This is a genomic window from Vibrio sp. TMPB1044 (genome assembly GCF_030442075.1).
Taxonomy (GTDB): domain Bacteria; phylum Pseudomonadota; class Gammaproteobacteria; order Enterobacterales; family Vibrionaceae; genus Vibrio; species Vibrio satsumensis.
In genome coordinates, this window is record NZ_JAUJED010000006.1 from 1 (window position 1) to 57671 (window position 57671).

At 45.2% G+C, this 57671-nt stretch carries 44 protein-coding genes and 1 pseudogene (1 of these 45 running past the window's edge); 16 read left to right on the forward strand and 29 right to left on the reverse strand.

Features of this window, described 5'->3' with window-relative positions:
- Positions 1–66 carry a hypothetical protein gene (locus QQ041_RS24140; protein ID WP_353057832.1) on the forward strand — a complete coding sequence of 22 codons (66 nt, stop codon included), beginning with the start codon at positions 1–3 and terminating at the stop codon, positions 64–66.
- Between the two features lie 71 nt (positions 67–137).
- Here the strand turns inward: QQ041_RS24140 and melR are convergent, their stop codons facing one another.
- The gene (gene melR / locus QQ041_RS02915) at positions 138–1142 is read right to left on the reverse strand and encodes a transcriptional regulator MelR (protein WP_285953075.1); all 1005 of its coding nucleotides are present in this window, start codon (positions 1140–1142) and stop codon (positions 138–140) included.
- A gap of 228 nt (positions 1143–1370) precedes the next feature.
- Between melR and QQ041_RS02920 the strand changes: the two genes are divergently transcribed.
- Both QQ041_RS02920 and melB read left to right on the forward strand, forming a co-directional pair.
- Positions 1371–2723, forward strand: coding sequence for an alpha-glucosidase/alpha-galactosidase (locus tag QQ041_RS02920; RefSeq protein ID WP_285953076.1), 1353 nt, complete (start codon positions 1371–1373; stop codon positions 2721–2723).
- A gap of 72 nt (positions 2724–2795) precedes the next feature.
- Positions 2796–4223 (forward strand): melibiose:sodium transporter MelB, encoded by a 1428-nt coding sequence (gene melB, locus QQ041_RS02925; protein WP_285953077.1) that lies wholly within the window; start codon positions 2796–2798, stop codon positions 4221–4223.
- A gap of 146 nt (positions 4224–4369) precedes the next feature.
- On the opposite strand, the gene QQ041_RS02930 is transcribed toward melB, so the two are convergent.
- Positions 4370–4630 carry a DUF5062 family protein gene (locus QQ041_RS02930; RefSeq protein WP_048660454.1) on the reverse strand — a complete coding sequence of 87 codons (261 nt, stop codon included), beginning with the start codon at positions 4628–4630 and terminating at the stop codon, positions 4370–4372.
- 447 nt (positions 4631–5077) lie between these two features.
- Between QQ041_RS02930 and QQ041_RS02935 the strand changes: the two genes are divergently transcribed.
- Positions 5078–5293, forward strand: a complete 216-nt coding sequence (locus QQ041_RS02935) for a hypothetical protein (protein WP_048660456.1) — start codon at positions 5078–5080, stop codon at positions 5291–5293.
- Between the two features lie 139 nt (positions 5294–5432).
- Here QQ041_RS02935 and QQ041_RS02940 read toward each other — a convergent pair whose 3' ends face one another.
- The 14 genes and pseudogenes from QQ041_RS02940 to QQ041_RS03005 all read right to left on the reverse strand — a co-directional run bounded on the left by QQ041_RS02940 (position 5433) and on the right by QQ041_RS03005 (position 21671).
- Positions 5433–6089 (reverse strand): Qnr family pentapeptide repeat protein, encoded by a 657-nt coding sequence (locus QQ041_RS02940; RefSeq protein ID WP_048664479.1) that lies wholly within the window; start codon positions 6087–6089, stop codon positions 5433–5435.
- Positions 6090–6536: 447 nt separating this feature from the next.
- Positions 6537–7019 carry a MarR family winged helix-turn-helix transcriptional regulator gene (locus QQ041_RS02945; protein WP_017061075.1) on the reverse strand — a complete coding sequence of 161 codons (483 nt, stop codon included), beginning with the start codon at positions 7017–7019 and terminating at the stop codon, positions 6537–6539.
- 486 nt (positions 7020–7505) lie between these two features.
- Positions 7506–8717 (reverse strand): choline ABC transporter ATP-binding protein, encoded by a 1212-nt coding sequence (choV, locus tag QQ041_RS02950; RefSeq protein WP_285953078.1) that lies wholly within the window; start codon positions 8715–8717, stop codon positions 7506–7508.
- A 2-nt stretch (positions 8718–8719) separates the two neighbouring features.
- Positions 8720–9562, reverse strand: a complete 843-nt coding sequence (gene choW, locus QQ041_RS02955; RefSeq protein WP_102383921.1) for a choline ABC transporter permease subunit — start codon at positions 9560–9562, stop codon at positions 8720–8722.
- Between the two features lie 95 nt (positions 9563–9657).
- Positions 9658–10635: a choline ABC transporter substrate-binding protein gene (locus QQ041_RS02960; protein WP_146491143.1), complete on the reverse strand. Its 978-nt coding sequence runs from the start codon at positions 10633–10635 to the stop codon at positions 9658–9660.
- 105 nt (positions 10636–10740) lie between these two features.
- On the reverse strand, positions 10741–12453 hold the full coding sequence (gene betA / locus QQ041_RS02965) for a choline dehydrogenase (protein WP_285953079.1): 1713 nt from the start codon (positions 12451–12453) through the stop codon (positions 10741–10743).
- A 73-nt stretch (positions 12454–12526) separates the two neighbouring features.
- Positions 12527–13987, reverse strand: a complete 1461-nt coding sequence (gene betB, locus QQ041_RS02970; RefSeq protein WP_285953080.1) for a betaine-aldehyde dehydrogenase — start codon at positions 13985–13987, stop codon at positions 12527–12529.
- A gap of 119 nt (positions 13988–14106) precedes the next feature.
- Positions 14107–14709 carry a transcriptional regulator BetI gene (betI, locus tag QQ041_RS02975; RefSeq protein WP_004732441.1) on the reverse strand — a complete coding sequence of 201 codons (603 nt, stop codon included), beginning with the start codon at positions 14707–14709 and terminating at the stop codon, positions 14107–14109.
- Positions 14710–15111: 402 nt separating this feature from the next.
- Complete coding sequence (locus QQ041_RS02980) at positions 15112–16293, reverse strand: Xaa-Pro peptidase family protein (protein ID WP_285953081.1); 1182 nt, start codon at positions 16291–16293, stop codon at positions 15112–15114.
- A 37-nt stretch (positions 16294–16330) separates the two neighbouring features.
- Positions 16331–17674 carry a TRAP transporter large permease gene (locus QQ041_RS02985; protein ID WP_285953082.1) on the reverse strand — a complete coding sequence of 448 codons (1344 nt, stop codon included), beginning with the start codon at positions 17672–17674 and terminating at the stop codon, positions 16331–16333.
- A pseudogene (locus tag QQ041_RS02990) lies at positions 17671–18213 on the reverse strand (TRAP transporter small permease). The gene QQ041_RS02985 and the pseudogene QQ041_RS02990 overlap by 4 nt, the downstream one beginning before the upstream one ends.
- A gap of 121 nt (positions 18214–18334) precedes the next feature.
- Positions 18335–19378 (reverse strand): TRAP transporter substrate-binding protein DctP, encoded by a 1044-nt coding sequence (gene dctP / locus QQ041_RS02995; RefSeq protein WP_285953083.1) that lies wholly within the window; start codon positions 19376–19378, stop codon positions 18335–18337.
- Between the two features lie 171 nt (positions 19379–19549).
- Positions 19550–20776 (reverse strand): M20 aminoacylase family protein, encoded by a 1227-nt coding sequence (locus tag QQ041_RS03000; RefSeq protein WP_285953084.1) that lies wholly within the window; start codon positions 20774–20776, stop codon positions 19550–19552.
- A gap of 100 nt (positions 20777–20876) precedes the next feature.
- Positions 20877–21671, reverse strand: coding sequence for an Asp/Glu racemase (locus tag QQ041_RS03005; protein WP_285953085.1), 795 nt, complete (start codon positions 21669–21671; stop codon positions 20877–20879).
- A 310-nt stretch (positions 21672–21981) separates the two neighbouring features.
- Between QQ041_RS03005 and QQ041_RS03010 the strand changes: the two genes are divergently transcribed.
- On the forward strand, positions 21982–22473 hold the full coding sequence (locus QQ041_RS03010; RefSeq protein WP_285953086.1) for an Lrp/AsnC family transcriptional regulator: 492 nt from the start codon (positions 21982–21984) through the stop codon (positions 22471–22473).
- A gap of 199 nt (positions 22474–22672) precedes the next feature.
- On the opposite strand, the gene QQ041_RS03015 is transcribed toward QQ041_RS03010, so the two are convergent.
- Positions 22673–23872, reverse strand: coding sequence for a diaminopropionate ammonia-lyase (locus QQ041_RS03015; RefSeq protein ID WP_285953087.1), 1200 nt, complete (start codon positions 23870–23872; stop codon positions 22673–22675).
- 315 nt (positions 23873–24187) lie between these two features.
- The gene (locus QQ041_RS03020) at positions 24188–25282 is read right to left on the reverse strand and encodes an alpha/beta hydrolase (protein WP_285953088.1); all 1095 of its coding nucleotides are present in this window, start codon (positions 25280–25282) and stop codon (positions 24188–24190) included.
- Positions 25283–25561: 279 nt separating this feature from the next.
- On the opposite strand from QQ041_RS03020, the gene QQ041_RS03025 reads away from it, so the two are divergent.
- The 9 genes from QQ041_RS03025 (at position 25562) to QQ041_RS03065 (ending at position 39674) form a co-directional block, all read left to right on the forward strand.
- On the forward strand, positions 25562–26266 hold the full coding sequence (locus tag QQ041_RS03025; protein WP_146491156.1) for a response regulator: 705 nt from the start codon (positions 25562–25564) through the stop codon (positions 26264–26266).
- A 37-nt stretch (positions 26267–26303) separates the two neighbouring features.
- A complete protein-coding gene (locus tag QQ041_RS03030; RefSeq protein WP_285953089.1) occupies positions 26304–27623 on the forward strand; it encodes a cell wall metabolism sensor histidine kinase WalK in 1320 nt (439 codons plus the stop codon).
- A gap of 100 nt (positions 27624–27723) precedes the next feature.
- Positions 27724–27999 carry a hypothetical protein gene (locus tag QQ041_RS03035; protein ID WP_285953090.1) on the forward strand — a complete coding sequence of 92 codons (276 nt, stop codon included), beginning with the start codon at positions 27724–27726 and terminating at the stop codon, positions 27997–27999.
- Positions 28000–28555: 556 nt separating this feature from the next.
- A complete protein-coding gene (locus QQ041_RS03040) occupies positions 28556–30940 on the forward strand; it encodes a M4 family metallopeptidase (RefSeq protein ID WP_285953091.1) in 2385 nt (794 codons plus the stop codon).
- A gap of 143 nt (positions 30941–31083) precedes the next feature.
- A complete protein-coding gene (locus tag QQ041_RS03045; RefSeq protein ID WP_285953092.1) occupies positions 31084–32640 on the forward strand; it encodes a M28 family metallopeptidase in 1557 nt (518 codons plus the stop codon).
- A 775-nt stretch (positions 32641–33415) separates the two neighbouring features.
- Entirely contained in the window at positions 33416–35308 is a 1893-nt protein-coding gene (locus QQ041_RS03050) for a methyl-accepting chemotaxis protein (protein WP_285953093.1), read from the forward strand.
- Positions 35309–35525: 217 nt separating this feature from the next.
- Positions 35526–38123, forward strand: coding sequence for a hypothetical protein (locus tag QQ041_RS03055; RefSeq protein ID WP_285953094.1), 2598 nt, complete (start codon positions 35526–35528; stop codon positions 38121–38123).
- A 12-nt stretch (positions 38124–38135) separates the two neighbouring features.
- Positions 38136–38885: an ADP-ribosyltransferase gene (locus QQ041_RS03060; RefSeq protein WP_146491163.1), complete on the forward strand. Its 750-nt coding sequence runs from the start codon at positions 38136–38138 to the stop codon at positions 38883–38885.
- 15 nt (positions 38886–38900) lie between these two features.
- The gene (locus tag QQ041_RS03065; protein WP_285953095.1) at positions 38901–39674 is read left to right on the forward strand and encodes an ADP-ribosyltransferase; all 774 of its coding nucleotides are present in this window, start codon (positions 38901–38903) and stop codon (positions 39672–39674) included.
- Between the two features lie 84 nt (positions 39675–39758).
- On the opposite strand, the gene lhgO is transcribed toward QQ041_RS03065, so the two are convergent.
- The 4 genes from lhgO to QQ041_RS03085 form a co-directional block, all read right to left on the reverse strand.
- On the reverse strand, positions 39759–40976 hold the full coding sequence (gene lhgO / locus QQ041_RS03070; RefSeq protein ID WP_285953096.1) for an L-2-hydroxyglutarate oxidase: 1218 nt from the start codon (positions 40974–40976) through the stop codon (positions 39759–39761).
- A 26-nt stretch (positions 40977–41002) separates the two neighbouring features.
- Positions 41003–43180: a TRAP transporter permease gene (locus QQ041_RS03075; RefSeq protein ID WP_061021047.1), complete on the reverse strand. Its 2178-nt coding sequence runs from the start codon at positions 43178–43180 to the stop codon at positions 41003–41005.
- Positions 43181–43307: 127 nt separating this feature from the next.
- The gene (locus QQ041_RS03080; RefSeq protein WP_017107135.1) at positions 43308–44321 is read right to left on the reverse strand and encodes a TAXI family TRAP transporter solute-binding subunit; all 1014 of its coding nucleotides are present in this window, start codon (positions 44319–44321) and stop codon (positions 43308–43310) included.
- A gap of 321 nt (positions 44322–44642) precedes the next feature.
- The gene (locus QQ041_RS03085; RefSeq protein ID WP_285953097.1) at positions 44643–45983 is read right to left on the reverse strand and encodes a sigma-54 dependent transcriptional regulator; all 1341 of its coding nucleotides are present in this window, start codon (positions 45981–45983) and stop codon (positions 44643–44645) included.
- Between the two features lie 208 nt (positions 45984–46191).
- Between QQ041_RS03085 and QQ041_RS03090 the strand changes: the two genes are divergently transcribed.
- The gene (locus QQ041_RS03090; protein ID WP_285953098.1) at positions 46192–48255 is read left to right on the forward strand and encodes an ATP-binding protein; all 2064 of its coding nucleotides are present in this window, start codon (positions 46192–46194) and stop codon (positions 48253–48255) included.
- Positions 48256–48374: 119 nt separating this feature from the next.
- Here QQ041_RS03090 and QQ041_RS03095 read toward each other — a convergent pair whose 3' ends face one another.
- The 7 genes from QQ041_RS03095 to QQ041_RS03125 all read right to left on the reverse strand — a co-directional run bounded on the left by QQ041_RS03095 (position 48375) and on the right by QQ041_RS03125 (position 57129).
- Complete coding sequence (locus QQ041_RS03095; RefSeq protein WP_285953099.1) at positions 48375–50825, reverse strand: family 20 glycosylhydrolase; 2451 nt, start codon at positions 50823–50825, stop codon at positions 48375–48377.
- A gap of 77 nt (positions 50826–50902) precedes the next feature.
- A complete protein-coding gene (locus QQ041_RS03100; protein ID WP_240699163.1) occupies positions 50903–51556 on the reverse strand; it encodes an oligogalacturonate-specific porin KdgM family protein in 654 nt (217 codons plus the stop codon).
- 216 nt (positions 51557–51772) lie between these two features.
- Entirely contained in the window at positions 51773–52402 is a 630-nt protein-coding gene (locus QQ041_RS03105) for a bifunctional 4-hydroxy-2-oxoglutarate aldolase/2-dehydro-3-deoxy-phosphogluconate aldolase (RefSeq protein ID WP_146491170.1), read from the reverse strand.
- A gap of 19 nt (positions 52403–52421) precedes the next feature.
- Positions 52422–53369, reverse strand: a complete 948-nt coding sequence (locus QQ041_RS03110) for a sugar kinase (protein ID WP_285953100.1) — start codon at positions 53367–53369, stop codon at positions 52422–52424.
- A 92-nt stretch (positions 53370–53461) separates the two neighbouring features.
- Positions 53462–54976: a sodium:solute symporter family protein gene (locus tag QQ041_RS03115; RefSeq protein WP_285953101.1), complete on the reverse strand. Its 1515-nt coding sequence runs from the start codon at positions 54974–54976 to the stop codon at positions 53462–53464.
- A gap of 205 nt (positions 54977–55181) precedes the next feature.
- Positions 55182–55574 carry a RidA family protein gene (locus QQ041_RS03120; RefSeq protein ID WP_285953102.1) on the reverse strand — a complete coding sequence of 131 codons (393 nt, stop codon included), beginning with the start codon at positions 55572–55574 and terminating at the stop codon, positions 55182–55184.
- Positions 55575–55695: 121 nt separating this feature from the next.
- Positions 55696–57129: an amidohydrolase family protein gene (locus QQ041_RS03125; RefSeq protein ID WP_285953103.1), complete on the reverse strand. Its 1434-nt coding sequence runs from the start codon at positions 57127–57129 to the stop codon at positions 55696–55698.
- A 176-nt stretch (positions 57130–57305) separates the two neighbouring features.
- On the opposite strand from QQ041_RS03125, the gene QQ041_RS03130 reads away from it, so the two are divergent.
- A protein-coding gene (locus tag QQ041_RS03130) for an amino acid deaminase (protein WP_285953104.1) crosses the window boundary here: on the forward strand, positions 57306–57671 show its 5' portion. 909 nt of this gene lie beyond the right edge of the window; 366 of the gene's 1275 nt are visible here — the first part of the coding sequence; the start codon lies at positions 57306–57308; its stop codon lies beyond the right edge, outside the window.

A 57671-nucleotide genomic window follows, 5' to 3' on the forward strand; every position in this document is an offset into this window, starting at 1 on the left:
ATAAAAGTGAAACTAAAAGGCCTGACTCCGATAGAATATCGAACTCAGGCCTTGAAAGCCGCTTAACAGAAATGTCCAACTTTACGGGGTCAGTTCATATGCTGTGGCTTTTCTTTTATCGGGTTGTATCAATATCGCTAACTGTCCGTCGTCGTTAATGGCCTTTTACCGTCACACGCCCCTTTCTCAAGGTCGTATAGCGGGCTGGCTCCGTGGCTGCTCCATCGGTGATCTTCTCTAGCTAATTTTCTATATTGAGTCGGCGTGACACCAATGTACGTTTGGAAGGTTTCATAGAATCGGCTGCTCGAATTAAAGCCCACCGTGAGTGATATATCGAGAATGGTTCTATCCGTATCACTCAGCAAAGCACGAGCGTGGTTGATACGCATCGCAGTAATGTACTGCTTAATGGTCATCTGCATCGTGCGCTGAAATACGTTCATCGCGTAGTTGCTGTGTAACCCGATATGTTCAGCGATATCTTTAACGGTCAATGGCTGATTATGGTGAGTCGCAATATATTCCAACATCTGGCTGACATAGAATTGGGAGTGTTTCGATACCCCTTTCTTAGTCGACTTATCTTGTCGATTTACCAACAGTTGTTGCCAGCCATCAAGGCAGATTCGTTTAAGCATCAAGCCAATTTCATCCATAGCCAACTGTTGACGACTTTCGGACGAATGCTTTATCTCTTGTGCCCAACGGGAGATTTCAAACTCACTGATCAGCGAACAAGAATTCGATTGCAACACACTGCCGTGAGTGATATGGTTAACTAAATCCCGACTGAGAGCCCACGACATAAAATGGTGAATCGGTATGTTAATGATCCCCATATTATGGCATTGGCCTGGATTCGTAAGTCGATGCGGTACCGATGCCCAAAACAAGCCAATCGATCCGCTTTTAACCACAACCGGACTGCCGTTAATAATGTACTCCACATCATCCCCAAAGGGTATATTCACCTCAATTTGACCATGCCAATGATAGCCAGGCATGGAGTGAGGGGCTCTGAGTTCGATATCGATTTTCTCATAGGAAGAATATAGAGACAGCGGGCTTACCGACACGGTCTCGGACGAGTACTTGTCTAAAGTGATAATTCTCACCGTATCTGGGGCTGATTGCGGCATGTCTCGCTCCTTAGGAAATCGTATACCAGACTTTTATCAGCTCCTCGATAATAAAACTCAGAAGGCGATCATAGAGCCGTAATAGCCCATTTCCTAAGATTTCCATTCACTAATTTAAAAATATTAGAAAACAGGAGAGCTATTAAGTTATCTGAGACGAATCGACATGGGTTCTAGGTGTAATTTATCTGCATCAACAAAGAACTCAGAGAGATAAAGGATTCCACTATGCAAAGCCCTAAAATCACATTCATTGGTGCAGGCTCCACCATTTTTGTAAAAAACATTCTTGGTGATGTTTTCCACCATCCAGCTTTAAAAAACGCTCATGTCGCGTTAATGGACATTGATGAGGTTCGACTGGAAGAGTCTCACCTTGTCGTCAGTAAATTGATGGAATCATCCGGTGCGACTGGCTCGATTTCATGCCATTTAAATCAAAAAGAGGCACTGCAAGGCGCAGATTTTGTTGTCATTGCCTTTCAAATCGGTGGCTACGAGCCATGCACTGTCACAGATTTTGAAGTGTGTAAGCGCCACGGTCTGGAACAAACCATCGCAGACACACTCGGCCCGGGCGGCATTATGCGCTCACTACGCACGGTACCGCACCTTTGGAGTGTCTGTGAAGACATGACCGAAGTTTGCCCGAATGCCACCATGCTCAACTATGTTAACCCAATGGCAATGAACACATGGGCAATGTACGAGAAGTATCCGCACATTAAACAAGTCGGTTTGTGTCACTCAGTACAAGGCACAGCTGAAGAGCTCGCACGCGACCTAGACTTAGATTACGCAGATCTTCGCTATACCTGCGCAGGCATCAACCACATGGCTTATTACCTAACCCTCGAGAAGAAGACAGAAAGCGGTGAGTACGTCGACATTTATCCAGACCTACTTGAAGCTTTTGAGAGTGGCAAAGCGCCTAAACCAGGCATCTATCACAATGGTCGCTGCACTAACTTAGTTCGCTATGAAATGTTTAAGAAGCTTGGTTACTTCGTGACAGAGTCTTCTGAACATTTTTCTGAATACACTCCCTATTTTATCAAGCCAAATCGTCCAGATTTAATCGAACGTTATAAAGTGCCACTTGATGAATACCCTAAACGTTGTGTCGAACAAATTGCAGATTGGAAGCGCGACCTTCAAGAGTTTAAAACAGCGGACAAAATCACTGTTGAGGAGTCTCATGAATACGCTAGTACCATCATGAACTCTATCTGGACAGGTATACCGAGCGTCATTTATGGAAACGTTAAAAACGAAGCCTTAATCGACAATTTACCTCAAGGTTGCTGTGTTGAAGTCGCCTGTTTAGTGGATGCTAATGGTGTTCAACCAATCAAAGCAGGGCGTCTACCAAACCACTTAGCTGCATTGATGCAAACCAACATTAATGTTCAGACTCTACTCACAGAAGCGATTCTCACCGAAAACCGTGACCGTATCTATCATGCTGCGATGCTTGACCCTCATACTGCCGCTGTACTTGGAATAGAAGAGATATACGCGCTGGTTGATGACTTGATTGAAGCCCATCAGGGTTGGTTACCAGAGTGGGTTAACAAGTAATTTCATACTAATAAAAACATACAATAACGTGAATATTAACGCCTTCTCAGTGAGGAGGCGTAAGGAGTGATAATGAGTATCTCAATGAATACCAAGCTAAGTTATGGCTTTGGCGCATTTGGTAAAGACTTCGCAATCACCATCGTCTATATGTACCTAATGTTTTACTACACGGATGTAGTCGGTATTTCTGCTGCTACAGTCGGAACTATTTTCCTCGTCGCACGCATCTGGGATGCCGTCAATGACCCTATTATGGGGTGGTTGGTCAACAATACACGTACTCGATGGGGCAAGTTCAAACCTTGGATTTTAATTGGCACACTCGCTAACTCCGTGGTTCTTCTGATGGTGTTTAGTGCGCATTACATCGAAGGTCCTTGGTTAATCGCATACGCCGCTGTCACCTATATCTTGTGGGGCATGACTTACACACTAATGGATATCCCTTTTTGGTCACTGGTCCCAACACTGACTTTGGACAAGCGTGAACGTGAAGAGCTTGTGCCATACCCTCGATTTTTCGCGAGCCTTGCATGGATAGTAACCGCAGCTATCGCTATGCCTTTCGTGAACTACGTAGGTGGGGACGATAAAGGGTTCGGCTTCCAGATTTTCACCCTCTTGTTGATCGCTTGTTTCTTAGTCTCTACTTTCATTACTTTACGCAATGTGAAAGAGCGCTATTCAACGGCTAACCTCGACACAACACAACCGGAAGAAAAGGTTTCACTGAAAAAGCTTCTCGCGCTTATCTACAAAAACGACCAATTGACTAGCGTTCTGTGCATGGCGTTGTCTTATAACCTCGCGACCAACATTATTACCGCCTTTGCTGTTTACTACTTCACTTATGTTGTTGGTAATGAAGAACTATTCCCTTACTACATGGCTTATGCGGGTATTGCTAACCTAATCACGCTAGTGTTGTTCCCTAAACTTGCTCAGATGTTTTCACGCCGAGTTCTGTGGGCATGTGCATCCACTTTCCCTATCTTAGGTAGTGCGGTACTCATCTACGTTGGCATGTATGACACACAAAGCATTCTCCTGATATCAACGGCAGGCGTCTTCCTACAAATTGGTACAGCTCTATTCTGGGTGCTTAACGTCATCATGGTCGCTGACACGGTCGATTACGGTGAGTTCAAACTGGGGGCTCGCTGTGAAAGTATCGCCTACTCCGTGCAAACACTGGTTGTGAAAGCAGGCTCTGCATTTGCCGCTTTCTTTATCGGTATCGCGCTCACTGCCGTTGACTATGTGCCCAACGTAACGCAAAGCCCTGAAACCGTATTCGGCATGCAATGCATCATGGTCGGCCTACCTGCTTTCTTCTTTGCCATTGCGTTAATCATCTACTTCCGCTTCTACAAACTGAACGGTACCTATCACCAAAAGATTCAAGATCACTTAACAGAGAAATATGACCACATTACAAACGAAGGCTCAAGCACAGGAGAAGCTTCAAAGCCAACCAAACCAGTACAAGCAATTTAGACCTAAGCAATAAGTCAAAGAAAAAGGGAACAGAAAACTAAAAGCCTAGCGAGTCATTGCTAGGCTTTTATAAATAAAAACAATAAGTGAGATTAGGAAAAAGATTGCCAATCATCAGGTGGACTGCACCAGTATTCACAACATCTTTATTTTAGTGGGTCATTGTCCGGCAGTGCTTTGTGAATCCATAACGCCAAACGTTTTTTAATATTTGCACCATCAAGCTTATCGTCAGGTAGCGGTGTGATCTGATTCACTTCAACAAGGAACAAATACACCGCTTTAACCTTTATCGGTTGGGATGAATTTGGCAAATCAAAACCTTGTAGTTTTGCCATCTTAAAACCGACTTCAACTGCTTTTTTTACCAGTTTATCTTCATTAATGATCTTCGCGGTTTTCGACATATCATCTCCATCACCTTCATCGAATGAACACTAAGTATATCAAACCAAAAACTTCACAAGATTACTTCGTTCTCAATTTGAGGAGTCGCTTTGATAAATAACATAAAACGAATAACAGGCTCTAAACTGATTCTAATTCGATTGATATTTACGCCATCAATACCTATACGCAAACGATCTCTTAACAGAACACTCAATAAATGAGATCCTCAGTCAATAACTGAAAATCGAACCATATTTAACTTACTATTCCAAAGAATACGGAATACTATGATTCTCATTACAATGGTGTACATTCTATAAAAGATAAATAAACTACTGTTATTTAACCAGTTTTATACTAAAACGACTTGGATCATATTTACAGAAACCTGTAACAGAATGTTATTTACAAAACACTCACTAAGAAAATAGAATAAAACCACTAATATTATACTGGTGTTAAAAATGCGTTACCTATGGGCTTCATTCTGTCATAAAAATCCGGTCATCGGACGAATCGTTCATATCTTTGTTATGTTGGTAGCGTTAGCTTCTATCGTTGTTCCATTGATATCAAAAGACGCAACAACCATCTTAGTTTCACTGTGCGTCGCTCTGGTATGTTTTGTACTATTTGTCTTCTTTGCTCTTGCCGACAAAATGCGCTCAGGTATGCACTAATAAGCTCAATATTCGCCGAGCATTCTCTTTTCTAAACTTCATTATAAAATGCATGCGACCAAGTACGGAAAAGCCCAAAGTTATTAGCTTTGGGCTTTTCTTCTAGCGACTGTGTTTGATTACAACCGAATGATAAGAATCAATCAGGCATTACAACAATACCCATACTTTCAAGCAGTTGCTCTTGCTGCCACGCGACGATTTTAATCCCCGACGTATCGACCTTGCGAGGATCTAACCCTTCTAATTCAGCATGGCATAAATTAGCACCTTGCATACTGAATTGCCCCCATACATCTTCCGAGAACACGCCTCGGCTGAGATCAGACTCTTTCAGTGACGCGCCGCCAAGGTAAGTCCCTATCCAACGGTTCTCAAACAGCTCGCACTTCTCTAAACAAGCTTGTTCAAAATTGGCGTATGACAGGTTGCAGCCCGTGATATACGCAGAGCAAAAATACATTCTATTGCTTACCTGATTGGCAAAGTTAGCACGAGTGAAGTTCGCCCCTTTTAAGTCGCAATCACGTAACTCAATACCGTAACAATTCGCGTTGCTAAAATTCGCCATCGCCAACTGGCAATTCTGGAAGCTTGCATCTCGTAAGTCGGCAATATCAAAGTGGCATCCCTCAAGATCGCCTTGCTCAATAAACTTACAGTTAATGAACGTTGCATCACGTAAGTTCGAACGTCTGAAATCACAACGGATAAACGTGCAGGCTGTAAATGTAAGCTCTGATAAATCTTGCTGAGCAAAACTGTGGTGATGATAAGTGCTGTTATTGGTGTCCATTTAGCCCCCTAAAGAAATCAAGCTAAGACTACCATTGCGATCTTAAGAAAACACCAAATTAAAAACCAACAAAAACAGCAACTTAAAACACCCTATTTTGGCCAATTTAAGGCATCAAACAAGCTCTTTAAGGGTGTTATTTTCGTTTTATAGCATGCGCTTATCTTGAAAAAAGTTTTGTCGCTTAGAAGGAGTATATAATATGAGACACAACGAGAAGATAATCATCATATGTCAGCATAACCTTGATGCAATACCCTATACAGATACTCTCGCTGATAATCGGTCTTTCTCAGTCCCAATTTTTATCGACAGGCCACAACTAAAAGGTGATTTGTACCAGTAAAATCTGAGGAGTAGGGAGGCCAAGATCAAAAATGGCCGCTTAATGCGACCATTTAATAATTATTTAAGTTGTTGTTATAAGTAAACAATTTAAAAATAACGTTAGCTCTTGGCTACGTTTGCAATGCCTTCAAGCTGAAGTACTGGGGCTGCGTCGATGTCTTCTGCATTCATCATTGACGACACGCGTTGCATCGAAGAAAGCAGTAGGCTTTGTTCCCACGGCTCTAGGTTTTGGAATTTTTTAACGAAGTTATCTTGCAGCGGCGGTGGCGCATTGTTTAGCAGCTCTTGGCCTTTTTCAGTCAGATTTGCGTGTACTTTGCGGCGATCTGACGAGCTGCGAACACGTTGTACATAGCCGTTCAGTTCCAAGCGATCGATGATCGTGGTTGTGGTGGCTTGGCTTACATTGGTGTGATTAGACAATTCTTTGATCGTCACATTACCCATTTCTTGGATTGCTCTCATTAAGATTAATTGAGGGCCAGTCAAACCATACTCTTTACTCAGCTTTTTCGAGTGTAAATCGATAGCGCGAATAATTTGGCGAATAGCGACCAGGATTTCGTCATGTTTGTCCAAGATGCAGACCTTTGTACTAATATACTGTGAATGGTTTTACAGCGTCGAAGCGATGAAATATCCTGATTATTTACGTCAGGTGAGCTCGGATTACACTGTAAATTGATAAATTACTTCATTGATTTTTCCGCATTGTACTGATGTTCATACTATTCTCAATCTTTTATATGCCTCTGAATTTGCGCATGGCAACACTTTTGTACAATGAGTAGCGATCTTCAGTCTTAAAGTGGCAAACAAGGCAAGAAAAAGCGAGATATTGTCGGTAAATAAAAAGCCGCATACTCAAAATAATTGGATTTGCTGCTAGGCAACAAGTAAGTTCATCCTTATGAGCATAGAAGTTCTATGTGATTAGGGTGCACTTAAGCAGTTACAACGCTGTAGCTTCAAGTATGAAGAGTATAGATTCATCTAGGTAGCGAGATTTGAACACCTCACTACCTATTTTATTCGTTAGAGAACGAATTATGTCAGTTCAAACCACTAAGCGGCATTATTGAGTTGAAAATTACCCGTTAGCGCGTTGTAAAACTCGCTGTTATCCAGAATGCCCACCAATTGGTTGTCTTCAACGAGAAGAATTGGGTGGTTACTGATCTGCTTGAGCTTAATCGCATCACGCATGCCAATTTCCGGGCTTGCCACGACCACACTCGACGCGCTGATCGCAGCTAAGCCATCTGACTCGCTCCACTCGACAAGCGCCAAAGTAGATTCACCTTTTACTGATAAAGCACCTTCACTCTGTTCAATCCAGAGGTCTTTAGAATCGCAGATCTTCCAGCTTTCATTCTCTTGTGTCAGTGAATCAAGAGGCTGCATCAAAGAACGACCTTTGAGCACATTCAACGGGTTGGTGTGAGCAACAAAGTCCTTCACATATTCGGTTTTCGGCGTCAGTACGATCTCTTCAGGCTTACCGTGTTGAATCAGTTTGCCTGACTCCATGATCGCAATGTTATTACCAATCTTCAGAGCTTCATCTAGGTCGTGACTCACGAACAGAATCGTCTTGTTGAGTTTGTTTTGCAGCGTGATCAGTTCATCTTGCAGTTGAGCTCGAATCAATGGGTCAAGCGCCGAAAACGGTTCATCCATCAACAGGATATCGGTGTCCATTGCAAACGCACGCGCCAAACCAACACGTTGCTGCATACCGCCAGAAAGCTCATGTGGAAATTTGGTTTCCCACTCTGCTAGGCCGACCATTTCTAATTGTTCACGCGCTTTGGCACGACGAATATCTTTCGCCACGCCCTGCATTTCAAGACCAAATGCCACGTTGTCTAATACGTTAAGCCATGGCATCAAAGCAAACTTTTGGAACACCATAGATACGCGGTGAGTACGAAGGTGACGCAGAGTCGCTTCATCACATTGCGCTAAATCGACTTGCTGGTCACCGTCTTTGATTGTTAGTGAACCACGGCTGATCTCATTCAAACCGTTAACTGCGCGAAGCAAAGATGATTTACCAGAACCAGACAAACCCATCAATACACAGATCTCGCCTTCTTCCACCGTCAGCGACACATTATCCACACCAACAACTTGCCCAGTTTCATCGATGATCTCTTGGCGAGTTTTACCTTGGTCGAGCAGCTCAAGCGCTTGCTTCGGTTTATCACCAAACACAACATCGAGGTCCTTAATGGTAATCGCGTCCATTGTCTTTTTTCCCTGAGAGTTAGACATGATTAAGCTTCCTTCTGGTTTGGTGTTTTGCACAAGCGATCAAGAATGATAGCGACTAATACAATCGCCAGCCCGGCTTCGAAACCTTGTGAGATGTTCACTGTGTTCAATGCGCGAACAACAGGTTTACCAAGTCCGTCAGCACCGACAAGAGCGGCGATAACCACCATCGAAAGCGACAACATAATACATTGAGTTACACCCGCCATAATGCTTGGTAAGGCAGCCGGTAATTCCACTTTCATCAGCAATTTCATGCGGCTTGCACCAAACGCTTTACCCGCTTCAATCAACTCTTCAGGCACTTTGGTGACACCTAAGTAGGTCAAACGAATTGGCGCGGCAATGGCGAATATGATGGTCGAGATTAAGCCAGGAACGATGCCCAAACCGAATAAAACCAAAGTCGGAATCAGATACACAAACGTTGGAACCGTCTGCATTAAATCAAGGATGGGTCTAAGCACCGTATATAACCAAGGGCGATGCGCGGCCATAATGCCAACTGGAACGCCAATTAATACGGAAATCGTTGTCGCTGCAAACACGAGGACAAAGGTTTCCAGCATTTCTTGCCAGTAGCCGAGGTTTAAGATGGTCAGCAAGGCTGCAACCACGAAAATCACAAGCGAGGGTTTACGGTGTAAGTACCATGCAATCGCCGCAGTAATCACAATTGGTAAAGCCGGTGGCATCCACTTAAATACATCGACTAAAAACATAATGATAGTTTCTAAAAAAATCGAAATAGCGTCAAAGAATCCTGCTGCATTGATCGTTAACCAATCAACACCCGCTTCCATCCATTGTCCGACAGGGATTTTGTTTTCCGTAATAAAATTCACAATATTGCCTTTTATTATGGGTGGGCTACTTCAAACCAATCGATAAATTGGCAAGCCCACCTTTATTATTTATGTAGCTGTTGAGATAGGTAGAACTAAGCTTTTACTTGCTTTAGGTATTCAGTAACGGCTTGAGTTGCTGATTCACCTTTATGTGTTTTTACATTGTCTAACCAAGCTTCAACTTGTTGAGGGTTATTGTTCAACCATTGTTGAGCCGCTTTTTCTGGCTTCACTTTTTGGTTAAGAATCTCTTCCATCAACTGGTTTTCCATCTCTAGAGTGAATTCTAAGTTTTGTAGAAGTTGACCGACGTTTGCACACTCAGACAGGTAGTTTGAACGAACGTTAGTGTAAACATTCGCGCCACCGTAGTTAGGGCCAAAGAAATCGTCACCACCTGATAGGTATTCCATCTCAACATTGCTGTTCATTGGGTGCGGTGCCCAACCAAGGTAAACAATCCACTGGCTACGACGAGCAGCGCGAGATACTTGCGATACCATGCCCGCTTCACTTGATTCCACTAGGCTGAAATCTTTCAAGCCAAACGCGTCAGAATCAATCATTGATTGGATTAAGCGGTTACCGTCGTTACCCGGTTCGATGCCGTAGATGCGGTCTTTAAATTTGTCGGCATGTTTTGCTAGGTCTGCGAAGCTTTTCACGCCAGAGTCGTACACGTATTTTGGTACGGCTAGTGTGTATTTTGCCCCTTCAAGGTTGGCACGCACTGTCTCAACCGTTCCCGCTTCGCGGTACTTAGCGATGTCGCCTTCCATAGTTGGCATCCAGTTACCTAGGAATACGTCAATATCGCCGTTCGCCATTGAAGAGTAAGTCACCGGTACTGAAAGTAGGTCGGTTTTGGTTTGGTAACCAAGGCCTTTTAATAGTTCTGAAGTAACGGCGGTTGTTGCGGTAATGTCAGTCCAGCCTACATCAGCGAAGCGAACGTTTTCACATTGCTGTGGCTCTACTGAAGCGTTGGCGTAAGCACTGAACGCGAATGAACTGATTGCTAGCGTTGCGAGCGCCTTTTTTGTAGCGGTTTGTTTATGTTGAGTCGTCATAATGATTCCTTTTTATCTTTCCTTTTTCTGCCCTAACTCATACTCATCGGGGCTGTTTTGCTGACTTTTGACTAATTTTGCTATTTTTATCTCAATAACAGAGGCTTACGCATCTCTTGCTGGTTTATTTATTCTTTGCTTCTCTTCCCACTCAGGTGCAATCCACACTGGAACGTCTTGCGCTTTGAGCATTGGTTTACCCAAAATCAAATCGGATGCGCGCTCGGCAACCATGATGGTCGGTGCGTTAAGGTTGCCGTTTGGAATAACAGGGAAAACAGACGAGTCGACAACACGCAGGCTATCAATGCCGCGAACACGACACTCTTCATCAAGTACAGCCATAGGGTCATCATCAGCGCCCATTTTGCAGCCACAAGAAGGGTGATAAGCACTTTCAACATTTTGCTTAACCCATTCGTCGATCGCCTCATCAGAAGTTACACTCAGACCCGGCTGAATCTCTTCGCCACGGTAAACATCCATCGCAGGTTGCGACAAAATCTCACGCGTCAGACGAATACAATCGCGCCAATCTTGGCGGTCTTGCTCAGTCGAGATGTAATTGAAAATGATCTCTGGCTTGGCATGCGGATCAGCCGAAGTGATCGCCACCGTACCGCGACTCTCTGGCTTGTTAGGTCCAACGTGTACTTGGAAGCCATGGCCATCAAAGGCTGCTTGTCCGTCGTAACGCATCGCTGCTGGCAGGAAGTGATATTGAATGTTTGGCCACTTCAATCCTTTGCGTGAACGAATGAACGCGCACGATTCAAAGTGGTTAGTGGCACCCAAACCTTTGCGAGTCAGAATCCACTCTGCGCCAATCATGCCCTTGCTGACTAAGCCCAGCTTGCTGTTGAGCGTGATGGGTTCGTTACAGTGATATTGGAAGTACACTTCTAAGTGATCTTGTAGGTTTTCACCGACGCCGCTCAGTTCGTGTTTCAGCTCAACACCCGCCTTTTCAAGCACCGCTTTCGGGCCGATACCAGATAATTGAAGCAGTTGAACAGAACCGATAGAGCCCGCAGAAGAGATCACTTCTTTGTTCGCTACCGCCACTTGGGTATTGCCTGACTTTTCAAACTCGACACCAACGGCTTTCAAGCCTGATTGGCCTGTTGAGTTTTGTGCTTCAAGTAAGAAACGACGCGCCACGATACCTTTCTTCAATGTTAGGTTTGAACGCTTCAATGCACGGCGTAGGTAAGCGTTAGAGGTTGAGGCTCTAACACCCTTGTCTACCGTCATATGCATGGTGCCGAAGCCTTCTTGCTGGTAGCCGTTATAGTCTTGTGTTTCTGGGTAACCGGCATCTTTACCTGCATCTATGAATGCTTGGTAAAGGGGGTTGAGCTCCATATCGTTACCGTTACAAGTGCCGACTGGGCCACTGTCGCCACGATATTCGTCACCACCCTTATTCCATGATTCAGCACGGCGGAAGTAAGGCAAGCAAGCTTGGTAATTCCAACCAGCAGCGCCTTCTTCTTCCCATTGGTCAAAGTCACAAGCATGGCCACGAACGTAAACCATGCCGTTGATCGATGAGCTGCCACCTAACACCTTGCCACGTGGACAATGCAGTTCACGTCCATCAAGGCCCGGTTCTTGTTGGGTCTCAAATTGCCAAGCGTACTTTTCAGTATTCATCGGGTAAGAAAGCGCAGTCGGCATTTGGATAAAAATACTCTTATCCGTACCACCCGCTTCCAATAATAAAACGCTATGTTCACCGCTTTCCGTTAGCCTATCCGCTAACACACAGCCGGCCGAACCCGCGCCGACGATAATATAATCGTAGCGTTGTTCCATGTTTTTGATTTCCCTGAGATGAGTCAGTAGGGCTAGCTCTGTTAAGCTAACCCATAAAATTGAGTGTTACGCGTTAGGCATAAGGGCTGGCGTAGTCGCCAAGTTCAATAAGAATACTCTTAATCTGCGTATAGTGGAGTAGAGTCTCTGGCCCGTTTTCGCGGCCAACCCCTGAAAGTTTGTAGCCACCAACAGGCATTTCTGCAGGTGAGTCACCCCATGTATTAACCCAACAAATACCCGCCTGCATTTGATGAATAACACGGTGAGCGCGAGAAAGGTTTTGCGTGAACACACCAGCAGCGAGGCCGTACTTAGTATCGTTAGCACGACGAATCACATCGTCTTCGTCGGTAAACTTCAACACTGACATTACAGGGCCGAAGATCTCTTTTTGAACGTGAGGCATGTTGTCTTCGCAATCAACAAACACGGTTGGGATAACAAAGTTACCGTTTTCGAGGCCGTTGTCCGTCACTTGATAGCCGCCCGTCAGCAAGGTTGCACCCGACTGTTTAGCTAGCTCAATTGCTTCAAGGACTTTTGAAAGGTGTTCTTTAGAAATCAACGCGCCGATCTGAGTATCCATGTCCATTGGATCACCAATGATCAGCTTCTCAGTGCGTGTTTTAAGTTGATCGATGAATGCGTTGTAGATGTTTTCGTGTACATAAACACGGGTACCGTTAGTACACACTTCGCCTTGGGTGTAGAAGTTAGCAACCATCGAAGCTGAAACTGCATCATCCAATTTCGCATCATCAAACACGATCATCGGTGACTTGCCGCCAAGTTCCATGGTGACTGATTTCAGCGTCTTAGCGCTGTCTGCCATTACCGCTTTACCGGTACCGGTTTCGCCCGTGAACGACACTTTCGCGATGTCTGGGTGAGCCGTTAGCATCTGACCAACACGGTAATCGCCCTGAACCACGTTAAACACGCCATCAGGAAGACCAGCTTCAGTAAAGATTTCTGCAAGCTTGAGCGCCGTTAGCGGCGTTTCTTCTGAAGGTTTGAAAATCATCGCGTTACCCGCGGCCAATGCCGGAGCCGATTTCCACATCGCGATTTGAATGGGGTAGTTCCACGCGCCGATGCCCGCACAAATGCCTAGCGGCTCGCGGCGAGTGTAGAAAAATTGAGATTCGCTCAGCGGCTGTTGGTCGCCTTGTAGCGTTGGAGCCAAACCAGCAAAGTATTCAATAACATCAGCGCCAGACGCCACATCCACTTCAATCGCTTCTTGCAGCGGCTTGCCCGTATCAACAACCTCAAGATTTGCAAGGTCATCATTTCGAGCTCTAAGTATTTCCACTGCCTTCAAAAGAATACGGCTGCGTTCCACAGCGGTCATTGCTGACCATACCGCAAATCCGCGCTTCGCAGATTCAATAGCACTGTCGACATCCGCTGAAGATGCTTGGCCTAACGTCGCGATAGGTTCGCCGTTTGCAGGGTTAATGCTATCAAAGGTTTCACCAGAGGTTGCTTTAACCGCTGCGCCATCGATGTATAACGAGTTCATTTCCATTTGAGATTCTGACTTAATTATTGTTATTAGACTCTACTGGTCTATATGTGAGTATTAGGTGCGAATAGTGGTCGTTCTAGTTCTTTATCTTGATCTAGGTCTAACGCTACCACTGCGATCTATTTGCTGTGACACGAGTAGAACGTAAGTTGTTTATCTAGATAATCATTGATGATGGCGCGCGCCTTTTGAGCATCGATACCATCTGGGTTTAGTGTGCCTCTCAGCCACAAACCATCAATCAGAGACGCAATCCCGTGAGCAACGAGATCCGCTTGTTCATGATTCAAAATACCTTTCAACTCAAGACGTAAGTGTGAAATCAAACGTTTTTCATTCACACGCTGCAGTCTTTTCAGTTGCTCGTCATGCATTGAATATGACCAAAATGCCAACCACGCCTTCGCGACCTTATTTTCTGCTTGGTAACCTTCGAAGTTACCATCGATGATCGCGTTAATTCTCTGTTGGTGAGCATCAACAGGAAGTGCTTTTAGTGAAGTGGTGATGGTATTGGAAAGTTGGCGAAGGATTTCACGCATGGTCTCTTCGAGCAGCCCATGCTTTCCACCAAAATAGTGATTAATAATGCCAGTGGAGACTCCCGCTTCTTTGCTGATCAACGCAATACTCGCGGCATGCAAACCCACTCGATCAATCACCGTCATGGTGGCTTGAACAAGCTGTGGTTTACGTATATCAGGCATCCCAACCTTCGGCATTTCTTAGTCCTTTTATTTTATATTGAACGTTCAGTTAAATATAAAATGACAGAAATTTAGTTAGGGTTCAAATGATTATTTAAAACAAACTCGTAACAACGCAGCATTCAAAACAACAAAAATCATTATAAAACAATAAATTAAATATCATTTAGAGCACTAACGAAAACAATTAAAGATTTGAGGTGTGATAGTTATTAGTCAAATGTTTTTACTCAACAAGGACAATATTTGAACAGAAAGAGAGATTCTTGAAAAAAAGAGGAATTCGGAAATTAGAGGTATTTAAGTGTAAAAGATGACGAGGTATAGCGAAGTGAAAAAGAAAACCGAGCGTCCAACAAAGTGCTTGAACGCCCTCCTTCACCAGGATTCAGCATTATGACTAGATTCTAAGCGCAATTAGCCGATAATCGGCATCGATTGCCAGGCTCTTTGATGCAGTATCTCGCAGCCAGATTCTGTGATAACAATGTTCTCCTCGTGCACCATCATGCGATTTTTCGCAAATGCCATGCCCGGCTCAAGCGTTAGCACCATACCGGGTTTTAAGATCACATCACCGTTAGGCACATGTGATGGCCACTCGGTTAGCTGCATGCCTAAGCCGTGCCCCATGCGACCCACATCGTTGCCGAGTGCACCGTTCTTTTCGAGCACCGACCACATGGCTTGCCACACGTCTCCGGTTGTTCGTCCCGGTTCAGCAATCGCTAACCCTGCTTCTGTCGACTGATACACCGCGTCATAAGCCGCTATTGTATCTGGCTGCGCATATCCAAACGCATAGTTCCGGTCAAAGTCACTGAAGTAGCCATCAAAGTTAGCACCCGTATCGATGATCAAAACATCTCCTTCAGAAAGCACACGATCGGTTGGTCCCATGATGATGTTGTCATAACCACCTTGGCCGGATGCCGAGATCAGATAAGGACATGCATCAGCGCCCAAGCGTAGCATTTCCAAATGCATGGCTTTACACGCCTGTCGCTCTGTCATACCTATTGCTAAATTTTGGCGAAGATACTCAAAACCCGCCGCCGTGACTTGGCACGCAAAGCGCACTTTATCGATTTCTGCTTGAGACTTAACACTGCGCAGATCGCGAATCATCAGCGATACATCCACCACACTATGTTGGCTTAGTTTCTGCTGTAACAATGCATAGTTAATGGCTGGCATACGCAGATGTGTTTCTGGGCCGACCATCGAACCGATTCGACGAGATCCTCTCGATACTTCAGACAACGTAGCCGCTAGCAAAGAGATACCGTCGTCTTCTGGCCTTGGTGATGGCCAACTGCGCACGTCGTCAATCCATGTATCATCAAAGCCAGCGACACCAATCTCTGGCACCACAGCGATAGGCTTGCCAACCGCAGGCACCACCAAAAACCAAGGTCGAGTTGGACTTTCCCAGAACTGCGATTTAAAGCCACTGAAATAGCGAAACTCAGGTTCGGTCGTAAAAAACGCAGCATCGATGTTTTGAGCACGTAGACGTTGTTGTAACTCGACAGTACGTTGCTCTAGTTCTGCTGATTCAAACCCTCTCTGCGGAGGTGTTAACGGCAATATACTCATATCTCTATCCTTGATTGAATTAGGGTAACTCGGCGAATTAATTGAATAAAACATCTCTTGGTAACAGAGCGATACTTGGGAAGAAAATCAGCAAAGCAGACATCAATATCAAGATGAGGAAAAACGGCAGTGTTCCGCGGATAACTTCCATATAAGGGCGTTCGAAAATCGCAATCGCGGTGAAGATGTCACAACCGAATGGAGGCGTGGCCGACCCAATCGCCATTTGTAGCGTCACCATCACACCGACCAAGATTGGGTCGATGCCCGCTGCATCAACAATCGGCATGAAAATCGGCGTCAAGATAAGAAGAACCACCAATGAATCCACGAACATACAACCGACAAAGAAAGTCAGTGCGATAACAAACAGTATGAATTCAGGCGAAGCGTCTTCTAGATTGAGAGGAGCTAACAACTCTTGAGGGATTTGCTCAAACGAGATATACCAAGAAAACGCCTGACCGACACCCACCAGCACAAACACAACCGCCGTAATCAAGCCGGTATTTAACGCTGCATCACAGATGTCTTTTACGCCAAGTTTGCGATAAAAAATGCACTCAACGATGATTGCATACAACACGGCAAATGAGGCTGCTTCGGTAGGTGTGACTACGCCAGAATAAATACCACCGATGATCAAAGCAGGGAAACCAAGAGGAAGAATCGCTTTCTTGATCGCTTCAATACGTTCTGCTGTGTTGGCTTTTTCAACCAAAGTGATGGTGTCGCTGTGTTTTACGCTGTAGGCATAGCTGTATAAGGAGAACAAGGTCGCGAGCACTAAGCCAGGGCCAATACCAGCAATGAATAGCTCACCCACACTGGCATTAGCTAAAGTGCCGTAAAGAATCAGACCGATACTCGGTGGGATAAGAAACGCGATGTCACTGGCATTGATGATCAGAGCCATCACAAAACTGTCTTTGTACCCTGCTTGCAACAATTTCGGACGCATGATTTGACCAACCGACACCACGGTGGCTTGGGTCGAACCAGAAACAGATCCAAATAGAGTACAGCTAATGCAGGTGGTAATCGGCAGCCCACCACGCAGATGCCCTACAAACGCTTGAATCAGACCAAGTAAGTTATAGGCCGTATGTCCACGCGTCATAATATCTGCCGCCAATATAAACATCGGCACAGCAATCAGTGCGTTTGGTGAGATGCCCGTGACCATTTGCTGAATAAGCACTCCCGGCTCAACCTGAGAGAAATGAATCAAGCCAATCAGAGCCCCAACCGCTAGCGGCACAATCATTGGGAAGCTCAAAAACAGCAAAATCACCATCACAGAGACAAGAGTAAATGTGATGACATAAATATCTAATTCGCCGGCAATAATGTCCGAGAAAAACTGTGCAACATCGCTCATTCGAACTCACCTACTTTTGTGTTTCTATTTTCAATCACGTCAAATGACACGTAGATCTCTTTGTGCAGTAAGTTCATCAAGAAACTCATGCTGTATTGCAATCCGGCAATGAAAAAACCAATCGGAATGATCGCGTATACCCAATAAACCGGGAACTGTAGAGCTGGGCTTAATCGATTGATGTCTTTGAGCTCTTTGACATAAAAGAACGCATGGTAGGTGAGGTAAAACATCAACATGGCAGTGAGTAGCGCAATGATGGTTGTGAGAACTTTTTGAGCTTTTGTGCTTAGTGAATCGTAGACCGCAGTCATGCGTATATTTCGCCCTTAGCGCACTGCATAAGCGAAGCCAATAAAGGTCACAGACACAATCAGAAATTGATTGAGCTCTTCTGAAAAAAACAGGCTTTTGTTAAAAGCATAGCGACCAATCGCATTGGCCGTAGAATTAATCATCATCGTGAGAATGGCGGTCATGATCAAAAAGCGCTCTAGCTTTTCCGTCACAACACTGATTTTATCTAGCAATTCTTTCATAACAGGCAGTGCTCCATACTTCGTTCAGTGACAGGGGTCCATTGCCACAAATTGGAGAAGGTGGGAATAAGCTACCCGCCGCCAATGAACAGTGGATAGCATTCATCCTTACTAACGCTTTTTATTGCGTTGCTGAAGCAGCCTTCACTTCACCTAGGATTTCTTCGAGAATGTTTTTCGCACCCTCACGCGCTTCACTTTGCTCACCGGCAGGGTAGGCATTTGCTACCACGTCATAGTAGGTGGTGTGCAGTTTTTGGCTGAGTGTTTTAAAACGCTCACGCTCTTCATCCGTCAACACAACCACTTGCATGTTTGGACGCTCTTTTAAGATCTTGTCCATGTTCTCTTTGTTAATGCGGATTTGGTAGTCATAGGCAGCTTGGTCTGCCGCGGTGATCGCTTTGTCGACCATCGCTTGCTTCTCTTCCGACAGGCCGTTGTACCACTTGCTATTGGTCGAAACGGTGCTCACATAAGGTTGCTGACCCGGGAACATTAGGTAATCTTGAACCTCATGCCACTTCGCGTTGTAGATGAAGTAGATAGGGTTAACCATGCTATCGATAGTCTTAAGTTGCAGTGAACCGTACACTTCACCCCAAGAAAGAGGAGTAGGTGTTGCACCAAACGCTTTGTAGGTTTCAACAGGAATGGTTGAAGTGAAAGTACGGATTTTCTGGTTAGCAAAGTCCTCAGGTGTACGGATAGGTTTGTTACCACCCCACACCATTTCGCCTTCCGACATCATCGACAACAGCTTTAGGTTTACGCTCTCAAACTTGGGTGCCAGCTTGTTGTAGATGGTTGGGCTTTCCGTTAAGACCTTATGCGTGATCGCTTCGTTAGTACCCAGAACATACGGTAAGCTCACCGCTTGTACCTCAGGAACATAAGACCCTAAGTGACCCGCGCCTACAGACACAAATTGAATGGTGCCTTTAGCAGCCAGTTCTACGATGTCGTTCTCTGTACCCAATTGTCCGTAGTAATAGATTCGAACACGGATGTCGCCATCAGATTCCTTCTTAATCACTTCCGCAAATTTTTGCGCATAGATGTCTTGAACGTCTGTTTTGTCCTCTTCTGAAGCAAACTTCCATGTTTCGGCATGAACGCCAAAAACCATGCTCAAACTTAGCAGTGCTACGCCTAATCGTTTCATCCTGTCTTTCCTTTTATTATCCTAATTTCACGCTGATGACTTTGGTCAATTCACGCGCTTCAGTATTGGCTGTATCGACAATAAACTCCGTTTAAAGTCGGCCATCTTGCAGTGCCAAATGCGTCACTGCTGAATCTTTTTCTCTACTTGTTACTTCTCATTGAGCCGTTTCTAAATTGATCTTGCTAAACGGTCGTTCACCAACTGAATCCAGTAGCTCGCACCGAGCTTTAAGATGCCGTCGTTAAAGTCGTATTTTGGGTTATGCAATGCGCAGCCACCGACCGATTCCGTGCCATTACCCAGCAGCACATAGCAGCCCGGCTTAACGCGCAACATGCTTGAGAAATCTTCCGAAATTGTCAGTGGATCGCAGGCGTCATTAACGTTCTCGACACCAAGCACCTTCTGCGCGGCGGCAACCGAATATTGGGTTTGTAGCTCACTGTTGATGGTTGGATAGAAGGTATTAATAAACTCAAATTCGTAGGTCGCACCTGCAGCCTGACAAATGCCCGCCACGATTCGCTCCATACTTTGCTTGATTCGGTCGAGAGAAGATTCAGTAAAACAACGGCAATCTCCCTTAATAATCACTTGAGTCGGGATGACGTTAACCGTGCCGTCTGTAATAAACTCGGTCGCAGAGACTACAGCCGTATCGTGGATCGCACTAAGATTGCGAGAGACGATGGTTTGCAGGCCAAGGATTACTTGCGAGCCAACGACTAGAGGATCGACCCCTTGATGCGGCAGAGCGGCATGCCCACCCACACCGTTGATCGTGATCTCAAAGCTGCTCTCACTGGCCATTAATGATCCAGGACGAACCATCAATTCACCTTCCGCTAAACCGGGAAAGTTATGCACGCCATACACTTCATCAATCGAGAATCGCTCAAACAAGCCATCGTCTATCATCGCTTGCGCGCCGCAACCATGCTCTTCATCGGGTTGAAAAATGAAATACACAGTGCCATCGAAGGTTGAGTTCTCTGATAATAGGTTTTGGGCTAATAGGTTCTCGGCTAGATAGCTTGCCGCGCCAAGCAGCATTGCAGAGTGCCCATCGTGCCCACAAGCGTGCATCTTCCCATCATGTTGTGAGCAATGCACAAAGCTGTTTTGCTCATGAATGTGTAGCGCATCCATATCAGCTCTTAGGCCAATATTCGCTTCACTTGATCCTGAACGAAGTATTCCTACTAATCCTGTTTTGCCGATGTTACGCACCACTTCGATGCCAAAGCTCTCAAGCTTACTGGCGATGAAATCAGAGGTGAGGTTGACGTCAAAGCCACACTCAGGGAAACGGTGTAAGTGTTGACGCCACTCCGTCATGCTTTGAATAAGCTGCGAAGACAGTTGGTCTGGTTTGATCGAGAAAGTAGACGGCATAGTAGTGATCCCAAAGTGTAATTCTTTGTATTAACGTTAGATATGGAGTTAGCTGACTGCTGAATGTAAACGCAAAGTGAGCAGCTTTAATCAAAGGTCGTTACAACGACTGCGACCTTCGGCAATTATCTGAGGATGGTTGGAGATGGTGCTCTAGCAGTGCACCAAACCCTTTAATGGGTATGGGGTAGTTCATCAACTGAAGCGAGTGCCAAGCCAACACCTGATTGCTGCTGACAACGGGCTTATCTAATTGCGCTTCAATGGATTCAATCACCGATGCTGCTCGCAACGCAGTGCAAGAGATAAACAGAAGATCCGCTTCAGGGTCACAGACTTGTAGTGCGGCTTGTTTGATGTCCATTGGAGAAATGAACGTCATTGCGGTGTCATCTTCAAAACCAAAGCCTGCGATGCTCAACACCTCAATGCCTTGTGATTCAAAAAATGCCGCGACATCTTTATTTACGGCTTCGGTATAAGGCGTTAATACCGAAATACGCTTCGCTTTAAAGCTGTCGAAAGCCGCTAAGGCAGCGGTTACCGGATTCGTTACCGCAGCGTTTGGGCGAGACTGATGAATAAGCTGCGTAATGCGTTCGCTACCAATCGCCACAGTGCCAGAGGTACAGGCGTAGATCACCACATCCAATTCAGTACCCGGTAGGATGGTATCGGCACAAGCAGCGATTCCCGGCTCCATTCTACGCAGGTTCTCTATCGTCAACGGGTTGTAGTTTCTTAGGCGGCTGGTGAACGATTGCACATCGTTTGGATACAGCGCGTTTAAATCACGCTCAATATTGAAATCTGTCGCTAACGCAATCACACCGACGCGTCCTGCTGGTGCCAATTTTTCTAATTCAAACTGTAAAGTAGCGGTTGCAGATTTCATACTTTCCAACTCCTTGAGCGAGAGTTAACATCGCCCAAAGGATGTTAACAACATGTTTCATATAATTTTCAAACCCTGTCGATTTGATCTTTACATTTCGTTCACAAGATTAATAATGCACCGATAACTTTAAGGATTATCATTAAATGATGACCTTTTTGTGCAGAAATTCCGCATTTTTTCTGCGTTATAGTGGTTTTTTGTTCTCGTTCATTGAGGTCTAAATGTTAAGGCTAAATACCTTTAACTCGATCACACACTGGTTCAAAAGAAACAATTAATTTACAAATAGATATTGGGAAGTATGGGTATGACACAGCAACCTGCATTGATGGTCGACAGTTTCGACAAGAAGATCCTTAACATCGTACAAGACTCAAACAGAGCTACCTCAGACAAGATTGCAGAAAAGGTCGGGCTGTCTCCTGCTGCCGTTCAGCGCCGCTTAAAACGCATGAGGGCGCAAGGTGTCATTCAAGCTGATGTCTCAGTTATCAACCCAAAAGCGGTCGGTCATGCGATGACGTTTATCGTTCAGGTGACATTAGAACGCGAGCGTGTGGATTTGATGCACAACTTCAAAAAAGAGATGAGTTCCAACCGCTCAGTACAGCAGTGCTATTACGTAACTGGCAGTTCAGATTTCATCATGATTGTCACGGCAGCAGATATGGAGGGTTACGACAACTTTACTCGTGAAGCCTTCTTCGATAATGCCAATATCAAGAGTTTTCAAACCAATGTGGTGATGGATAACGTCAAGGTTGGGCTGACGATTCCAATTGATGATCAGCGCGATTGATGACCAACTCGATTGATGACCAGTGCGATTAGAAAGCAAGGCGTGTCGTGAAATGAAGTCAAAAAAGAGAGGAAAAAAGACGGTATGAAGAAACCTTACATACCGCCAACCTTGGGGCTTACTTTATTATTCGTTGTTCGCGATTAGCTATTAACTATTAACTATTAACTGCTAACTGCTAGCTATGTACTTTTCGCTATTAGATTTTATTGTCGATGATCTGTTGGTAGAGATCGGGGTCGGTTGCCCCTTCAGTACCAATCACCAACACTCGACTGTCTTGAGTCAAATTCAATTTTTCAGCGAAGTTCGGAGCTTGCTTGGCGATGATCGCTGCGGCAAATCCAGGAACTGCAGATTCCCCGCCCTCTATCGCTACTTCCGTTTGTTCGCCACTTGCCAACATGCGCATCGCTTGCGGGATCGCCTCTTCACTCAACGTCATAAAGTCATCAGCGCCATTTTGTAGAATCGTCCACGCCAAGCTTGAAACCTCACCACATGCCAAACCGGCCATCAGCGTCTCTAAGTCGCCCGTAACCACAATTGGCTTACCCGCTTGAGCACTCTTCTGTAAGCAGTTAGCCTGCTCAGGTTCTACGATTACAAAACGTGGACGATCGACGCCCCACAGATCCCAGAAGTAACCGCAAACAGCGGATGCCAAACCACCTACACCGCCTTGCACAAAAACATGAGTTGGAATCTCGCCATTCAATTGCTCGACAATTTCAGCCAACATCACGGTGTAGCCTAGAGCAACGTCTTTAGGGATTTCCATGTAGCCTTCATAAGAGGTGTCCGAAACAATCACGCGATTTTGCGCTTTAGCTTCTGAGTCGGCCAAGCGAACGGATTCATCGTAGTTACCGGTAATGCGTATCACTTCTGCACCGAACGCTTCCATCGCTTGCTTGCGGCCTTCCGAGACGTCACGGTGAATGTAGATAACACAACCACAACCAAACATTTGTGCGCCCCATGCGACGGAGCGACCATGATTTCCGTCTGTCGCGCAGCTGACAACGATTTCAGCAACTTCTGATTTCCACTCCCCGTTGAGCAGCTCACTGATGGTAGGGTTCTTCCCATAACGATTGGCGATTTCAATCTGAAGCTGACGAGCAACGGCATAAGCGCCGCCCAGTGCTTTAAAACTCTTTAAGCCAAAACGCTGCGATTCATCTTTATACCAAAACTTGTTTACGCCGATCTCAGCAGAAATACGATTCAATTCATGCAAGGGAGTGACGGAATAACCCGGCCATTGTGAAATGTCCTTAATTGCCTGCTCAGAACTCGCAACACTCAGAATATCAAGTTGCTCACTTGAGTACTCCAATTCAGGGTGTGCTTGAGGGTTAGCATAGTGTGTCAGAGTGCCTGCCAGTAACTGCATAAATGATCGTCCTTATTAGTCATTCACATTGCTCCTTACATCACCAAGCATAATCGTCTTCGGCTTGTAAGGCTTGCGGATATTAAAGTTTATCGGCATCAAAGTGCTGTGATTGTGCTTTCTAAAAACCAAATCTGCAGAAATTAGTTGTTACTTAGCGAATAAATGCGGTTTTTACTCACATTCATGATCTCACGTTGAATTCATGAGCATTACAAGCGGTACCGCCTTCAATTCCAAAACAAAAAAGGCTGGTGATGACAAAGCACAACCAACCTTTCAACATACACACCTAATTTTTAATGCGAGTCAAAGCTACTCAATACGAGTGATGAAACCGTATTTATCTGAATCGGCCTTAGTCACCCAGTGTTCACCAGAGGCAGGAGCTGAATCTAAAGTGAAGATATAAAAATCGATTCCTTTGTCTCCCATCACCTTTTTAAAGTAGGTCGCTTGCTTACGATGGCTTTCATTGGTGTATGGGAATTCTTTGGCTGTTTTATCACCCTCAGCCCAACTGTGCACACCAACCTGCTTATTAAGCTCAATAGCTTTGGTGGTATCAGCGCGTTGCAAAACTCGTGGATTACCCGCTGCGAACAGATCCGTGCCGCCAGAGAACACCGAGCCTGTTGGGGTAACCACCGTCGTCATATGGTTGTTGTTGATCACCCGCCCAGTGTACATATTGATATCGTCGTCAGCGCTGCCACCGATATGGTTAGTGAACTTCAATGTCATCTCACTGCCTTGATACAATTTCACGATATCAAAAAGCTGAGAATAGGTTGATGCCCCCAGAGTAGACCGAATTCGATCAACAGCACCTGTCTCGTTGAGCACATCGCGGTAAAAAGCGTTGAAAGCAAACGATGTGGTAATGGTTACCTTGTTGCCAGTTTTGGTGTTACTCAAAACCGTAGACCCGAGACTAGTCACGTATTGCGACAGCTCGTTTTGGTATTCAAGCTCAACTGCAAGCTTTCTATTGCCCGTTGTCGTTTGGATTAACGTTGTATCATTACTAATTGAACGTAGAGCCGTACCACAATCAAATGAATCAAAAAAATTACCCTCGCTGTAAATTGCACAGTCATCGACTCCTGCATCTGGAAAGTACAGGTCAACGCTTTGGCCTAAGCTATCTACAAGCCTAACTACTTTTTGCTTATCACTAATATCTTCAGCAAACTGAATTTTTTCATACTGAACACCATCATAAGTAAGCTTCATTGCTTCTTGGAGCTCTTGTCGCTCTTGATACAACTCATCAAGCTTAGCCGATGAAAATACGTAATCAGCTTTAGGCTTCGTTTGCGCCTTGGTGTCAGCCTTGCTTGAGCTTGAATTACAGCCAGCTAAAAAAATCAAAGGTAACGCCAGTAATGCCTTTCGATAGTCGTTCATAAAATCATTCCCATAATGTTTTGATGGAAGTGATTCTATTATTTAAACCCGCAAGCATCTGTCCCGTGAATGTATGAGAGTGTAATTCTTTTTGAACGTTGTTTTTTATTTTCCCCAAAAGTCAAAATCATCATTGAACTGACGTGGAAAGTGTTTAATCATTCACGTTAGGTATTTTTCGTGAAGCGTTTAAATTTAATATGCGATATCGACTTGCATAAGATGAGAATCGCTCACGTCATCTCGATAAGTGAAATGCATGATAAGGCTGGGAGTGGAATGACAAAACCTAAAATGATCATCGTGGAAGACGATTTAAAACTTCAGAAAATGTTGCAGGATTACTTTGTCACGCAAGATTTTGATGTCTCCACGTTAGATGATGGCGGTGATGCCGCACATACTATCCTATCTGAGCAACCTGATATCGTACTCTTAGATCTAATGCTTCCTGTAAGTGACGGACTTACAATCTGCCGACAGACGCGTACACACTACAAAGGTAAAATCCTGATGCTCACCGCTAGTGATGACGACTTCGATCATGTCGCTGGTCTAGAGACAGGGGCTGATGACTATGTCACCAAGCCAATCAAACCAAGAGTTCTGCTGGCAAGAGTTCGTTCACTATTACGTCGCCAAGATACCAATACTGCTTCAGCCGACGGTTCAGACAACCTACAGTTTGATAAACTGGTCCTGAAAAACACCTATAAGAAATGCGAACTTTCGGGTGAGGTTTTGTCACTCACAGACAGTGAGTTTGACCTACTTTGGTTATTGGCAAGCAACCCCGATACTCCACTATCACGTGACTACTTGACGAAAACGCTGCGTGGTATTGAGTACGACGGAATCGACCGAACAATTGATAACAAGGTGGTACGTCTAAGAAAAATATTGGGCGACGACCATGCGCCAGCAGAGAAAATTCAGACGATTCGCGGAAAAGGCTACTTATTTGTTTCCACCGCCTGGCATTAAACCTCGCTCAATACGAGCGTAATGAAAGAGAGCGATTATGCGACGTATCTATTTGGAGTCCCTACTAGGGCTATTGATTTGTTTTATTAGCGGTATTGTCGCCTACGAAATTTGTGTTTATCAACTCAATACCGACTACGAATATGTACTGCAAGATTATGAAGCAACAGCCCACCAACAACTGATAGAAAACATCGCCAAGAATCAAGGCCTTGAAGCGGCTCATCAAGCGATAAACCAGTTTGTAGAGACCACACGAAATAAACTGGTTACGTTCAGCCCTGAAGATGAAATTCCAGGCCCCGTTTCTAAGTTTTTCAGTACCAACCCAAGTACCTTTATCTTTCATGATGAAGAGCGGGATCTTTGGTTTCGCTTAGCAAACAGTGATAACACCTATCACTACCTGCCCAACAGTGAAGCATTCGTTAGGCAAAAAATCGAGTTAGAAGATGACCTCATTTGGTTGTTCTTTTTAGCGAGCTTTATCTTATATGGTTTATGCCATGTACTGATCATCTTCCGCCGAGTAAAAAAACTGGAATCAGCCACTCTGAGTTTTGCAGAAGGGGATCTCTCCTCGCGAGCTGAGACTTCAAGTGGCATTGCGATCGGTTCACTGAACAAATCCTTCAACCTAATGGCCGACCGAATTCATCGCTTAATTGAAAGCAATCGCTCACTCACTAATGCTGTCGCTCATGAACTGCGCACGCCAATATTTCGTATTCAGTGGCAAGCTGAAATGTTGAAAGACACCCTGCTAAACGAAGAGCAAGAAAGTACGATTGAGAGTATTGTCGAAGACACTGAAGAGATGGAAAAGATGGTTGATGAGCTATTGTATTACGCCAAACTTGACAGCTGTGACCTAGAAAACTTGCAACAACCATTAGAGATAAGAGACCTTCTCGACCACGCAATGACGCGCTGGAACAAAGATACAGAGCTCGACATAAACCTATCACTGCCAGAGCAACCTTATGAAATTCTTGCGGATGAAATACTGCTAAACCGCGCTCTAGATAATCTAGTACGCAACGCTATGAAATTCGCACGCTCTCAAGTGCTAATTGAAGCAACCGCGCATCAAGAGCAGCTGCAGATTGCTGTACATGACGATGGTGATGGCGTAGCACAAGAACATCAAGCGCGCCTATTTGAACCCTTTTACGTTGGCGACAAAGCGCGCAATAAAGCTAAGAGCGGCCATGGTTTAGGGCTCTCTATCGTCGATAAGATCTGCGCTCAACACGGCGCTACCGTGGAAGTAGGTCAAAGCCAAACCTTAAATGGTGCAGTATTCACTATAACCATTCAGCTATGTAATGATTCAGATGACAAACCCATACAGTAACGACAAAACACCTCTGGAATAATGTTCAACATCGGCCGGGAGATGCTGTCTCCCTATGAACCTATTGAACCTAAACTCCAACCATTCTTAAGGTGTGTTTATGAAAAAGTTATTAGTTATTTTGGGTATTGTCTCTCTTGCAGGTTGTTCAGGTATTAGCCACAACGATGAAGTTTACACAGCGCACGCTGAGAGCTTCAACATCGTCGGTTTCCAAGTTCCTGGTAACACACAAGATCGTGCAATGGAATTAGTACCTGAAGGCGCTACGGTTGAGACTATTCGCTCGACAAACTCTGACACAAGCTCTGTTCTGGGTATCATCAACCGTATTATCGGTATCGACTACGTTCAAGTTGGCGGTAAGAAGCAGTAATTCGCTTTAGTTACTTGCACACGCAAGTTACACACCTTCAATCAGTCGCCCGTACAAACCAAGTACATCTAAGCCAGTGACCTCGTCACTGGCTTTTTTCATCCAGTCGTTTTTGTGCTCTGTGCCAAATAAGTTCCTAATTACCCTGTCTTCATATAATTAACAATTCTAAAAATAAGCCCAAAAACCTTCAATTTCCTATCAAAATGGCCCTTAAATTCGCTTAATTACCTTCCGCTTAAACTGAGACGCCTAAATCGTTGATCCTTCTATCAGCCCAAAATCCGTTAATTGAGGCACAGATCAATTTATCCAGAAATCTTAATTTCCATAAAAAAATAACACTTAATAAAAGTATCATGATTTTATAAATAAAACCTATGAGTGCGTTCAAAAATAAACAGAAACGATAACTATCTGTAAATACGAGAAATATAAGTTTCATGAATAAAAGAGAGCATTGCCATGCTACTAATTAATCGGATCGAATGATGTAAATTCGTTGTGATAATTTTGTTACTTTTTCATGGATTTTACATGGAAAGAGAAAATAACAATGAAAATGAAAAAGCGTTTAGTTGCCGTTGCTATAGCGAGTGCTATGTCTTTATCAGTGCATGCAAGTGAATCCGTTAACATCGATCAACCGATCAACTTTACTAGCTTTTCTGGGTTGAACACTCAGTTAGGTGTCAGTAACGCCTCTAGCTTTAAGATGGTGAAGGAAGTTAACCTCAAAAAGCGTGGTATCTACAAAGTTAAGATCCAGCAGAACATCTGGGGAACACCCGTTTGGGGGCATTACCTAAACGCCACTCAAAGTGTACAAGGTGGCGCACTTAAATCCGTTCAAGGCAGTTACCTCAAAACAACAACCCTTGAGCGTTCTTTTGTTAAGCCATCCATCAACAGCGCTCAAGCGATTGAACTGGCGAGTAAAGATCTTAAGACTCAAGGCTTAACCAGCAAATCTCTAGACAACGTACAACATGAGCTGTTTATTTATCAGGGCACCTCTAACCAAGGAGCCGATAAACAAGGCATTGGCAAACAAGGTGCAGATAAAACACGCCTAGTCTACGTTATCTCTTATCTCGTTGAAGGCAGTGAACAGCCGACCCGACCGTTCACCATGCTAGACGCGCACACAGGCGAAGTCATCGACCGCTGGGAAGGTATTGCCCACGCTCAGATCGGTACAGGCCCTGGCGGTAACGAAAAAACAGGCATGTACGAATACGGCACCGACTACCACTACCTTGATGTTCAAGAAGTGGGCACAGAGTGTGTGATGGAATCGGAAAACGTGGTCACGGTTGACCTGAATGGTGCAACAGACGGCGACACCACTTACAGCTATGAATGTCCTCGCAACGAACACAAAGCCGTGAATGGCGCATTCTCACCACTCAACGATGCCCACTACTTCGGTAACATCGTGTTCGACATGTATAAAAATTGGTTCGACACAGCACCACTCTCCTTCAAACTCATGATGCGTGTCCACTACGGTAACAACTACGAGAATGCATTTTGGGACGGCAGAGCCATGACCTTTGGTGATGGTGAAAGCTTCTTCTACCCACTTGTAAGCCTGGATGTATCAGCGCACGAAGTAAGCCACGGTTTCACAGAGCAAAACTCAGGTTTGATCTACGCAAACCAATCGGGCGGCATGAACGAGGCTTTCTCTGACATGGCTGGTGAAGCGGCTGAATACTACATGAAGGGCACCAACGACTGGATGGTAGGACGCAATATCTTCAAAGGCGAAGGCGCTCTACGTTACATGGACGATCCATCACGCGATGGCTCTTCAATCAACAACGCATCTGAATACTACGATGGCTTGAACGTGCACTACAGCTCGGGTGTATTCAACAAAGCGTTCTACCACCTAGCAACCACGCAAGGTTGGGACACCAAGAAAGCGTTCGAACTGTTCGTGCTAGCCAACCAAATCTACTGGTCTGAAAACAGTGATTTCTGGCAGGGCGCTTGTGGCGTGAAGAACTCAGCAACCGACCTTGGTTACAGTGCCGATGACGTTGTTTCTGCGTTCAACTTAGTGGGCGTATCACCTTGTGGCGAGCCACCACTTCCGCCAGAACCGGAATACCAACGTCTTGAAAATGGTGTTGAAGCTGCAGTTGCTGGTGAAACCGGCTCAAAAACTTACTTCGATATCGAAGTACCAGAAGGCCAAGACAAGCTAACGATTGATCTTGCTATCTCTACTGGTGATCCGGATATGTATGTCGGTCTAGATTATGCGCCAAGCTCTCAAGAGAATATCTGTAAGAGTGAAAGCGTAACCGATGAAGTATGTGTAATTGAAAACCCAACAGCTGGTCGCTACACGGTGAACATTCTGGGTTACTCAGATTACGCAGGTGCAAATCTGAAAGCATCATACGAATCAGGTAACGCTAACGTACCGCCAGTTTCTTCTTTCGAACACACCATTGTCGGCAAAGAAGTAGAATTGCGCAGCACAAGTTCGGACAGCGATGGTCAGATCGTCTCTTACCAATGGAACCTAGGCGATGGCAATACGCAAACAGGTGAAGTGACTCGTTATACCTATGCTGAAGCTGGCGACTACGTGGTTACCCTAACCGTGACTGACGATGCAGGTGTTGCGACATCAACAAGCAAGTCGATCACGATTGAAGGTGATTCAGCGGAAGGCTTCCCACTAAAACTGAAGTTTGGTAACAAAAACCCGAACGGCAAGGCACGCGTTAAGCTGGCGTGGGATTACGACACCAACGACTACTTCGTGATTAAGCGTAACGGCAAGAATGTTGGTGCGACAGACTTCAACTCATACGTCGACAAGTTCCGTCACAACGGCACAGTAGATGTGGAGTACCAAGTATGTACCTCAAGCGATATCTGTTCAGAAACCAAGCACTACCGTTTCATTAAAGCACAGTAATCAATAGCAAATTCAGGGCTCCGAAAGGGGCCCTTTTCTCTATTGTATGTTTAGCGCATGAAACATCTACACAAAAACATCCACGCATTACACAAAAATCACACCCATTAACATAACAATACTCACCATAAAAAGGACGACAAATGGCTATTCAAAAAAGCATGCTAGCTTTGGCTGTACTCGGAGGTTCTCTAGCCTTAATCAACAGTACTTCGGCTTACGCATCCCTAGGCATCACACCACCAGCGAACGAAGAGGTTTGGATCACCACCGATGCTGACGCACAGCATATAATGACTCAGCATGGCGCAACGGTTTACCCAAGCGTGACGGGAAACAAGCATTCCATCGTCGCGAAAATCAACCAGAAAGAGCTCGCGAAACTATCCAGCCACATGCACGAAGAGACTCACCGTTGTGGTGGCTACATGGTGCACGAAGACAAAGCTAGCGCACTCAAAGCCGCAGCGATGCCACTGACAATGAGCAGCTTCGAAAAGCCGGTGATCAGCCATCAAGACACAGTGAACGACCTACTCGCTCAGGTCGAACCGAACAACATGGTCACAACCATTGAAAATCTAACCAACTTCACCAACCGTTTTTATACTACTTCTACTGGTGTCGCTGCTTCAGATTGGCTTTTAGAGCGTTGGGAAACTGAAATTAAAGATGTGCCGTATGCGTCTGCACGCCAAATCACGCATGCCGAATATCCGCAGAAATCCGTTGAAGTGACACTGCTTGGCGCTAAATATCCTGAAGAGATCGTCGTTGTTGGCGGACACCTTGATTCGACCGTTGGATCTTGGACAAGCGAAGGCACCATCTCACCGGGAGCCGATGATGATGCGTCTGGCATTGCAACGGTAACAGAGTCGCTTCGCCTGATGATCGCCAGCGGTATTCAGCCAGACAAAACTATCAAATTCTACGGCTATGCTGCGGAAGAAGTGGGGCTGCGCGGTTCACAAGATGTCGCCAATGCATTAAGGGATAAGCAAGCTAACGTTGTGTCGGTACTGCAATTAGACATGACCAACTACAACGGTTCAGCGCACGATATCACCTTCATCACAGACTATACCGACAGTAACTTAACCGCCTACTTGAGCGAGCTGATCGACACTTACGCTAGTGAGATCAGTTACGGTTTCGATGATTGTGGCTATGCCTGTTCTGACCACGCCTCTTGGCACAATGTTGGCTACCCAGCTGCCATGCCATTCGAGAGCATGTTTAACGACTACAATCCAAGTATTCATACAGAGCACGACACGCTTGAGAACTCCGATCCAACCGCGACACATGCGACCAAGTTCGCCAAACTGGCCATTGCTTACCTTGTCGAAACCAGCCTTGATTCGCCCGTTGCAGGGCCAACAGAGCTTCAATATGACGTCCCTGTAGAAGGGCTATCCGCTGGTTACGGTGAAGAGCAATTCTTTACCGTAACAACAGAGTACTCTGGTCAGTTAACCGTAACCATGACAGGCCCTCGTAGTGGCGATGCCGACCTTTACGTGAAACACAATGGCACCGTATCGAAAGCAAGCTACGATTGTCGTCCATACCAGAACAGCAGCAACGAACAGTGTGTATTAGACATGCCTGCGGGGGAATTCAACATCATGGTGCGCGGCTACCGTAACTTTAACGATGTCACCATCGTCGCTAACTTTGTGCCGGATTGGCTGTAACTAATCACTAGCAACTGGCAACCCAACGAGCCTTGGTGGTAGGTTTCAATTGAGCATCCACTAGGTTTACTCGGCCAACCAATTGGCTAACCACTTAGACAAAAAACATAACGCAGCTGAACTGGCTGCGTTTTTTTCAGTGGCAACATAGATGTAGATGAAGATGAAGATGAAGATGAAGATGAAGATGAAAATAGTTACTTAACCAAAAACTAATTAAGCATCCCAAAATGTAAATAAAAAGTTATATTTTAATTAAGTAATTTGACCACCTTACCCCAACACACCCACCTTATATTCAATTCTATAAATAACCAACACGAATAATAAAGCGTTCACTTAATTAGTTAATGCTTATTCTATTACTCTCTAACCACGAGAACATAATACCCGCCACCTAAGTCTCTAAATAATTTAAATATAATTACACAAACTTTCATTTAATGATTTATTTAAAGTAAGACAACGCTATATACCTATTATAAATAAGGGTAAAACCAAGAAGCGAACTCAAGACAACAACAAAATAACCAATACAAACAACAAGTAATACCAGTTCAATTACGAGACACCGGTCCAATTAAAATAAGCACTCCATACGCCAAATAAATAGGACCTCAATGCATTTAATAAATATTGCATATATTAACTAGATGTATATTATCTATAAATAATCCAGAGTTATATGCGCATTTTATAAGTGTTATATTATTTACATTCAGGAATAACCCTGAATTATAAAAATAATCAAACACTGCTTATATTGGAACTAGTTATGAGTGCTAAACTAAAAATCATTCTTTCTATTATGGGGCTGACTGTCATTTTAATCATGGCGACAAGTTTCTTAAGCTGGAAGAACTTCGAAACATCATCGACCATAAGTTACAAAAAACAGTTAGGGTACAAGTCTCAACTTATCGCAGACACTATTGGACAGAAAATCAATCGTTACTTTGATGTTCTAACTTTGGTAAGCAATGAACTTTCGTTCACTGAGGATGGTCAAGTCGATACTTTGCGTGCAGTCAAAACACTCCAAAGCGCAATGCACTCAACAAATGTCATCAACGTCTACTTTTCATTAGCAGACGGAACCTCTTACTCATCAAAAACCAATGGCATCATCGAAAACTTTAATGCCAAAACCAAACAACGTGAATGGTTTTTGAAAGGTATGAGCGGCCAAGACAAGATCATTACTCGCCCTTATCTAGCGACAACAGGTGATCAGGTGATGTCCCTCGCCATGCCGATCTACAAACAAGGCAAAATTGTGGGTGTTGTCGCGCTTAACATCTTGGTTGAAGATCTCAGCAAGTTCACACAACACCTCACCACGAACAACAAGATCTTTGTCACTCGTGAAGATGGTTTTATCTTGGCTGCACAAAGCTCATCCGTGGTAGGCAAAAACATCTTCAACGAAATTCCATCTTTCAAAAATCGAGATACCTCTCGTGAAGAAAGCTTTGAATATGTTTATCAAAACACTGAGTTCTTGGCATCAGCCGCTAACATTAAAGACCTTGGTTGGAGTGTATGGGCATGGGACAAAGAGTCTAGCGTCAATCAAGACTCACAAGATAACCTTACTGAAACGCTGATCACCTCTTTGACGCTATTGCTTATTTGCGCAGGCTGCGTGTACTACGTTGTCGAAGTATTGGTTTACCGCCCATTAGGGGGAGAGCCAAGCGAGATAGAAGCAACGGTTGCCAAGGTAGCTTCAGGTGATTTTACTGCGATTAACCAGCAACAAGGGAAAGCGATTGGTATTAATGCTGCAGTTAACGATATGGTCAATGAGCTGAGCACCACGATCGACATGATTCGTAGTTCATCAAACGACTTGTTTAAGTTTGCAGAAGGTATCACGACCGCCGCAGACAGTGTGAATTCGAGTTCCGCTTCCCAAATGGAGCAATTAGAACAAACCTCAACGGCAATGAATGAAATGTCGGTCGCCGTCGATGAAGTTGCACAGAACGCTCACCGAGCTTCAGAAGCTGCGATGCAAGCTGCTCAAGAGGCACAATCGGGCAACCAAACCTTCGATACTGTGAGTATCAGTATTGTGAACCTTTCACGCGGTATTGAGGAAGTCTCAGATGTCATTAATACCGTTGGCGAAAAAACCTCGAGTATCGGCACCGTACTGGATGTCATCAAGGATATTGCTGACCAAACCAACCTACTCGCGCTTAATGCTGCGATTGAAGCTGCACGTGCAGGTGAACAAGGGCGAGGCTTTGCCGTTGTCGCTGATGAGGTTCGTAATCTCGCAAACCGCACTCAACAAAGTACCAACCAGATTCAAGAAGTTATCGTCTCACTTCAGCACGAAGCCAATAACTCAATGGAAATGATGCTGACTAACCGAGAAGCTTCAGACCTCACAATGCAAAATGCGAAAAAAGCCCAGGCATCACTCCACGAAATATCGAATTCAATCACCGTTATTGAAGATATGAATACTCAGATAGCCACTGCGACGGAAGAGCAAACCCTTGTCGCAGGCGAAATCAACCAGAGTATCGTTGACGTCAATGACAAAGCCCGTGAGACACACAGCTTGTCTGCATCGAACCAAGAGAAAGCGTCGGAGCTTATTGCACTGTCTGAGAAGCTCACGCAAGCAGTCAGTACCTTTAAGCTAAACCGTTAACCTCAACAAGATTCAATAAAGACTGATTAGGGGAAACGGCTCCCCTAATCACAACACCATAGCTAAACCTCCAATCACCAACTGGGTGATTTGAGTAAACGATTTTTCGAAGTACCCCACACAACAACATCTAGTTATCTCTTTTCCATCTCGGCAAGGAGAGGCTTTTTGCTTTCTAAATTAAGCATATAACTTCGCTAACAATAAGGATAAACCTATGAAGTTAAAAAGATTAGCACTCATTACTGCTATGATTTCATCAAACGTCAATGCCTTTCAGGTCTGTAACATCGGAGACGAATATAACGTCTTGGACAGCGAAAGCTTTCATCAGATCCGACAGAAAAACTATGATGCCTTCGGTGAAGGCATTACTCCTGAAAACCTTTTCCCATCGGCGCCGGAACACATTATCGACTTAAAACCATCTCTATCCGAAGCCAGTGATATTTTGCCAGAAACCGCCACATTACTGGAGACAGGGCCAGCCCCGGCGATTGCGATTGAACCGGTAGAAGCGACACGATTAATGGAAACCTTGGGACGCTCGACCAGTGGCATGGCAAAAGGCGCGTTAGAAGCTTTGGGGCCAATTGGTGATGCGGTTGCTGTCGGCCTTTGGGCAAAAAGCGTTGCCAATAGCTTTCAAGACGAATCGCGCACCTCTTATGATAGGTTTGCCACCGTTATGGAGTTAGTCGATTGGTTTGGCGTATTAAAGCTTCCAGCTAGAGAAATAGATCGTCAAATATTGAGTAGCCGTTGGGATAGGATTGCGGCGGGTGACCATTATAGTTATCGCGTTCATGATGACCTGATTACTCAGCAAGATCTAAGAGACAAAAACCATTGGGCTGAACTCGCATCCAAACAGCAGGCCATGTTAAACGCAGTAGCACAAGGCTTCGCGACCGATCTTGCACTCAAATACCAACAGCATTATCAAGAAGTCGTTCAAGCTCAAACCATCATGGCAGAAGAACTGATTACAGGTGTCGAGCATGAACTGCGCAAAACTCTCTTTAGCCAGCTTGCAATCGACCATCAAGGCTCTCGCCTTTTCGCATCAGACATTGCCTTGAGCTGTAATGAAGAAACCCAAGCATTGGCAGAGCTTTACCCTCAACAAGATGTTGAAGAAAACAATAACCGCCCACCAGCGGTGCCGTCAAAGCGCCAAGCCAATCGAGCTCTTGCCAAACTCCAACACTGCCAGCAACAACTACTGGATGAAGCTATTGCCAAACTTGATGCCTTACGAGCGGGACAAATTCCAGGGCTTGACCAAGCCGCTGTGGAACAACTTTATACCCGAACGCTAGCAGCAAAGACGCAGATCATTGAAACCGCGGACAACCATGTCAATTTGCTCAAGAGTAAGTTGCAAAAAGAGATGTTTACACAAGGCGAAATCGCCGTTGAACGACTATTCCGTTCAGGCTCTGTAGAGACCATGCATAACTTCTTTAAGGCGCAAGCTGAGCGCAATGCCATTGACGAAATGACACGCAGTATTCTAGGACGCCCAGCAACGTCACAAGAAATACGCAACAAAGAAATTGTTCTCCAAAGCGGTTACAGAAAGTGCGTTCGTATTGGTATTCTCGGAGGAGACCCGAATTTTCGTGGCTGTGTCGAATATGCTTGGATACCAGCGGAAACTCGCCCGTTTAATCCATCTGAAGATACGGTTATTGCGCAAATCTATCCGCCGAATAAAGAAGCGGTGAAGCGAGTTCTTTTCGATACGTTAAGCACCTTAATTGCCGATGGCTGGAACTCAGAAGACGAGGAGTATTGGTTAGAGCAACAGATCTTGAACTTTTCTGCGCAGCAGCGCCTAAAACAACAAGCCGAATTCGATAAACAGCAGGTTTATCACTGGTTACTGGACTCCAGCGCAATGCTTGAAGGTGAATGTGGTGGCGGTAGCGCGTGTGCTGGGTGGAGCTTGTCTTACCTTCAAAAAGAGAATCTTTCACGACAAGCGTCGCTGCATCACATCAATAATTGGCACGCTAACTACTCCGGCAAAAGCGCCTATGTGCACTCAAAGCGTTATCAAAAACTTGAAAGCCTCATAGCTGTCGCACTGGCAAGTGAATGGCAGGCCAAACAAGCGGTAGAGTTTTTTAGTTTTACTTATCCAGGCAGTGCCGATCTCGAAACTAACGCGCCATTAATTTACTCAGCACTCAAGTCTTCATCGCTAGACATTACTAACCTGCAAGGTAATACGCTACAGCTAGCGAAAGGGATAGTGAAAACTCGACTTGCCGAGGCGATAAGCGTCTCAGACAGCAACGGTATTGAGTGGCTACATTCGCAAGTGGGCCAATTCCAGCGCTATACGTCGATCATCCACTCTCAACATATCTCTACGGGACATTACGCCTCTGGGGAAGGGGAAGTCACCGCTCTGTTTTCAGAGATGCTGCCTGCGCACCTGATGCGTTACCTGATTTCAGACATCATCCCTGATAGCTATGATGCCCGTATCGAGCGCTCTATTGACGCCATCTTTAACCCAACGTCTGAACTCAATCAACAGCTCGATAAATTAAGTAACACCAACGAAAACTTTACCAATCAACCCGGCCGTAGCTGCATGATCTACTATCCGCACCTTAAGAGCGCACTACTTGATGTTGCGGCAGATGAGCACCTGTACTGGCTTTCACCGCTCTCTGAATGGTACGACGCAGTCACTCGACAACAACTCAATATGTTTGGTGCTCTGAAGTATGCCGTGATCAATCAGAACACTTTCGGCATTCCATGTGATTTAAGCCCTAACAGCTACCAATACCAATAAAGGGCGGACACTATGAATACTCGATTTTTATTGCTGCTCTGTTGTCTGAGTTTTACTGCCTTCTCTCAACCGTTTGATGCGCTCAAACAGCCAAACCGTTTAGAGGAAGAGGTCACCCAGCTAGCAGAAGACTTCAAAGACTGGTCAAAGGCTTCCAATGGTTGGCGCTACTCCTTCATAACTGCCAATGAAAAGGAAGCAGTAGAAGACTTTTCCATTTCCGGCTATCAGACCGCTAATGACTACCTAAGAGCAACTGACACCTCAACATGGGGTGTCGCGGGGGCGGATGCGAGGCAGTACATTCGCACGGTTAAATCGGCTCTCAACAAGCTGCCAAAATACAAAGGGACCGCATACCGAGGGACTTGGGTAAAACTATCTCTGCTTAACAAGCTCGAAGAGGGGGACGTGTTGGTCGAGCCAGCATTTACTTCAACCTCTACTCTCCCAGAAGTCGCTAAACGCTTTTCGGTAGTGCATCCCAACTCCCCACAAAGGCTCAAGCGAGTGCTGTTTGAAGTAAAGATCAATCAAGGGGGTCACACCATTGCAGGGCTTTCGGAATACAGCAAAGAAGCAGAGGTTCTGTTTGCGCCAAATGCACACTTTAGAATCACCCAGATAGAGCGAACCTCTACCCATACCTACATCGGCGTGGAAACGGTGAAGGCATCTGCCGTCAAAAACACTCAGAAATATAACCTCTATTCAGGCGAAGAAGTAGAAGCATCATTTTGGCACTCTCTCGTTTGTACATAAGCTAAGGATCAAGCAATGAAAAAATTTATTGGAGTGCTTTGCCTCTCTTTAATGACAAGTTTTTCGGCACAGAGTGAGGAGTTTCCTGAGTTTAAAGGGCGTTCACTCTCCTATCAGGCGCAACAACAAATTGCGGATGACCTGATGGATTGGGCAACGACGCACCATGTAAAAGCTGAAAAAAAGATGATCAGTGAAGAGTACTCTGCTATCAAGAATTACGGCCGAGTGGATCACGACGTGGTCAATGAATACATGCGAGCTGGAGAGCCTGAAGGGTATCTGTCGGAAATGTTTGGTCGTACATTAAAGTCGCGAGTCTTTCATATGCGGAATGTGATGAATAAACTCCCTAACTACAAGGGTACGGTTTACCGTGGATCATCAATCAAGAACTCGCTACTGGAAAAGCTCAACATCGGTGACATTCTGCATGAGAAAGCTTTTTTATCGACATCGAAACTGCCTAGTGTTGCCAAGAACTTTTCGTCAGCTGGCGTTTACGAAGGCGCCTCTGCAGCTCAATTCAAAATTGAGTTAAAGTCAGCAGGTCGAGCGATCAATGCTTACACGTTTAAACCGGATGAAGCTGAAATACTCGCTAAACCCAACACTTACTATCGAGTAGAAGCGATTGAGCGAGTATCACCCAACAAAAACTACATCAAGATGCGAGAAGTAAAGAACCCCGCTCGGTACCTGAAAGCGGAACCTGATATCCACATTTATGACAGTTACAGCGGTGAAGAAGTCGCGGTTCGCAACCGTAGCTCACTCTATTGCCTATAGTGCAGCGTGCCTGCTACTTTGTAAGCGGCTGATAAAAAAGACCATCATAATGATGGTCTTTTTTATTATTGAAGCAGGGGTAATTTAACTACTTGTTTTACGCATTATCTTGCCACAAATATATTCGCCAATAGGCATCGCTGAAGTCGCCGCTGGCGATGGTGCATTGCACACATGCAAGCTTCTTGGGCTTTCCGCAAACAGGAAGTCATGAACCAAGGTACCATCCTTCAGTACCGCTTGAGCACGAATGCCTGCTGGGTAAGGTTTGAAATCTGACACCGTAATGCTCGGGCAATATTTGTTCACTAACTTTAGATAACCCGGCTTCCACCAAGAGTTTTTAAACTCGACCAAACCGGTTTTTAGATTATTCGCAGTCACTTTCCAAAAGCCCGCAAAGCTCAGCATCTGCCAAGTGTCCTTGAAACTAAAGTTAAGCTTGCCATAACCTTCTCGCTTCCAGCCTTGAACTGCATTTGGCCCTACTGTTACGGAGCCATCAATCATGCGTGTTAAATGCACGCCCAAGAAAGGCAGTTCTGGGTCAGGGATCGGATAGATAAGGTGATTCACCACTTGGTTGTGTTTGGCGTCCAACTGATAATACTCACCGCGATATGGGACGATTTGAAAGTCGGTTTCGATGCCAAGCATGCTGGTCATTCTGTCCGCCATCAAACCAGAACAAGTGATCAAGAATCGACTATTCAGTTGAAGAGTCTGACCATCAACTTTGCACGTTAACTGCACCTCATCTTCTTGCTCATCGGCCATAATCACTTCCGTGCCTAGACTGAGCTTACCACCCGCTTTAACAAACTCTTGAGCCATCACTTCGGTGACTTTTTTGTAGTCCACGATACTGGTGGTTTTGACATAAATCGCGCCCAAGCCCGTGATGTTCGGCTCTGCAAGTTTCAGCTGCGCTTGATCCAAGAGGTCGACATCAATGTCGTTATCATGACAACGTTGATAGAGCGCGTTCATGCGCTCCACTTCCTGCTCATTGGTCGCGACCAACAGCTTGCCACAGTTTTCGACAGGGATATCGTGTTGGCTGCAAAAGGCGATGGTGCGCTCTACGCCACGCTTACAAAAATCCGCCTTTAAACTGCCCGGAGCATAGTAAACGCCAGCGTGAATTACACCACTGTTATGGCCAGTTTGGTGCTGCGCGAAGCCACGCTCCTTTTCGACTAAAAGGATACTTTTATCAGGGTAAGCTTGCTGTAATTGCCATGCCGTCGACACGCCAACAATGCCACCACCAACGATAATATAGTCGTATGTTGAGTTCATAATATTCCTACATTCAATCCTTTTAATTATAGGGAAGACGCGACAGTGTCAGGTTCGGTTTGAGGCAAAGATTCTTGCTCATCTTCCGATTCCTTTTTCACTTGATTAGCATCGTATTGACGAGCCGTGTGAATAAAGAGACCAACGAAAAGTGCAACGCACACTAGGCGAATCACAACGGAAATGTCAGGCCAAACCAATGCCACACCCAACACGATTAACACAGCACGAGTCAGCAGATTAATTTTATTTTCTAGATAGCCTTCAATCGCAGCAACAAACGCGTAAGTACCAATAATAGCAAAGCCTCCTGTGACCAAAACCGAGGTCACATCCCAACTTACTAAGTTGGTGTAGGCAATCAACAATGGCACTAAGTACAGGCCTTTTGCGATCTTCCATGCCATTAAACCGGTTCTCATTGGTGGCGTTTTAGCAATGGTCGCAGCCGCAAATGCGGTTAAGCAAACTGGCGGGGTTACGTTGCTGTCTTGCGATAGCCAGAAAATGATCAAGTGTGCAGAAAGCAGTGCAAGACTGATCGCTTCTAAGCCCAAGCTTTGCTCAAGCAGAGTTTCGACAAAATCAGCAGGGACTAACGCAATCATCTCTTTGGCGGTTTCGAGTGCCATTGGCGCATTCAGTAAATCTAATTTTTCTGGCGCCGCCAACATGAAGATAGCTTTCGCCTGTTCAGGTAACTGGCCCGAAACCAACAAGTCTAGCAACTGACTTTCAGCAATCAGTTTGTATAAGGCAGGAGCCGACAGAGTACCCAACACGATGTAAGCCGCGGTTACCGGTAAGCCCATACCGAGAATCAAAGATGCCAGCGCGATTAAGGCTATCATCACCAACAAGTCGCCGTTCGCCCAACTGTTGATCATCAATGAGAAGGTGTTACCAATTCCGGTCGTACTGATCACGTTGATAACTAATCCAATGCCTACCAACAACACCGCCGTGGTCGCCATGTTTTTTGCGCCTTGAGAAAGCGCTTCAATGATCGCCTTTGGACCCATTTTGTGATTTTTAGAGAACCATGAAGCCACGACGACAGACAGAATCGAGATACCCGCTGCGTAAGTCGGCGTAAAACCCTTCACCAACAGAGTCACCAACACCGCTAATGGGATCAGGTTGTGCCAGCCCGACAGCAATACCTTCAATAGAGGTTCACAGCCAGAAGTAACTTTTTGCACGCCACTGCGTTTTGCTTCAATACGCACAAAAAATGCCACAGACAAAAAGTAGATAAGCGCAGGTAAGAAGGAAACCGCAATGATGTCGACATAAGGGATCTGGGTGTAAGACGCCATGATAAACGCACCCGCACCCATCACTGGTGGCATCAACTGCCCGCCCGTCGATGCAGCCGCTTCAACACCGGCCGCGAAACGCGAAGGGAAGCCTGCCTTTTGCATTAACGGAATACTGATCACACCCGTCGATACGGTATTTGCTACGCTCGAACCAGACACCGATCCCATCAAGCCTGAGCCAATTACGGCGATAAAGCCCGGGCCACCAATCACTTTGCCAGCTGCTGCGCGAGACACATCAATGATGTAATCACCGACACCCGAACGCACTAAGAATGCGCCAAATAGGATGAACATAAACACGAAGGTCCAGCTGATTCTAGAGATAGAACCGAACATCCCTTCTGATGAATAAAAGCTTCGATAAAGCAGTGTTTCAAGGCTCAAACCCGGAAAGTGAAAGATGCCACTGGTCCATTGCCCCCACAGCACCACATAGCTCAAACACACCAAGATAAGCACCGGAATAAACCAGCCCATAGTGCGGCGAATCAGTTCAATAACGATGGCAATCGCCAAGATAGAGAAGAACCAATCACTGGCGATGAACTTAACCCCTCGCTCATACAAAGCATCTTCTGCAAAGGGAATGTAGATAAGACAAGCCAAAGCCGCCAAGGCAATTCCGATGTCGACAGCCAAAGCAATTTTGCTTTTTTTCAGTGAGATATGGGCGGGATACCAAAGTGCACAAATGATCGCAAAGCCAGCAAAGTGGGTCGCCGAGATCCAAAGTTCTGGCAAAGTAGATAAGGTGTTAAACCAAATGTGTAATAGGGAGAGGATTACTCCCATTGTCGTTATCGCTTTGCCCACCCACGGAAAATCCGTTCGGGTCGGCAGTTCAAATTTTTTCAGTTCCTGCTGCAGCGAATCGCTCATAGAAAACTCCTGCTCTCCGCAGCAAACACGAAGAGAAAATCCATAAAGTGAAGAGGGGCACGAACACATTCTTAAGCGAACGTGCACCAAGCAATTAAGTCACGAAGGGGTAGTTGATGGCAAACAGCTAGTTAACGATCAACTCAGAAGGGATATCGATGCCCACTTCTTGGTAGTAACGTGCAGCGCCCGGGTGAAGTGGAACAGGCAGACCTGCGATCCCTTTCTCGAGTGCCATTGCTTTGGTTGCTTTGTGGATACCTTGTAGGAAAGGTAGGTTTTCATAGATAGCTTTGGTCAGCTGATACACGTCTTCTTCAGAAATGTCTTCACGAACCGCTAGGAAGTTGGGTTGAGCGATAGTGGTGATCGGCTTATCAACACCTGGGTAAGTGTTTGCAGGGATCTCATATTTAGTCCAGATATTGTAATCGCCGTTCGCTTGTTTGATTTGCGCATCGGTAAACGACAGGATTTGAATGTCTTCACCCAAGGCTGCAAACGCTTGAGTTACCGCGCCAACAGGCACGCCAGCAGGCGTATTCATACCATCAATGGTGCCATTTTGTAGTGCGCTGGCACTGCCGCCGTAACCCATAAAGGCGAGTTTAAATTGTTCTGGGTTAACCGACAGGCCTTGCATGATTTGGCGTCCTGAGTTCTCTGTACCTGAGTTCTTCTTACCGATAGAGAATTTTTTGCCGTTAAGGTTTTCTAAGTCGCTCATGGTGCCCGTTTCTGTCAGATCAGAGCGCACAATAAAGTGTTCAACGTTTTGCCATAGCATAGAGACTGAACGTAGTTGTTTTTGACTGCCTGACTTCTCATATGGACCAAGCCCTTGCCACGCCCACGCGCCATACAAACCCTGAAGAATGGCAAACTGTGCTTCGTTCTCATTGAGAAGTTTCACGTTCTCGCCCGATCCTGCTGAGCTGATAGCCGCCAAAGAAAAGTGCTGCTTTGGCGCAAGCTTAACTTTACTCAATGTCGCTAAAGCCACACCCACTGGATAGTAAGTACCACCCGTTGAGGCCGTCGCTAAAATGTAGCTGCGATCTTCTTGAGCTGAGGCATTGCTGATAAGGCCGATAGAGGCCATTGCGATTGCTAAAGTTTTAACTAGCTTGTTGTATTTCATTATTACTCTCCATGTAGAGTTATTCACGTTATATTTTTGTTAACAACAATTGCTAGATAGCAAGCACAATGCCAGTTTTTAAATTACTGTTTTTATTGACATTTATTTCAAAACCTACCTGAAGTAAGCCATTTCTTGCTTATTTGACTACGAATCAATGAGCTATTTTTTGCTTATCCCAAGCAGCGAATAACATCGGTTTAAAGGTAGCCAAGTCACACTGTGTTACATTTGCGTGATCAATGTTTATAAAATGATAAATATCTGATGAGCCATTTTTTGCTCATTGATTCCAGACAACACTTCTAATCTCATCATCAATTACGAATCGACATAATCGCTTCGGTTCAACGCATAACGCACCATCTTTTGGTTCAATGTTCGACGAGGTAAATCCAAGTCTTGCATCACATCATTGATGCGCCCCTGATAACGTACTAGCGCATCATGAATCACTTTTCGCTCAAAGCTCTGCACTTGAACCGCCAACGGGATGCCTGCCGTTGTGGACTCTGTGACAGAATTGGGGCGGCACGCCAAAATATCGCCAACAGTCAGGCTTTCATCCAGTGCGAAACGAATCGCAACATTACGCAGCTCACGCACATTGCCCGGCCATGCATACGACAACAAGGCATAACGATCAGCCTCACTGGCAACTCTGGTTTCACTGTTCGCTTCTTGAGTGAAGTGTTCGAAAAGGATCAAAGCATCGTCTTCTCGTTCACTAAGGGGAGGTAAATGCAGTTGAGCAACGTTCAAACGATAGAAAAGGTCTTGGCGAAAATCGGGGTGATTCAATAGATCGCTTTTCGAGGCAGAGACCACTCGTAGATCAACATGTTGTTGCTGATTTCCCCCCACGCGTTCGACGACATTATCTTGCAAGGTACGCAGCACTTTGACCTGCATCGACAGTGGCATACTCTCGATTTCATCGAGAAACACCGTGCCTTTGTCGGCAAATTCAAGCTTACCAATCCGTCGCTTGGCGGCACCAGTAAACGCACCAGCTTCGTGTCCAAACAGCTCACTTTCAAACAGGTTTTCTGGGATCGCGCCACAGTTCAGCGGTACAAAAGGGTGACTTTTTCGCTCGCTAAACTCATGCAGACAAGAGGCAACCAGTTCTTTACCACAGCCGGTTTCACCATAGATGATCACATTGGTATCAATCGAGGCGACTTTTTGTATTTGCTCTCTCAATTCACACATTACTTTACTGCGACCAATCAGCACCTGTTCAATGCCTTTCAGATTATCCAGATAGTTCTGACGACTGTTTCTGTCTTGGCCACTTTGATGTTTTTCAACCGCTTCAGAAACCGTTTGAGACAGACGCTCAGGGTCGAATGGCTTCTCAATAAAGTCATACGCGCCTTGCTGTAACGCTTTCACGGCCATATCGACATCACCGTGCCCAGTGATCAAGATGACAGGCACCTCAGGTACTAACTGCTTAAATCGCGCAAGCAACTCAACGCCGTCTATATCAGGTAAACGAACGTCGGTGATGATGGTTTGGAAATCACCCTGCTCTACCGCGTTTAACGCATCTTGCCCAACCTCAAATGCGGTGACATCGAAGCCCGCTAATTGCAACCATTGGCTAGTTGCTTGACGCACAATTGCATCATCTTCAATCAAAGCTATACGCTGCATGGTTTGGTTCCGCCACTTACCTCTGAATAATGTCGCCCACGGTATGTAAAAAATCCGCAGACGAAAAGGAGCTAGCTCCCACTTTGAATAACACTCCTTTAACAGTTTTATAATGTTTGTTAGCTTCAACTTGTCTCACTCTCCATTCGCTTAAAAAGCAAACAGAAAACCTTCTCAAGTCACTAGTTTTAAAAGGATTTGATCACCAATGATGAATAACAATCGATATTGGTTATTCCTATGTGCCTGTTTATTAATTGGTTTGGTTCAGGTAACCACCAAAAGTGGTATAAGCCAATGGAAGCTCGAACAAGCCCAACGCTATGCAGAACAGCGCTTCCTCGGATACATTGCTGAAGCAAGGCGAACCCTTAAACGTTTCTATTATTTGCCCTATCTGGTAACCAACGATGAGACCAGTGTCCGTTTCATTGATGGTGAACAACGACTCGAAAAACGCATCAAGAAACAGCTGATTCAATTGGATAAAGCCGCCAATACCAAGGGTTGGTATCTGCTTTCTGGCGAAGGTGAGTTGTTAGTATCGAGTGTTGAAAGAAGCAAACTGAGTAAAAAGAACGCCAGCACGATTGTGTCTAAAATCCACCAGCAAGGTGGTGCTATCTCTGTAGTGACAAAAAATAAAGGGGTGACACCCGATTACTTCATTGCCGCGCCTGTTTATCGAGCGTCAGATATAGTAGGTATTGTCGCGGTACAAATCGACTTGTCGTTACTGACCGATCAATGGTTCGCCGATGGTGAAGCCATCTTATTTCAAAACCCTCGCGAGCAGTTTTTTCTGTCGAGTGATAAACGACTGAGCGCAGACTGGTTCAACGACACGTTCAACTCACAACCAAGCACAACAAAACGCGAGCTGTATGACCAAACTCATATTCGCGTGTGGCGACTGCAAGATAAAGACTACCTTATCCAATCCATTAAGTTAGATGACCTTAATTGGCGTTTAACCTACCTGACGCCATTAACCAGCCTCAACCAGACAACTAACTGGATCAGCTGGAGTGTGGCGGTTGGCTGTCTTTTCATTCTGCTGTTGCTGGTTATTCTTTATCAAAGACGTCAGAAAAAGCTCAGTAATCTGCGAATCCAAAAACTCATCGAAGAGTCAGAAAAACGACTGTCTGGAATGATCAATAAAACCCACGTTGGGCTGGTGCTGATCGATAAACATGGTCATATCCACGATATTAACCTGATGGCGAAGAACTACTTTTGCCTTTCTGATTCGATGATCAGCAACATTAAGGCGTGGCAGTTATTTGAGGCAGGTAACCCGAATTCAACCACCTTGCAGTTGCTCAAGAACTTAGATCAACACCAAGAGCTGGCCGAGATCACCAGCGTCGAAACCATGGCAAGACGCAGCGATGGCAGCTACTTCCCGGTGTTGTTCTCTATTAGCGCCTTTCCTTGGCATGCCACGACCTATTACTTGTGTACCGTGATTGATATCAGTAAACGTAAGAAAGCGGAGATCGCGGTTCAGGAAGCCAATAAAACGCTGCAACTGCGAGTAGAAGAGCGAACACAAGACCTCAAAGATGCGCAGCAAGAATTGGTGGAATCAAGCAAGCTTGCCGCACTAGGTCGCATGTCGAGTGCGATTACTCACGAACTTAATCAGCCTCTTACTGGCCTAAAAACCCTGCTTTCAAGTAACCAGTTACTGATGGAAAGAGGCGAGACTAAGATGTTGAAAGCGAACATGGACTTGGTAATGAGCCTCATCGACAGAATGGCTAACATGACCAGCCAGTTAAAGTCGTTCGCCTTCCAAAGACTAGAAAAACCTTACCCAGTTTCGCTAACAGACGCGCTTCAAGAAACCCTGCGTATTCACCAAGCAGCATTAGAAAGCGTCGATATCCGCGTGCGTGTCGCCTCTAATATTTCGATAGTAATAGGAGAAGAAGCGCGACTAAGACAGGTACTTGGTAATCTCTTAAAAAATTCCATCGATGCCACGCAAAATCAGAAACCAGCAACCATTGTGATCAGTGCTCATACCGAACAAGAGCGTGTGATCATCAAGGTGCAAGATAACGGTTGTGGCGTATCCGAAGACCAACTAGAAACCATTTTCGAACCCTTCCACACCAACAAAAAAATGGGCGAAGGCTTGGGGCTAGGATTAGCCATCACAGCAAACAACGTGCGTGATATGCAAGGCACCTTAATAGCGAAGAACAATTCAGACCAAGGTATGACATTTACGTTAACACTGAAAAATGTCGATAGTGAGTAATCACTCATATAACTTAGACACCACATTTCATTTGAGTGCTACAACTAAAAAACCGCCCACATGAGGGCGGTTTTAATTCGCGTATTGGCGTATGCCTTATTAGCTAATCCGTTAACGACTTACTCCGCTAACTGCTTCAACAGTAGCTCTGTCGGGCGAACAATCGCGATGATCGATTCATCATAAATTTTCGCTGATTCAGACAGTATCGCTTGGTAGGCATTCACGTCTGCTGCTCGAACTTTTTCACCCGCTTGTGCTTTCGCAATCAAGGTTAACGCCAAGTCTGCAACTTCCGCCGTTTTCTCTGCAACAACCACAGTCTCGACCGAAGACACATTACCTGCGAAGACAGTCTCTGCGGCGAGAGCTGCCGATTTTGCTTGCTGATAATGCTCAGCAAGTTGCTCCAATGCCTGTTGATTGCCTGTCGCTACTTCATTGACCAAATCTTGCATCTCATACACCGCGTAGCTTTCCACTGGCAGCGCATCAACAAATCGGTTTAGGCGCTCGTATTGGCTGTACAAAGTGCCTTTAGGTTCAGTAGAGTTCCACTTCTCCCAGTTACGTGCGTAGTACTGTGCTGGCTCGGTGTACTTCGCTAACACGCGCAGATCGTGAATATCTTGACCTTTAGCAATGCGTTTTAACAGCATATCGGCGTCCGCATGATGACGTAAGCCAACCGACACTTCAGACCATGTATCCATAGCCTTCATACGTTTGTACATGCTGCGCTCATCCGTTAGTTCCGCATCAGACCAGAAACGCTCTGCAATCGCATAACTACGCGGCCATAGGTAGTTTTCTACTGTGAGGCTATCTTTGTTCTCTAGCCACATAGTGATCTCGCCACCTAAGATAAGCTCTTTTTCTTTATCTGTTAATTCCGCAGGGTAGCCGCCATTAGGCTCAGGAATCACGCTGCCTTCTACATCGCTGCTCGCAATCACTTCACCTGTGGTTGGCCAACGCACGTTACCAATCAACTGATAACTGCCTTCAGCAAAGCCATTCGGATTCAGGTTCAAGTTAAATTCCGTGTAAGACATGAAGTTATCAAAGTGGCCGACAAAAGTTTTACCCGGCACATAATCAAGAATGTAGATCTCTTCGCGAGACTTGCCGTTGTAATCACTGAACGCTCGGAAAGTACCGTCTTTCGCTTCAATGATAGTTAGTGTTCCCTTACGTGGGCTGCCCTTAGAGCGAGGCTTTTGCCATTGGTACGTCACAAACTTCTCGCCGCTGTGTAGCTTATCGTCGACAGTAATGCCGCTTGGCATTGGGTCATTGCGGTAGTGGTAACTGGTTGGCTGAGGCTGATCTAAGTAGTAGCCGGTAGAAAGAATCCCTGGGTAGCCCTCTTTGGCCGCACGGCCAATGCTGTCATGGCCTTGCCAGCTTTGAATCACGATCGAAGTTGGCAAATCTTTGTGCCAAATTTCATCCCAACCGGTCATCTTTTTACCGCGCTCTTCGAGCATCTTCTCAACTTTTACATTGAGGTAAGACTGCAGACCACGCTCGCCATCGATATTGTTCTCTTCAATGAACTGTTGGTGCTTTTCGCTGTTTTTCCATTGCGCATAGTTCGGCTCATCGCCGCCGATATGGAAATACTCATCAGGGAACAACTCGGTCACTTCGTCAAACACATCACCTAGCATGTCATAAAGCTCTGGATTCAACGGATCCATAAGTGGTTCAAACACGCCCCAGCCACGCTCTTGATCATAGCTTTGACCTTCTGCGCCAGACATCAGGCGCGGGTAAGCATGAGCCACGGCAGAAGAGTGACCCGGTAGAGAGACCTCCGGGATAACACGAATACCAAGATTACGGGCGTATTCAACTAGGTAGCGAACTTGGTCTTTGGTGTAGTAATTACCATCAGCGGTTTCAGACCACAGACGCGGCCATGATTCGGTTTGAATGCGAATGCCTTGGTCGTCCCAGAAGTGCCAATGGAACACATTCATCTTCGCCGAAGCCATCGCATCTAACTGACGAATTAGCACATCGAATTCAATAAAGTGACGTGAAGTATCGTAAGAAACACCACGCCAGCGGAAGCGAGGCTCATCGACAATGGTTACGGCAGGAATGTGGTAGCCAGTCGCTGTGGTTTCAACGAGCTGTAAAAGAGTTTCGATGCCGTGAATTGCGCCATAAGGGCTTGGTGCGCTCAGCGTGATTTGCTCACCCTGAGTGGTAATTTTGTAGGACTCTTCGGAGTCGATATTTTGTACTTCAGACTTTGGCGCCGCATCGATATCAAGGATCAGGTTCGCTTCGTCTGCACTATCAACCTGCCAATTTAGAATCGGCACACCCGTCTGACGCTCAAGGCGATCAATAAAGCGTTTCGCCGTATATTCGACACGGTCAGAATTAAAGCCTTTGATATAAACTTTAAAATTACCATCTACTTTCACTTGGCCTGATTTTAATTCCACAGTTTGTGGATAAGGCATTAAATTCAAGTCTGTATTTGGAGCCATTGCTAAAGCCATTGGAGAAACTACTGAACCGGATATCAATAGTGACAATATAGTTTTTTTCATTATTAATTTTCCTATATAACTTTCATTGTATTTTATTTATCAGAGCCTATTCACAAAAATAACTAGGCTATGTTGTTTTAGAATGAGAAATTAACACCAACTCGGAAACGCCAATCCGTTTTATCGTTTTCTGATTGCACCGTATCCGCATCAACCACTTCAGCGTATGGCCTCACTGTTGGTTTCCATTTGTAGACTGCTTTGACGGTATGCTCGCGGGCATTTAGATCGCCGGTTGCGAGCTCTGTCGTATGATGCGTAATCTGATCGAAATACGTAAAGGCATACGAAATCATGTATTTGTCTGTATTGTACCCCGTCCAAATATCATAACGGTTTCGCTTTGCTGTCTCTTCATTGCCATAGTCATTCACTAAAGCTTCGGTCGAAAAGTCATAACGATAACGGCCATGTACAAAGAGCCCATTGTCAAAGTTGTAATTAAGCTTTAGATAAGGCATCAAGAAGGTATTTGAGCCTTGAAAATTCATCACTACGCCAGGGTTCAGCATAAAATTGTCATTGATGGCATAGGTGTAATAATGGGTAAACTCGGTATTAATCACCTTCGTTTCGTCATACGCTCCCGCTGCATGTCGAACATTCGTCAGTGTTTCTAAACCATACCCATTATCAAAATGGTGACCAACAATAAAACGACTTCGATACTGATCTGTCGTACTTCGATACTCTGCCCTTAAATCGACATACCCCCCGGCAGTTGAGGTCATTGGTAATAATGCTAGTAGTGTTAAAGGAAGTAATTTTTTCATAGTTCACCGAGATTATGATTATAAAAACCCACCGCACATTGATATATGCAGAAAGGTGTAAATTCGGAGACTACCTTTTTATTTCTTATTAATTATTTTGATTGTATGAAGTGTATTTATAGCTACTGCTCATATTCAGTAGCTATTATTTATTTTAATAAAATCTAAATTTAACTATTTCACCAACTCAACGGCTTCACGAACCAACACTGCGATCTCATCCCACTGCTCGTTCTCAATCATCTTTGGAGAGACCATCCAAGTACCACCACAGCACACCACGCGATCCACTGCTAGGTAGTCATTGACGTTATGCTTGCCGATACCACCTGTAGGCATTAGTGACACGTCAACATATGGCGCTAACAAAGATTTCACCATGTTGATGCCGCCAGAGGCTTCCGCTGGGAAGAACTTCAAGAAGTTAAGGCCCAGTTCCAGCGCTTGCTCAACTTGGCTTGGGTTGTTTACGCCAGGAACGATTGGCATACCGATCTCTTGGCAACGCTTAACCGTGTTTGGGTTTAGGCCCGGCGCTACGATAAACTCACTGCCCGCTTCTTTTGCAAGGTCGATCTGTTCTGATGTTAATACCGTTCCGGCACCAATACACATCTCTGGGTAGGCGTCACGCATCGCACGAATAGCATCTGCTGCTGCTTCAGTGCGGAATGTCACTTCAGCGACTGGCAGGCCGTTTTCTACCAACACTTTGGCTAGTGGAACCGCGTGCTCAACCTTGTTGATTTGGATAACAGGGATAACTTTGAATTGCTTAAGTGTGTTGATCATTTCTTGAGACATAATAGTTCCGCTTTTTATTTTATTTTTTAATCAGTTGGCTCATAGCGCTCATAGGGATGATTGCGCCTGAGTATTGAATAACGATTGAAGCCAGTTTGTGGCCGAGTTCAGCCGCTTCAGTAGCGCTCTCGCCCGTTAGGCGTGCCGCTAAATAGCCCGCTGCAAATGAATCGCCAGCTGCGCAAGTATCGACAACGTTCGCTACAGCTGTAGCTGATACGTAGTACTCTACTACCTTGCCGCTTTCTAGCTGAACGATTTTGCATGGCTCACAGCCACGCTTGATAACGATCTCTTGGCAACCCAAACGAAGGCAGCGTTGCTGAACGCTCTCTAAGTTGCCCCATACAAGCAAGTCGTCGTCTTCGGTTATCAGCGCGATATCCACCAGCGGCAGTAACTTGGCATACCAATGTTGTGCTTGTTCGGTTGTCCAAAGCTGTGGGCGATAGTTATTATCAAAAATAACCTTGCCACCTTGGTTTGAGAAAACGCTAATAGCTTTAAGCAAGCGCTCACGAGAAGCGTTATCCAGAATCGCGATACTAATACCGCTGATATAAACCGCATCAACTTGCTTCTCTGTCAGTGCGATTTCAAGCTTATTCAAATCATTAGCGTGAAAGTAAGATTTTACTGCCGCATCGTTACGCCAGTAATGAAAATGTCGCTCACCCGTTTCGTCGGTTTCTACCATGTATAAGCCCGGCAGCTTGTTTGGGATGCGTTCAACGAAATTGGTTTGAATACCCTCTAACTGCCAGTTATCAATCATGTTCTGAGACAACTCATCGCTACCCAGACCCGTCGCGTAATGAACCGATAGATTTTGATGTTGAGTTAAACGAGAAAGGTAAAGCGCGGTATTAAGCGTGTCACCGCCAAACTTTTTGGTTAATGGAGAGCCGCTTATTTCGACCATACATTCGCCGAAGAAAGCAATATTGAACAGAGAAGATGCCGACATAGCCGCTCCTAAAAATAGAGGTAATTAACTTTAGAAAAGGCCCTACCGCTAAGCAGGGCCTGAATTAAGCAAACCAGTTGTGGAGACTAGGTTTAGCTTGTTTGATTTGCAGGACGTTGTGGTGCCGCTTCTTCTTCAAGTACACCTGATTCAGACATTTCCATCTCCATAAGAGCACGCTCATCATCAAGAATCGCTTTTGCCATTTCTGGTGTTACTTGGTTAGCCGGAGTACATAGGCTCACTGCCACACCGGCTGCTAGAGCAAACAAACATGAAGGAATCACAGGGTTGCCCCAGAATGCTGTGTAGTCAGCGTTTAGCATTACTACGAATGAAGCCACAGAAGCACCCGCTAGCGTCGCAAGAGCACCTTGCCAGTTGTAGCGTTTCCAGAATTTACCCAACATACCGCACACAAACATGCCCGACATTACCGTTGAAATCATCTTAGTAATGTAGCCAATGATGTCGTTTGACGTAAGGGCGAACAGCAATGCAAAACCAATGACCACAACCAGAGCTAAGCGAGAGTAGTTCAGCATCGACTCTTTATTTGGTACACGGCCCGTGAACATCACGTAAACATCACGCAGTAGGATAGACACGCCCGCAATCGCATCAGAGCTTGCACTCGACATCGTTGCAGAAAGACCGGCGATAAGAACAATCATGCCAACGCCAACCGGAAGCACCGTTGCAGCTACGTAAGGGAATGAGTAGTTCGGGTTATCCAATGATGGGTCGATTGCGTGCGCAGCCATACCAATGATTGCAGGGATGATTGAGAAGAATAGGTACAACACACCCGATGCCACAAATGAGCGACGAATGGTTTTAACGTCTTTGCCTGAATAGATACGTTGGCGGAATGAAGGAGTTGCAAGTACACCCACACCGATAACCACAGCCAGAGACACAGCAGGCAGAAGACCCAGTTTATCGATTGCTAAAAAGCTCGTAGCAGCAGGGTCCATGGCAGCATAAAGGTTATCCATGCCACCGATGTGATCCACAGACATTACCGCCATCAAGATGAAGCCAGCAAAAAGGATGATAGCTTGGATAGTATCGGTCCACACAACCGCTGTGTAACCACCGATCACTACGTAGATAGTGAATGCCGCAGCAATAATGATTTTCGCAAGGTTGAGATCGATGTCTGCAATCCACGCTAAGTACATGCCGCCACCTAGAATGTGTGCGCCTAACCAACCAATTGAAGCAACAAAGATCAGTACACCTACAACGTTTTTCACGATGCGGTTAGCGCCAACATAGTAAGCCAGCTCTTCACTCATGGTCATGAAGTTCAGTTTACGAACCGGAGCAAACCAAAGTGCAAGTAATAGGATGCCTATCGCACCACCAATGCCGTACAGAGCACCTGCCCAGCCATTTGCGTAGCCGAAGCCAACCGCACCCATACTTGAACCCGTACCAACCATCGTCGCTACTGTTGTACCAAGTACTAAGAACATAGGTAGGCCACGGCCACCTAATAAGAAATCTTCGCCAGATTTTTGATTACGCGAGACAAACCAGCCTAACCAAATTAAAAAACATACGTACACGCCGAAGCCTGTAAGAAAAAGTGTGCTGTTCATTTGACACCTCTCAGTGAAATATTAAGCTCATTCCTGAACTTTATTTATGATTCATTCATTTTATATTTCATATAATTACTTTATTTGTTTTGTATATTCTAATTAAAGTAATTTTTATAAATGTAGGGTGAGAGTATTAAAAGATAATAACAGGGATGACTACCCTCTAATACTCTCTAATTAGGTTATTGTGATTAGGTTATAATTAAACGCGATCCGCGCGGTAGCAAGTCACATCTACTTCAACTTTCACATCTACGACTAGATCACAGACCATGCAAATACGAGCCGGTGGGTTAGCACCGAAGAACTCTTTGAATACCTTATTAAAAGATTGGAAGTAACGAGAATCCGTTAGCACAACCTTTACGTGCATTACGTCTTCTAGGCCGTAGCCCGCTTCAGTCATGATCTCGACACAGTTTTGGATCGCTAGGCGAGACTGGTCAACAATGCCACCCTCAACCACTTCACCATCTGTCATCGGTGTCTGGCCAGAAACGTATAGGAAACCACCTGCTTCAGTTGCACGTGCAAATGGTAAATGTTGTCCGCCTGTACCTGTACCGCCTTCAACACCGTAACGTTTAATAGTCATTTTTTAACTCCACTTATTTATAGATAACATTGGCTTTATAGATAAAACAGTTTCTATTCCAATATATTTAAATTAATTCTCCGTTTTTATAATTACCTGAATTTAATAAATAATTTAAATTCTAGTTTCGATAAATAAAAACACCTGAACGATTATTTTTTACTTTTCCTTGCTGGTAAGTTAACTCACCATTTACAAATACGCTTTCTATTCCCTCAGCAACTGAAATAGGATTTTCAAATGTTGCTGTGTCTTTAATATTCTTTGGATCAAATAAAACTAAATCAGCAAAGGCACCACAGCGAACTTCGCCTCGGCCAGCTAAGTTGTAACGCTGAGCCGACATTCCAGTCATCTTGTGAATCGCTTCTGGCAACGAGAACAGTTTTTCATCTCGGCAGTAGTGACCTAGAACTTTCGGGAAGGTGCCCCACAATCTTGGGTGTGGATGCGGGTCATTAGGTAAACCGTCTGAACCAACCATGGTCAGTTTATATTTCAATACGCGCTTTACGTCGTTCTCATCCATGCAGTGGTAAACCGCACCCGCTGGTTGAAGCGCTTTTGCTGCGTCCATCAGGGGTAGGTTCATTTCACCAGCAATCTGCTTCAGCGTTTTGCCTGCATGTTCTGGTTTTGATTCAGACCAAGTGATGAAGATGTCGAAATCGTCGGTCACTTGTTTCAAATCTAATGTCGAAGAGCTCGCAGAGTATGGGTAGCAGTCGCAAGACACATCTTGGTGCTCAGAAACCTTGTCCATTAAGTCGAGTACTTCAACGGTTCTACCCCAGTTACCCGCACCTGCACATTTAAGGTGGGAGATAACAACAGGCACTTTCGCGTATTGTCCTGTCTCAAACGCTTCTTCCATCGCGCTTAAGATCTCTTCAAATTCGGTACGCATATGCGTGGTATAGATGCCGCCATGGCTAGACAGCACTTTCGCTAACTGCATCACTTCGTTGGCGTTCGCTTGTTTAGCACTTGCGTAAGCCAGGCCAGAGCTCAAACCTAATGCGCCTTGCTCCATTGCTAAATCAAGGTTGGTTTGCATCTCTGCAATTTCTTCTTCGCTTGCAGTGCGTTGCAGATCGTCCATCACTTGGTTACGCAATGTGGTGTGACCCACTAACGCTGCTACGTTTACTGCGGGTTGAGCTTGCTCTACCGCTTGCGCATACGCCGCAAAGGTTGGGTATTTAAAATCAGCCTGTGCGCCTAAAAGGTTCATAGGATCAGGCGGGTCGCCAGCCAAAACCGTTGGCGATGCACTGATACCGCAGTTGCCAACAATCACGGTTGTGACACCTTGGCTGATCTTAGGTAGGCAGTCTGGGTAACGAATTACGTTGGTATCGTCATGTGTATGTACATCGATAAATCCAGGAGCCAATGCTAAGCCTGCTCCCTCAACCAATTGGCCACAATCTTCGTGATCGATCTGACCAATTTCGGCGATTTTTCCATCGCGGATTGCTACATCGGCACAAAACGATTGTTCGCCGGTGCCGTCAAACACCTCTACATTTTTGATTATCGTATCGAACAACATTTTTCACTCTCTCAATCCACTGCGTTGATGGAGCTATATTAAGAATCCAGCCGATTATTTTCAGTGACAAAACACACATAATATTTTAATTTGTGTGATAGTTTCTATCACAAAACAAACGAAAGATAGATTTAAACATTAAATAACAACCACTTAAATCATGTTAGGAATCAGCAATGAAACATAACCCTGCACAAAAAGATGTTATAAAGTATCAAGAAGATTGTTTCGTCTTGACTGAAAGAGGCCAAAAAGGGAGAGCAATATCACAAACTGAGAACGGCGTTTATCGACTGGTTGATGAAGATATTTCGCTTCCGGTAGCAATTATCAAACAATCAGCGTTGACCAATAACCTAAATTGGATGCAATCATTCGCCGATCACCATCAGGTTAAATTGTCGCCACATGGTAAAACATCAATGACCCCTGCATTTTTCCGCCAACAACTAGAAAATGGCGCTTGGGGTATTACAGTAGCGACGCCTGCACAGGCAGAAGTTGCCGCTATGGCGGGTGCAAAACGAATCATCATGGCCAAC

Bases quoted from the DNA above. Each gene is read 5' to 3' on its own strand.
- QQ041_RS03005 (WP_285953085.1), bottom strand. From the start codon at position 21,671: ATGAAATCTGCAACCGCTACTTTACAGTTTGAATTAGAAAAATTGGCA.
- QQ041_RS03015 (WP_285953087.1), bottom strand. From the start codon at position 23,872: ATGCAGTTACTGGCAGGCACTCTGACACACTATGCTAACCCTCAAGCA.
- QQ041_RS03035 (WP_285953090.1), top strand. From the start codon at position 27,724: ATGAAAAAGTTATTAGTTATTTTGGGTATTGTCTCTCTTGCAGGTTGT.
- QQ041_RS02940 (WP_048664479.1), bottom strand. From the start codon at position 6,089: ATGGACACCAATAACAGCACTTATCATCACCACAGTTTTGCTCAGCAA.
- QQ041_RS03125 (WP_285953103.1), bottom strand. From the start codon at position 57,129: ATGTTGTTCGATACGATAATCAAAAATGTAGAGGTGTTTGACGGCACC.
- QQ041_RS03045 (WP_285953092.1), top strand. From the start codon at position 31,084: ATGGCTATTCAAAAAAGCATGCTAGCTTTGGCTGTACTCGGAGGTTCT.
- QQ041_RS02935 (WP_048660456.1), top strand. From the start codon at position 5,078: ATGCGTTACCTATGGGCTTCATTCTGTCATAAAAATCCGGTCATCGGA.
- QQ041_RS03025 (WP_146491156.1), top strand. From the start codon at position 25,562: ATGACAAAACCTAAAATGATCATCGTGGAAGACGATTTAAAACTTCAG.
- QQ041_RS03055 (WP_285953094.1), top strand. From the start codon at position 35,526: ATGAAGTTAAAAAGATTAGCACTCATTACTGCTATGATTTCATCAAAC.
- QQ041_RS03100 (WP_240699163.1), bottom strand. From the start codon at position 51,556: ATGACCTCAACTGCCGGGGGGTATGTCGATTTAAGGGCAGAGTATCGA.
- QQ041_RS03095 (WP_285953099.1), bottom strand. From the start codon at position 50,825: ATGAAAAAAACTATATTGTCACTATTGATATCCGGTTCAGTAGTTTCT.
- QQ041_RS02960 (WP_146491143.1), bottom strand. From the start codon at position 10,635: ATGACGACTCAACATAAACAAACCGCTACAAAAAAGGCGCTCGCAACG.
- QQ041_RS03060 (WP_146491163.1), top strand. From the start codon at position 38,136: ATGAATACTCGATTTTTATTGCTGCTCTGTTGTCTGAGTTTTACTGCC.
- betA (WP_285953079.1), bottom strand. From the start codon at position 12,453: ATGGAACAACGCTACGATTATATTATCGTCGGCGCGGGTTCGGCCGGC.
- QQ041_RS03020 (WP_285953088.1), bottom strand. From the start codon at position 25,282: ATGAACGACTATCGAAAGGCATTACTGGCGTTACCTTTGATTTTTTTA.
- QQ041_RS03120 (WP_285953102.1), bottom strand. From the start codon at position 55,574: ATGACTATTAAACGTTACGGTGTTGAAGGCGGTACAGGTACAGGCGGA.
- QQ041_RS03050 (WP_285953093.1), top strand. From the start codon at position 33,416: ATGAGTGCTAAACTAAAAATCATTCTTTCTATTATGGGGCTGACTGTC.
- QQ041_RS03110 (WP_285953100.1), bottom strand. From the start codon at position 53,369: ATGTCGGCATCTTCTCTGTTCAATATTGCTTTCTTCGGCGAATGTATG.
- QQ041_RS03030 (WP_285953089.1), top strand. From the start codon at position 26,304: ATGCGACGTATCTATTTGGAGTCCCTACTAGGGCTATTGATTTGTTTT.
- betB (WP_285953080.1), bottom strand. From the start codon at position 13,987: ATGGAAATGAACTCGTTATACATCGATGGCGCAGCGGTTAAAGCAACC.
- melB (WP_285953077.1), top strand. From the start codon at position 2,796: ATGAGTATCTCAATGAATACCAAGCTAAGTTATGGCTTTGGCGCATTT.
- choV (WP_285953078.1), bottom strand. From the start codon at position 8,717: ATGTCTAACTCTCAGGGAAAAAAGACAATGGACGCGATTACCATTAAG.
- QQ041_RS03085 (WP_285953097.1), bottom strand. From the start codon at position 45,983: ATGCAGCGTATAGCTTTGATTGAAGATGATGCAATTGTGCGTCAAGCA.
- QQ041_RS02980 (WP_285953081.1), bottom strand. From the start codon at position 16,293: ATGAGTATATTGCCGTTAACACCTCCGCAGAGAGGGTTTGAATCAGCA.
- QQ041_RS02930 (WP_048660454.1), bottom strand. From the start codon at position 4,630: ATGTCGAAAACCGCGAAGATCATTAATGAAGATAAACTGGTAAAAAAA.
- QQ041_RS03010 (WP_285953086.1), top strand. From the start codon at position 21,982: ATGACACAGCAACCTGCATTGATGGTCGACAGTTTCGACAAGAAGATC.
- QQ041_RS02985 (WP_285953082.1), bottom strand. From the start codon at position 17,674: ATGAGCGATGTTGCACAGTTTTTCTCGGACATTATTGCCGGCGAATTA.
- QQ041_RS03040 (WP_285953091.1), top strand. From the start codon at position 28,556: ATGAAAATGAAAAAGCGTTTAGTTGCCGTTGCTATAGCGAGTGCTATG.
- QQ041_RS03105 (WP_146491170.1), bottom strand. From the start codon at position 52,402: ATGTCTCAAGAAATGATCAACACACTTAAGCAATTCAAAGTTATCCCT.
- QQ041_RS02920 (WP_285953076.1), top strand. From the start codon at position 1,371: ATGCAAAGCCCTAAAATCACATTCATTGGTGCAGGCTCCACCATTTTT.
- QQ041_RS03090 (WP_285953098.1), top strand. From the start codon at position 46,192: ATGATGAATAACAATCGATATTGGTTATTCCTATGTGCCTGTTTATTA.
- melR (WP_285953075.1), bottom strand. From the start codon at position 1,142: ATGCCGCAATCAGCCCCAGATACGGTGAGAATTATCACTTTAGACAAG.
- QQ041_RS03115 (WP_285953101.1), bottom strand. From the start codon at position 54,976: ATGAACAGCACACTTTTTCTTACAGGCTTCGGCGTGTACGTATGTTTT.
- QQ041_RS03065 (WP_285953095.1), top strand. From the start codon at position 38,901: ATGAAAAAATTTATTGGAGTGCTTTGCCTCTCTTTAATGACAAGTTTT.
- QQ041_RS03075 (WP_061021047.1), bottom strand. From the start codon at position 43,180: ATGAGCGATTCGCTGCAGCAGGAACTGAAAAAATTTGAACTGCCGACC.
- lhgO (WP_285953096.1), bottom strand. From the start codon at position 40,976: ATGAACTCAACATACGACTATATTATCGTTGGTGGTGGCATTGTTGGC.
- QQ041_RS03000 (WP_285953084.1), bottom strand. From the start codon at position 20,776: ATGCCGTCTACTTTCTCGATCAAACCAGACCAACTGTCTTCGCAGCTT.
- betI (WP_004732441.1), bottom strand. From the start codon at position 14,709: ATGCCGAAGGTTGGGATGCCTGATATACGTAAACCACAGCTTGTTCAA.
- QQ041_RS03080 (WP_017107135.1), bottom strand. From the start codon at position 44,321: ATGAAATACAACAAGCTAGTTAAAACTTTAGCAATCGCAATGGCCTCT.
- dctP (WP_285953083.1), bottom strand. From the start codon at position 19,378: ATGAAACGATTAGGCGTAGCACTGCTAAGTTTGAGCATGGTTTTTGGC.